At 61.1% G+C, this 46,555-nt stretch carries 34 protein-coding genes (1 of these 34 cut by a window edge); 21 read left to right on the top strand and 13 right to left on the bottom strand.

The window, feature by feature from the left end; all coding sequences use genetic code 11:
- Window positions 1–15: the 3' portion of an ABC transporter ATP-binding protein gene (locus C5L10_RS19310; RefSeq protein ID WP_245448046.1), read on the top strand. The gene continues 699 nt to the left of window position 1, outside the view; only the last 15 of its 714 coding nucleotides appear in the window; the start codon falls outside the window, past its left edge; it ends in the stop codon at window positions 13–15.
- A complete protein-coding gene (locus tag C5L10_RS19315; RefSeq protein WP_205837072.1) occupies window positions 8–739 on the top strand; it encodes an ABC transporter ATP-binding protein in 732 nt (243 codons plus the stop codon). The genes C5L10_RS19310 and C5L10_RS19315 overlap by 8 nt, the downstream gene beginning before the upstream one ends.
- Before the next feature lie 32 nt (window positions 740–771).
- On the opposite strand, the gene C5L10_RS19320 is transcribed toward C5L10_RS19315, so the two are convergent.
- Window positions 772–1,395, bottom strand: coding sequence for a TetR/AcrR family transcriptional regulator (locus C5L10_RS19320; protein WP_105431015.1), 624 nt, complete (start codon window positions 1,393–1,395; stop codon window positions 772–774).
- 262 nt (window positions 1,396–1,657) lie between these two features.
- Between C5L10_RS19320 and C5L10_RS19325 the strand changes: the two genes are divergently transcribed.
- The 9 genes from C5L10_RS19325 to C5L10_RS19365 all read left to right on the top strand — a co-directional run bounded on the left by C5L10_RS19325 (window position 1,658) and on the right by C5L10_RS19365 (window position 10,532).
- Window positions 1,658–2,518: a xanthine dehydrogenase family protein subunit M gene (locus C5L10_RS19325; RefSeq protein WP_105431016.1), complete on the top strand. Its 861-nt coding sequence runs from the start codon at window positions 1,658–1,660 to the stop codon at window positions 2,516–2,518.
- Window positions 2,515–3,012, top strand: coding sequence for a (2Fe-2S)-binding protein (locus C5L10_RS19330; RefSeq protein WP_105431017.1), 498 nt, complete (start codon window positions 2,515–2,517; stop codon window positions 3,010–3,012). Before C5L10_RS19325 ends, C5L10_RS19330 begins: the two co-directional genes overlap by 4 nt.
- Window positions 3,009–5,378, top strand: coding sequence for a xanthine dehydrogenase family protein molybdopterin-binding subunit (locus tag C5L10_RS19335; RefSeq protein ID WP_105431018.1), 2,370 nt, complete (start codon window positions 3,009–3,011; stop codon window positions 5,376–5,378). The genes C5L10_RS19330 and C5L10_RS19335 overlap by 4 nt, the downstream gene beginning before the upstream one ends.
- A 35-nt stretch (window positions 5,379–5,413) precedes the next feature.
- Window positions 5,414–6,664 (top strand): ABC transporter substrate-binding protein, encoded by a 1,251-nt coding sequence (locus tag C5L10_RS19340; protein WP_105431019.1) that lies wholly within the window; start codon window positions 5,414–5,416, stop codon window positions 6,662–6,664.
- A 21-nt stretch (window positions 6,665–6,685) separates the two neighbouring features.
- Window positions 6,686–7,561 carry a branched-chain amino acid ABC transporter permease gene (locus C5L10_RS19345; protein ID WP_046610268.1) on the top strand — a complete coding sequence of 292 codons (876 nt, stop codon included), beginning with the start codon at window positions 6,686–6,688 and terminating at the stop codon, window positions 7,559–7,561.
- A gap of 10 nt (window positions 7,562–7,571) precedes the next feature.
- On the top strand, window positions 7,572–8,570 hold the full coding sequence (locus C5L10_RS19350; protein ID WP_105431020.1) for a branched-chain amino acid ABC transporter permease: 999 nt from the start codon (window positions 7,572–7,574) through the stop codon (window positions 8,568–8,570).
- The gene (locus tag C5L10_RS19355; RefSeq protein ID WP_105431021.1) at window positions 8,567–9,322 is read left to right on the top strand and encodes an ABC transporter ATP-binding protein; all 756 of its coding nucleotides are present in this window, start codon (window positions 8,567–8,569) and stop codon (window positions 9,320–9,322) included. The genes C5L10_RS19350 and C5L10_RS19355 overlap by 4 nt, the downstream gene beginning before the upstream one ends.
- Window positions 9,315–10,019 (top strand): ABC transporter ATP-binding protein, encoded by a 705-nt coding sequence (locus tag C5L10_RS19360; protein ID WP_105431022.1) that lies wholly within the window; start codon window positions 9,315–9,317, stop codon window positions 10,017–10,019. The genes C5L10_RS19355 and C5L10_RS19360 overlap by 8 nt, the downstream gene beginning before the upstream one ends.
- A 75-nt stretch (window positions 10,020–10,094) precedes the next feature.
- Entirely contained in the window at window positions 10,095–10,532 is a 438-nt protein-coding gene (locus C5L10_RS19365) for a CoxG family protein (protein WP_105431023.1), read from the top strand.
- A gap of 34 nt (window positions 10,533–10,566) precedes the next feature.
- Here C5L10_RS19365 and C5L10_RS19370 read toward each other — a convergent pair whose 3' ends face one another.
- The 9 genes from C5L10_RS19370 to C5L10_RS19410 form a co-directional block, all read right to left on the bottom strand.
- Window positions 10,567–11,247, bottom strand: a complete 681-nt coding sequence (locus tag C5L10_RS19370) for a glutathione S-transferase family protein (protein WP_105431024.1) — start codon at window positions 11,245–11,247, stop codon at window positions 10,567–10,569.
- A gap of 137 nt (window positions 11,248–11,384) precedes the next feature.
- Window positions 11,385–13,490, bottom strand: coding sequence for a molybdopterin cofactor-binding domain-containing protein (locus C5L10_RS19375; protein ID WP_105431025.1), 2,106 nt, complete (start codon window positions 13,488–13,490; stop codon window positions 11,385–11,387).
- A complete protein-coding gene (locus tag C5L10_RS19380; RefSeq protein ID WP_105431056.1) occupies window positions 13,490–13,969 on the bottom strand; it encodes a (2Fe-2S)-binding protein in 480 nt (159 codons plus the stop codon). The genes C5L10_RS19375 and C5L10_RS19380 overlap by 1 nt, the downstream gene beginning before the upstream one ends.
- A gap of 109 nt (window positions 13,970–14,078) precedes the next feature.
- On the bottom strand, window positions 14,079–15,053 hold the full coding sequence (locus C5L10_RS19385) for a tripartite tricarboxylate transporter substrate binding protein (protein ID WP_105431026.1): 975 nt from the start codon (window positions 15,051–15,053) through the stop codon (window positions 14,079–14,081).
- 134 nt (window positions 15,054–15,187) lie between these two features.
- Window positions 15,188–15,811, bottom strand: coding sequence for a nuclear transport factor 2 family protein (locus C5L10_RS19390; protein WP_105431027.1), 624 nt, complete (start codon window positions 15,809–15,811; stop codon window positions 15,188–15,190).
- Between the two features lie 49 nt (window positions 15,812–15,860).
- Window positions 15,861–17,366 (bottom strand): tripartite tricarboxylate transporter permease, encoded by a 1,506-nt coding sequence (locus tag C5L10_RS19395; protein ID WP_105431028.1) that lies wholly within the window; start codon window positions 17,364–17,366, stop codon window positions 15,861–15,863.
- Between the two features lie 18 nt (window positions 17,367–17,384).
- Window positions 17,385–17,846, bottom strand: a complete 462-nt coding sequence (locus C5L10_RS19400; protein WP_105431029.1) for a tripartite tricarboxylate transporter TctB family protein — start codon at window positions 17,844–17,846, stop codon at window positions 17,385–17,387.
- Window positions 17,847–18,081: 235 nt separating this feature from the next.
- Window positions 18,082–18,843 carry an SDR family NAD(P)-dependent oxidoreductase gene (locus C5L10_RS19405; RefSeq protein ID WP_105431030.1) on the bottom strand — a complete coding sequence of 254 codons (762 nt, stop codon included), beginning with the start codon at window positions 18,841–18,843 and terminating at the stop codon, window positions 18,082–18,084.
- A 33-nt stretch (window positions 18,844–18,876) separates the two neighbouring features.
- The gene (locus C5L10_RS19410; RefSeq protein WP_105431031.1) at window positions 18,877–19,650 is read right to left on the bottom strand and encodes an HpcH/HpaI aldolase/citrate lyase family protein; all 774 of its coding nucleotides are present in this window, start codon (window positions 19,648–19,650) and stop codon (window positions 18,877–18,879) included.
- A 220-nt stretch (window positions 19,651–19,870) separates the two neighbouring features.
- On the opposite strand from C5L10_RS19410, the gene C5L10_RS19415 reads away from it, so the two are divergent.
- On the top strand, window positions 19,871–20,764 hold the full coding sequence (locus C5L10_RS19415; RefSeq protein WP_105431032.1) for a 3-keto-5-aminohexanoate cleavage protein: 894 nt from the start codon (window positions 19,871–19,873) through the stop codon (window positions 20,762–20,764).
- Window positions 20,765–20,907: 143 nt separating this feature from the next.
- On the top strand, window positions 20,908–21,819 hold the full coding sequence (locus C5L10_RS19420) for a hypothetical protein (protein WP_105431033.1): 912 nt from the start codon (window positions 20,908–20,910) through the stop codon (window positions 21,817–21,819).
- 47 nt (window positions 21,820–21,866) lie between these two features.
- Here C5L10_RS19420 and C5L10_RS19425 read toward each other — a convergent pair whose 3' ends face one another.
- Together C5L10_RS19425 and C5L10_RS19430 are read right to left on the bottom strand one after the other, a co-directional pair.
- Entirely contained in the window at window positions 21,867–22,871 is a 1,005-nt protein-coding gene (locus C5L10_RS19425; protein ID WP_105431034.1) for an NAD(P)H-quinone oxidoreductase, read from the bottom strand.
- A gap of 26 nt (window positions 22,872–22,897) precedes the next feature.
- A complete protein-coding gene (locus C5L10_RS19430; RefSeq protein WP_105431035.1) occupies window positions 22,898–23,845 on the bottom strand; it encodes a DUF6282 family protein in 948 nt (315 codons plus the stop codon).
- Window positions 23,846–23,964: 119 nt separating this feature from the next.
- Here C5L10_RS19430 and C5L10_RS19435 point away from each other — a divergent pair, with 119 nt between their 5' ends.
- Window positions 23,965–24,747 carry a helix-turn-helix domain-containing protein gene (locus tag C5L10_RS19435; RefSeq protein WP_105431036.1) on the top strand — a complete coding sequence of 261 codons (783 nt, stop codon included), beginning with the start codon at window positions 23,965–23,967 and terminating at the stop codon, window positions 24,745–24,747.
- A gap of 80 nt (window positions 24,748–24,827) precedes the next feature.
- Here the strand turns inward: C5L10_RS19435 and C5L10_RS19440 are convergent, their stop codons facing one another.
- The gene (locus tag C5L10_RS19440) at window positions 24,828–25,502 is read right to left on the bottom strand and encodes a GntR family transcriptional regulator (protein ID WP_105431037.1); all 675 of its coding nucleotides are present in this window, start codon (window positions 25,500–25,502) and stop codon (window positions 24,828–24,830) included.
- A 239-nt stretch (window positions 25,503–25,741) separates the two neighbouring features.
- On the opposite strand from C5L10_RS19440, the gene dctP reads away from it, so the two are divergent.
- The 7 genes from dctP to C5L10_RS19475 form a co-directional block, all read left to right on the top strand.
- Window positions 25,742–26,725: a TRAP transporter substrate-binding protein DctP gene (dctP, locus tag C5L10_RS19445; protein WP_105431038.1), complete on the top strand. Its 984-nt coding sequence runs from the start codon at window positions 25,742–25,744 to the stop codon at window positions 26,723–26,725.
- Between the two features lie 97 nt (window positions 26,726–26,822).
- Window positions 26,823–27,341: a TRAP transporter small permease gene (locus C5L10_RS19450; protein ID WP_105431039.1), complete on the top strand. Its 519-nt coding sequence runs from the start codon at window positions 26,823–26,825 to the stop codon at window positions 27,339–27,341.
- Window positions 27,338–28,639 carry a TRAP transporter large permease gene (locus tag C5L10_RS19455; RefSeq protein WP_105431040.1) on the top strand — a complete coding sequence of 434 codons (1,302 nt, stop codon included), beginning with the start codon at window positions 27,338–27,340 and terminating at the stop codon, window positions 28,637–28,639. Before C5L10_RS19450 ends, C5L10_RS19455 begins: the two co-directional genes overlap by 4 nt.
- Before the next feature lie 4 nt (window positions 28,640–28,643).
- Entirely contained in the window at window positions 28,644–29,084 is a 441-nt protein-coding gene (locus tag C5L10_RS19460) for a type II 3-dehydroquinate dehydratase (protein ID WP_105431041.1), read from the top strand.
- Window positions 29,085–29,555: 471 nt separating this feature from the next.
- Complete coding sequence (locus C5L10_RS19465; protein WP_105431042.1) at window positions 29,556–30,725, top strand: ABC transporter substrate-binding protein; 1,170 nt, start codon at window positions 29,556–29,558, stop codon at window positions 30,723–30,725.
- A gap of 827 nt (window positions 30,726–31,552) precedes the next feature.
- Window positions 31,553–45,733: an S-layer family protein gene (locus tag C5L10_RS19470; RefSeq protein WP_105431043.1), complete on the top strand. Its 14,181-nt coding sequence runs from the start codon at window positions 31,553–31,555 to the stop codon at window positions 45,731–45,733.
- A 428-nt stretch (window positions 45,734–46,161) separates the two neighbouring features.
- Window positions 46,162–46,555: TolC family protein (locus C5L10_RS19475; RefSeq protein ID WP_172717084.1), on the top strand; the 394-nt coding region annotated here is incomplete at its 3' end.

The raw sequence follows: 46,555 nt of genomic DNA on the forward strand, positions 1-46,555 counted from the left end.
TATTTCGGTGAATAGGCTGATTATCGAAAACCTGTCGGCGGGTTACGGCGCCGTCTCGGTCCTGCGGAAGGTCTCGCTCGAACTGAACGAGAGCGAGATGGTCGCGCTGCTCGGCATGAACGGCAACGGCAAGAGCACGCTGCTCAACTGCATCCTCGGTTTCGTGCGGGCAAGTTCGGGTCGGATCGTGCTCGAATGGAATGGCAAGAACACCGACCTTACGAAACTTCAACCGCACGAGATCGTCCGCCTCGGCCTGTCGATCGTCCCGGAAGGCCGCCGCCTGGTGCCGAACATCTCGGTCGAGGACAATCTCAAGCTCGCGGGCAGCAACCCCATGGTCCGCGACCGGATGAAGCAGAACCTCGCCTACTGTTTCGAAACCTTTCCGCTGCTTTTGGAGCGCCGCAAGCAGATCGCTTCGACCATGAGCGGCGGGCAGCAGCAACTGCTGGCGATCGCCCGTTCGCTGATGACGGCGCCGAAGGTCATCATCATCGACGAACCCTCGGTGGGCCTGGCGCCGATCGTCGTGCGCGACGTGCTGAATGCCATCACCCAGCTGCGCGAGAAGAGCAACATGACGATCCTGATGGCGGAGCAGAGCTTCTTCCAGGCGATCGACGTGTCGTCGCGCGCCTATGTGCTTTCCCATGGCAGCATTCAAAGGGAGTTCAAGCGCTCGGACGGCGAGATCGCCCATGACGAGATCCGCCGCGCCATGCTGGGCGCATATTAGGGCAGGCACGATGGCATCCGGGCGGATGCTCGCTAGGGTTTCCGTTGAACGATCGCCTTTGCGATTGCCGGGCCACCGAGCATGAAGCTTCTGACGCCGTCGCGGACGATGTCCTCGAGAGCTTCCGGGGTGGGCGTCGCATATACGAACCGACGGATCGCCAGATAGAAGATGCGGCCGTGGAGACCCCAGAACAATTCGGTCTCCCGCTCGCAAAGCGGCGCCTCGTCCGGACCCGGCAGGCCCAGTTCGTGGCGGAGTTCCAGGCAGGCAGGCTCGACGATCTGCCGGCGCACGATGTCGAGGTAGCGCGTCGTGATGTCGAAGGTTTTGAGGCCGGAAAAGACGAAGATCCGGACCCAGTCGTAGTGGAAGACACGTTCCACATATCGCAGATAGAATTCCGTCAGCCGGCTTTCCAGTGACCGGCTGCGGTCGATGATCAGGCCGGCCCAGCTATCGTCCCAGCGGCTGAGATAAACATGTTCGTAGACCCGCTCGATCAAGGCTTCCTTGCTGGGAAAATGCCGGTAGATCGCCGAATGGGTGATGCCGATGCGCTTGGCAAGCTCGCGGGTCTGGCCCTCGAAGCCATGCTCGGCGAAGAAGCGGACCGCCTCTTCCAGGATGAACTGTTCGCGCTCGTTCGCCCGCATGTATTGTTTGGGACGCCGCGGTTTTTCTCCGCCACTTTCGCGTTCAAGGCTCTTCTTCTGATCCGTCATGCCTGCCCTGATCTGCCATGCCCGTCACCGAGTCACCGGCAACTCTTTCCCATAGCGATACCGCGGCCGGCGTTTGAGACCAAGTGGTAATTTTATTTGAGACCAGTTGGTTATTTTTCTTGACCCGCGGGTCGACCTGCGAAATATTGTAACCAAGTGGTCACAAATCCGGAGGGCCACGTGGGAGGAGCCGGTGAAGGCGAGAGCTTTCGATTACATGCGACCGAAAAGCCTGCAGGAAGCAATGGAAGCTTTCGTCAGCGCGGATGGTGATGCGAGCTATATTGCGGGAGGGCAAAGCCTCGTTCCGGCGCTGGCACTTCGGCTGCAGGCCCCCGGCCTTCTCATCGATATCGCTCGCCTGGACGAACTGCGCGGTCTTTCCATCGCCAGCGGTCATCTGCGCATCGGCGCGACCACCCGCCACTGCGAAATTCTCGGCTCGGATCTCGTGCGCGAACACGCGCCACTGCTTGCAAAGGCGGCTCCTTTCGTGGCGCACCCGGCGATCCGCAACCAAGGCACATTCGGCGGCAGCCTGGCGCTGGCCGATCCCGCCTCGGAATTTCCCGCCATGGCGCTGGCGCTCGATGCGATCATTGAAATTGCCTGCGTCGAAGGCCGCCGCCGCGTCGGTGCCGGCGATTTCTTCCTCGATCTCTATGAAACGGCGCTTCAGCCGGGCGAGATCATCACCGCGATATACGTACCCCTGGCAACCGCGAAAACCCGGACGGCATTTGACGAACTGGCCCGCCGGCGCGGCGATTATGCGATCGTCGGGGCGGGCATCGATGCGGAGATGCAGGGCGGTTTTGTCGAACGCATGCGGATCGCCTTCTTTTCGGTGGGCTCGACGCCGGCCAGAATGCGTGCGGTCGAAGCCACCCTGACCGGACGGCAGTTGACGCCGGAGGCGATCCGCCAGGCACAGGACGTACTCGGCACGGAGCTTGATCCGGTCGGTGACGAGCATACACCTCCACAGATGCGCGGGCATCTCGCAAGGGTGCTACTCGGACGGCTGCTCGGCCGGCTGGAGGCAAACCTATGAGCGGCAAGGTGGCGATTTCACTGACCGTGAACGGCGAGACAACCGAGGCGCTGGTAGCACCGCGCACCACGCTTGCCGATTTCCTACGGCAGGACATCCAGCTCACCGGCACCCATACGGGTTGCGAAATGGGTGTCTGTGGCGCCTGCCTGGTATTGCTGGACGACCGACCGGTGCATGCCTGCCTGATGTTTGCGGTGCAGGCCGATGGCTGCGCCGTCGAGACGATCGAGGGCCTGACCCATCGCCGAGCGATCGACGACCTCCAGAAGGCGTTTCATGAGCGCAATGCGTTGCAATGCGGCTTCTGCACTCCGGGCATGCTGGTGAGCGCCTACGGCATTCTGGCGTCCGATGACGAGCCCGATCGCGACGGCATCCGTGACGCGCTCTCGGGAAACTACTGTCGCTGTACCGGTTACGAATCGATCGTCGATGCGATCGAGACGACGGCGAGACAGCGCCGGCAGCATTTGGAGGAGGAGAAGGCATGAACGCGTTCGCCGGCTCCATCGACAGGCCTAACTCCTATATCGGCCGCTCGGTCTCGCGACCGAATGCCAAGCGTCTGCTCGAAGGCCGGGGGCGGTACGTGACCGATCTGGTGCTGCCGCGCATGCTGCATGCAGCTTTCGTCCGCAGCCCCTATGCGCATGGAAAGATTGTTTCCGTCGATATCGGTCAGGCAAAGGCCCTCTCCGGTGTTCGCGCCGTCTTCACGGGCGAGGACCTAGCATCGATCTGCGCGCCCTGGACCGGGACACTCGAACATTTCAGCAACATGAAGTCTCCGCCGCAAGTGCCGCTACCTCTTGGGAAGGTGATGTGGTCAGGGCAGCCGGTCGTTCTCATCGTTGCCGACAGCAGGGCAATCGCCGAAGATGCCGCCGAGCTGGTGATCGTCGATATCGAGGAGCTGCCGGCGCTGGCGGACCCGCTCGAGGCCATGTCTGCCCCGGCGATGTCGCAACAGTTCGAAGACAATATCTGCTTTGCCACGAAACTCGACAGCGGCGGCGTCGAGGAGGCATTCGATGCAGCGGAGACAACGGTCGAGCAGAGCTTCATTTTCGGCCGGCACACGGCGGTGACACTCGAACCGCGCGCGATCGTTGCCGATTACGATCCGAGCGAGAACCGGCTGACTGCCCACCACGCGACCCAGACACCCTATCAGTTCCAGGATGTCTATTCCCGTCACTACGGCATTCCCGAAGCCAGTGTCCGCGTCATCGCGCCGGATATCGGCGGTTCGTTCGGAATGAAACTGCATGTCTATCACGAGGAGATGGCGGTCGTCGGCGCGTCGATCCTGCTCGGTCGCCCCATCAAATACGTCGCCGACCGGATGGAATCCTTCGTCTCGGATATTCATGCCCGCGACCACCGGGTAACCGGGCGTCTTGCCCTCGACAGGGACGGTCGCATCACCGCTATGGATGTGGACGATGTCACCGCGATCGGCGCGTTTTCGAGCTATCCGCGCACCAGCGCGGTCGAGGGAAACCAGGTCATCCGCCTGATGGGCGCCCCTTATGACTTCTCTTCCTATCGCGCCAATCTTTCGGTCGTGTTCCAGAACAAGGTGCAGACCAGCCAGTATCGCGCCGTCGGGCACCCGATTGCCTGCGCGGTGACGGAATGCCTGGTCGATGCCGCGGCGCGCCAACTCAGCCTCGATCCGTTTGAAATCCGCGAGCGCAATCTCATTCCCGACAGCAGCTATCCCCGCACATCGCCGACCGGGTACCAGTTCGAAAAGCTCTCCCACCAGGTCTGTCTCGCGCGGCTGAAGTCGATCATGAATTATGACGCTCTTCGTGCGGAGCAGGCGGGTCTGCGGCAGAAAGGCATCCTGCGCGGCATCGGTATCGCCCTTTTCGTGGAGATCACCAACCCGAGCCCGGCTTTTTATGGTGTCGGCGGCGCGCGGATTTCGGCGCAGGACGGCGCCATCCTCAAGCTCACGCCGTCCGGCGAGGTGCATTGTTCGATTTCCGTGACCGAACAGGGCCAGGGGACGGAGACCATCATCGGTCAGATCGTCGCCGACCAGCTCGGCATCGATCGTGAAAAAGTGCGGGTGATGACCGGCGACACCGATACGACACCCCATGGGGGCGCCACCTGGGCCTGCCGTGGCGCGGGCATCGGCGGCGAAACGGCGCTGCAGGCGGCGCGAAAGCTGAAGACAAATCTGCTCGCCATTGCAGGCCTCATCCTGCAGGCGCAGCCGGGCGAGCTTGATATCCGCGGGGACTGGATCGTCGAGGCGGTCACGGGCCGGCAGCGCGTCAGCCTGGCGGAAGTCGCGCGCATCGCCTTCTTCCGGTCGGACACGCTGCCGCCGGAAACCCAGGCGCAGCTTTCCGTCGTGCATCACTATGCGCCGCAAGGTTATCCGTTCGCATTCACGAACGGAGCCCAGGGCTGCCTGGTGGAAGTGGATGCGGAGACAGGCTTTGTGAAGATCCTCAAGCACTGGGTGGTCGAGGATTGCGGCCGCATCATCAATCCGCTGCTGGTGGACGAACAGGTGCGGGGCGGCGTGGTGCAGGGGCTGGGCGCGGCCTTTTTCGAGGAGTGCCTCTACAACGAGGAAGGTCAGCTCACCAACGGCTCGCTTGCCGATTACCTGGTGCCGATGGCCTGTGAGATGCCGGATATCGAGATTTCCCACGTCGAAACGCCGACCCGGGACACCGAGCTCGGTGCAAAGGGCTGCGGCGAAGCAGGGACGGCGGCGGCTTCCGCTGCCGCGATGAATGCCGTCAACGATGCGCTTGTGGGTCATGGCGCGGTGCTGACGCAGATACCGATGACGCCGACGCGCATATTGAAGGCGCTCGGCACGATCTGAACGCAATAACGATCCGATGTCAGGAGGAGGACAGGATGACAAACGGAATTGAGAAACTGGCTTTAAGGCCGATCGGTCGCCGTGCAGCCCTTATCGGGTTGGCCGGTATGGCCGGAACACTTTCGATGCCATGGATTGCCCGGGCGCAGGCGGAAACCATCCGCATCGGGTTTCCGACGCCTTTGACCGGCCCGTTCGCCGCCGAGGCCAACGACCAGGTCCGCAGCGCCCAGCTCGCCGTCAAGCTCGCCAATGACAAGGGCGGAATTGCAGGCCGCAAGGTCGAGCTCCTGGTGCGCGACGACAAGCTGAATGCCGGCGAAGCCGCCACCCGCACGCTCGAACTGATCGAAAAGGACAGGGTCCATGCGGTGGTCGGTGCACTTTCGAGCGCCGTACAGCTTGCGGTCAACGAAGTGACCCGTGCCCGCAGCATGCTGTACATCTCGATCAGCCAGTCGGACACCATCAACGAGATCAAGGATTTCAGCCCCTATACGTTCCACGAGGCGCTGAATCCGACGATGACGACCGCGGTTGTCGCCAAGCACAGCTTCAAGAAGGGTTCGAAGGTCGCCTATCTTGTTGCCGACTATGCCTACGGCCACGAAATGCTGCGCGGTTTCAAGCGGGCAGCCAAGGAAATCGGTGCGCAGACAGTCAGCGAAATCCTGCACCCGTTCGGCGCGGCGGACTATTCGACCTTCATTCCGACCATCCTGGCATCAGGCGCAGACATCCTCTGCATCTGCAATTTCGGCCGCGACCAGGCCAATTCCATCAAGCAGGCGGTGGATTTCGGCGTGAAGGACCAGATGAAGATCGTCGTGCCGGTTCTGCTCCACAACCAACGGCTTGCGGTCGATCCCGAAGTCTTCGAAGGTGTCACCGGCGGCGCAAACTATTACTGGGGCCTGGAAGAAACGGTGCCTTCCGCAAAGTCGTTCAACGACGCCTTCAGAGCCATGTATAAGGGCACGATCCCGACCGACTACGGAGCCTACGGCTATACCGGCGTCGCTTCGCTGTTGATGGCCATCGAAAAGGCAGGCGGGACGGAGCCACAAAAGGTCATCGCGGCTCTGGAAGCGCTGAAATATGATATCGCCAAGGGGGAGCAGTCCTACCGCAAGTGCGACCACCAGGCGATGCAGTCGGTACTCGTCCTGGAATCCAAGGCGAAAAGCGCGATGAAATCGGATGCCGATCTCTTCAAGATCGTCGCCGCGGAACCTGCATCGGAGAGCGTGTTGCGAACCTGCTCCGAACTCGGCTTCAAGAGCTGATACCTTGGGACGGATGAGGTCATGACTGTCCAATTGATTGCAATGCAGCTGTTTTCGGGTCTCGCGCTGGGCGCGGTCCTGATCATGGTTGCGCTCGGCCTGTCGATCATCTTCGGCATGCTCGGCATCGTGAACTTCGCGCATGGTGCGCTGTTCATGGTGGGAGCCTATGCGGGCCTCTACGTGGCGGGCCTGACGGGAAGCTTCTGGTGGGCTCTCCTGATCGCGCCGGTCATGATCGGCCTGTTCGGCATGCTGATCGAGCGTTTCCTCATCCGTCCCCTTTATGGCCGCTCGCCGGACGATCCGCTGCTTCTCACCTTCGGTCTTGGTTACGTGCTGGTCGAGGCGGTGCGCATATTCTTCGGCACCGACGGCATTCCGTTCTCGACGCCGGCAGCTCTTCGCGGCGTGGTGAACCTCGGCATCGGCTTTTTCCCGCTTTACCGGCTTTTCGTCATCGGCGTGGTTGTCGCCGTCCTGTTGCTGTTGTGGATCGGCCTCGAAAAGACGAAATTCGGCCTGATCGTCAGGGCGGGTTCCGCCGATCCGCTGATCATGCGCGTGCTGGGTGTCGATATCAGCAGATTGTGGCTGGTCGTGTTCGGCATCGGGGTCGGTATCACTGCACTCGGCGGTGTGCTTGCTGCACCGATGCGCAATGTCAGTCCGGAAATGGGCACGCTTGTGCTGGCCGAAGCCTTCGTGGTGACGGTGATCGGCGGCATGGGCTCGCTTCCCGGCGCCGTCATCGCCGGGCTCATCGTCGGCGTCTCGGTCAGCATGACATCGCTCTTCGCCCCGGAAATGGCGACCATCGTCATGTTCGCGCTGATGGCACTCATTCTCCTGGTGCGCCCGAACGGCCTTTATGGCCGCGCCGCACCTGGCCTCTAGGGAGACCGCCATGTCCGTCATCAGAAATGCGGAACTTGTCCCGGCGCCCGCCCGACGCAGCTTCGCGACACGGTTTTCCAATGTCAGCCGCTGGCGGGTGGCGCTTTCAATCCTGGCGCTCTGCATCCTGCCCTGGATGCTGCCTTCGCAGGCGCTGGCCGTCAACGTCTTGATCTACGGCCTCGTCGCGGTCGGTTACAACCTGCTCTTCGGCTATACCGGCCTGCTTTCCTTCGGTCATGCGGCCTTCTTCGGGGCCGGAGCCTATGCGACGGGTATCGCGATCGGTGCTTTCGGGATCCACTGGTTCATCGCGATGCTGATCGGCGTGCTGGCTTCGGGCCTGCTTGCGACGGTCATGGGGGTGCTCGCCATCCGCACACGTGGCATCTACTTCTCAATGGTGACGCTCGCGCTGGCACAGCTCGTCTACTATGCCGCGCTGCAAGCCTCCTCCTGGACCGGCGGCGAAAACGGTCTGCGCGGCTTTACGGTCAGCACGTTGCATCTTCCCGGCTTCTCGGTAAATTTCCTCGATCCTCTGGTGAAATATTACGCGATCATGATCGTGGTCGCGGCGGCGCTCTGGTTCGTGTCGAGGGTCCTGAATTCGCCTTTCGGCGCGGTGATCGAGGCGATCCGCGAAAACGAGACGCGGGCGCGCGCCTGCGGCTATGATGTCGAGCGAACCAAGCTTTTGTCCTTCATCCTTTCAGGCATTCTCTGCGGGCTCGCGGGCACGCTGTCGGCGATGCATCTCTCGATCGTGCCCCTGGATTCGCTCCACTACCATACGTCCGGTCTGATCGTGATGATGACGCTGCTCGGCGGCGCCGGCAGCTTCTTCGGTCCCTTTATCGGCGCGCTGGCGTTTCTTTCGATGGAGGACATTTTCTCGCTCTGGACATCCAACTGGCAGCTGATTGTCGGCGTGATTTTCATCCTCTTCGTCCTCTATCTGCCCAAGGGCATCTGGGGCACCTTGATAGCCTGGGGCAAAAGCCGATGAGCGCACCCATCATGAGTGTCACCAATATCGGCAAGCAGTTCGGCGGACTGGTCGCGTTGAAGGATGTCACGGCCGATTTCCAGGAAGGCCAGATCACCGCCATCATCGGGCCGAACGGCGCCGGCAAGAGCACGTTCTTCAACATCCTGTCCGGCGCCCTGAAACCCTCGAGCGGAACGCTTAGGTTTCGTGGCACGGATATGGCGGGCGTGCCACAGCACGATTATGTGCACCGCGGCATCGCCCGCTCCTACCAGATCACCAACATCTTCCCCAACCTTTCCGTCCTTGAGAACGTCCGTGTCGCGGCACAGGCTTTCCGCTCGCGGATGAACATCTGGGCAGACCGCCGTACCGATAGGGATAGCGAGGACAGGGCCTCGGCGGTGCTCGCATCCGTCGGGTTGTCGGCGCGGGCGGCGATACCGGCCAAATTCCTGGCCCACGGACAGCAGCGCGCACTGGAAATCGCCATCGCCCTGGTGGCCGATCCGGCGCTTCTTCTGCTCGACGAGCCGACCGCCGGGATGGGGCCGGAAGAGACGCGCGAGATGGTCGCGCTGATAGAGAAGCTGGCGGCCCAACGCACGATCCTGCTGGTCGAGCACAAGATGAAGATGATCCTCGGCCTCAGCGACCGCGTGCTCGTCCTTCACCATGGCCAATTGCTGGCCGACGGGACACCGAAGGAAATCCAGGCGAACTCCGAGGTTCGTCGCGTCTACCTGGGACAAAATGATGGCTATGCTTGAAATCGAAGGCCTGAACGGCTGGTATGGCGCGAGCCATGTGCTTCACGGGGTATCGTTCGCGGTGGAACCGGGCGAGATCGTCGCGCTTGTCGGCCGCAACGGCGCGGGCAAGACGAGCATCATCCGTTCGATCATGGGGCTCATGCCGCGCACCACCGGCGCTATCCGGTTCAACGACGAAGACATATCCCGGCTAAAGGCTCACGACCGCTATGTCCGCGGCCTCGCCTATGTTCCGGAAGAACGCCGTGTCGTGCGGGGGCTGACGGTGCTGGAAAACCTGCAGCTGGGGCTCGTCGCCGACCGCAAGCGGATCGACGAGGCGGCTGCGATCGAGGAGATCGCCCGCAGTTTCCCGCGCTTGAAAGAGCGGTTGCATCAAGAAGGTATAACCATGTCGGGCGGCGAGCAGCAGATGTTGGCGATAGCCCGCGCCATGATCGCCCGGCCGAAGATGATCCTGCTCGACGAGCCGTCGGAAGGCATCATGCCCGTGCTGGTCGAGGAGATGGGCGCACTGTTCAGGCGGCTGCGGGAGGAGGGCACGACGCTGCTCCTCGTCGAGCAGAATGTCGAATGGGCACTCAACCTTGCGGACCGGGCGGTTATCGTCGACCAGGGCGAGATCGTCTATCGCAGCGATGCGGCAACACTTCTGGCGGACAAGGACATTCAGGAGCGATACTGCGCGGTCTGAGCCTAGAATCCACCGACCCGATCATCATCATCCAACACAGGGCTTCGTCGCTTGCGCGGCGAAGAGCGAGTTTTCATGGAAATTACTGGAGAGTACCGGCTGGAAGAGCCACGTGCCGACGTGTGGGCGAGGCTCTTCGATGCCAATGTCCTGCGCCGTTGCATTCCCGGCTGCAAGGAACTGACCCAGACGGCCGAGAACAGTTTCGACGCCAAGGTCGTGCTCAAGATGGGCCCGGTTTCCGCAACCTTTGCGGCCACCGTCGAGATCATCGATATCGAGGCTCCGCAGAGCTGCCGCATCATCGGCAAGGGAAACGGCGGCATCGCCGGGTTTGCCAAGGGAGACTGCGTTGTCAGGCTTGCGCAGGATGGCGACGCCACCATCCTGACCTATAGCGCCAATGCGGACATCGGCGGAAAGATTGCGGCGCTGGGCGGCAGATTGATGCAGGCGACATCGAAAAAGCTCGCCGACCAGTTCTTTGTTTCGTTCTCATCGCGCGAGGACTAAGGCGGGCTCACGCCGATTGAATGGGAGATACGCCTCACTTGAAGTGGGGGTTGTCCTCCCGCTCCAGCACCGCCCTTACGGCCGCCCGCTCTCGCATCTGGTTGTGATGCCGCGTGAAACTTTTCAAGGTGTCCATTGGCAGCCCGTTGCTCCTTCCCCAGCCGTAGAAGACGAGGGCGTAGGGATCCACGACCGTGTACCGATCGCCCATGATCCACTCGTTGCCGGCAATCAGCCCGTCTATCTCCTGCATGCTCTCCCAATAGGAGGACAATGCCTTGCTGCGGACGTCGTCATGAATTTCTTTTCTTTCGACGAACCGATAAGGCCTGAACTTCGCTCTCTGGAAGATATGCGGCGTGTTCGAAAACCAGGCCATCTGGGAGATGCACAGCGCCTGGTCGAGAATGTCGGCCGGAAACAGGCCGGCGTGCGGACTGGTCAAGGCAATGAATGTCAATATCGCGGTGTTCTCGGTGATCACCCTGCCATCCGGCGCGACGAGTGCCGGCACTTTGGCTCGGGGATTGATTGCCAGGTATTCCGGAGTCAGATGCTGGTTTTCCGAGAGTAGCATCTTCACCGGTCTGAACGGCCTGCCGGTTTCCTCCAGGGCGATGTGTGATGCCAGCGAACAGGACCCGGGGCTGTAAAACAGCATCAATTCGCCTGTCGGGTTCGATATCCTGCCAGATGTTGCAGAGAGATCCGTCATTTTCAACTACCCTTCTTGTTTGATGCGATCGGAAGCGTTGCCCGGACGCGCGATCCAAAAGTCGGTGAAGCAAGATCCCGATCCGAACACGACGGACCCCGGTGTGGCGTGTCCAACCGTCGTCGCCGGCTGTCCCATCATGCCATCAGGGCCGTCATGATCCGATCGCGGGTCATCGGCATATGATGGATGCGTGTGCCCAGGGCATGGGCGACAGCATTGCCGATGGCGGCTGCCGTTGGACCACCTGCGCATTCACCGACGCCGAGCGGCGGGTATTCGCTGGCCTCGACAAGCTCGACGCGAATCTCGGGTATTTGCGAAAAGCGGATGACCGGATAACTTTCCCAGTCAAGCGTCGCGATACCCTGCGGCGCGAAGCGGACCTCCTCGATCAGCGTCCAGCTGATGGCCTGGACGATATTGCCTTCGATCTGGTTGAGAATTCCATCAGGATTGATGGCGAGACCGGCATCGACGGCGCACCAGATATCCGTGACCCGCACGGCCTCGTCCACGTCGACGGCGGCGACGACCGCTGCATAGGCCGAAGAATTCTTGTAGCGGGCGAGGCCGATGCCCAGACCGCTTCCGGCGCCTCCGGGATCGCGGGATGACCAGTTCGCCATCACGGCTGCTTTCTCGAGGACGCGACGGGCGCGAGGGTCGGAAAGGATGGCCAGCCGGTATGCAACCGGATCTTCGCCTGCGCGTCCGGCCAGATCATCGAGCAAGCCTTCGATGGCAAAGACATTCAGCGTCGCGCCGAGGCCACGCAGTGACGAGGTCCGTACCGGCACGTCGTGGATCAGATGCAATTCGATCCGCTTCGGACCGATGTCGTAGAGAGGAATGCCGTTGCGGGCAGCTCCACCGCCGCGTTCAAGCGGAATGTCGAAGGGCTTGCGGTCAGGTGGCGGCGTGTTCATGGCGTGGGCGGCAAGCAGGCTGGCGCCGCCGACGCCGGGCCGCTGGCCATGGGTGGCACTCCAGATTTCCGTGGTCCAGTCGACGGGCCGGCCGGCCGCGTCCAGTTCTGCATGGACGGCAACGGTCATGGCCGAGGAGAGCGGTTCGTAGCCAAATTCCTCTTCGCGCCGCCACATCAGGCGGATCGGCTGGTCGGGCAGCGCGCGCGCCACAAGGGCCGCGTCCAACGCGGCGTCGTCGGCACCGTTATGACCATAACAGCCGGCACCCTGGACATGATGGCAGGCAACCGCGTCGAGAGAAAATCCGAGCGTCTTTGCGATATTCTCCCGCAGCGGGTGCATGCCCTGTGCATGGGACCAGACGGTAAGGATGCCGTCACGGTAGAGCGCGATCGCGCAGGAGGGCGCGATGGAGCCGTGCGAAAGGAACGGGCGCGTGAAGCGCGCGGAGACGCGATCCGTCGCCTTTTCCGGCGCAGGATCGCCCATCAGGCGGTCGTCGGAGGGCTGGGAGGCGACCCAGTCTGGCGTCGCCTGTTCGGGTGCGAGACAAAGGGCATTGTCCCAGACGGCGCATTCCGTTGCAGCCACGGCCGCAGCGCGGACGGCGGTCTCGTCGGTGCCGACAAGTGCCACGAAATTGTCGAGGCGAACGATACGGATGTCGGCTCCCGCCCTGCGCCGGATGATCGTCTCATCCAGTTTTAGAAGCGTTGCTCCCGGCCCGGGCTGGCGCAGTGTCCGCGCGTGCAACATTCCCGCAAGCATCATGTCCTGGATGAAGCCGGATCCGGTCAGCTTTGCCGGCAGGTCCAGCCGTGGGACAGATCTGCCGACGAGACGGTGAGCGTTTTGGGGTTTTGGCGCAACCGTGCCGGTGGCTTCGGCCGAAAGGTCGAGTTCTGCCGCAATGCTCCAATAGTCGATGCCGCTCGGCGCACCGTTCTTCAGGAAGGCGCCGTCCGCGACCGTCAGCTCGTCGGGTGCCGCGTTCAAGCGCAGCGCCGCCCGCGCCAGGGCAAGGGCACGGACTTCCGCTGCGACGAGCCGGATCGCAGCACCGGAATGCTCGATGGACCAGCTCGAGGCGGTATAACCTTCCCCCGGCCCCTCGACGCTGTTGCCGGACATCATCCGCACTTGGTCAACGCGAAGATCCAGTTCCTCCGCCGCGATCTGCGCAAGCGCTGTCAGCACGCCCTGGCCGAGTTCCACCTTGCCGGTGCCGACCCGCACCGTGTGGTCGTCCTGAAAACGAAGCCAGCGGTCGAGCCGGGGATTGTCCTTCAGGCTGAAGGTAAGCGCGGTCATCAGGCTGCCTTCTCGCGCATGTCGGCTGCCGCCTTCAACACGGCGCGCACAATGCGGGGGTGGGAGCCGCAGCGGCAGAGATTTGCATCGAGTGCGGCGGCGATCTCGGCCCGCGCCGGGTCGGGATTGCGATCGAGGAAAGCCTTTGCCGCGATCAGAATGCCCGATAGGCAATAACCGCATTGTCCCGCCTGCTCGTCGAGGAATGCCTGCTGCAGCGGGTGCAACGCATCCGCCGAGCCCAAGCCCTCGACCGTGGTGACCGTGCGGCCGGACAGCGTGCCGATCTCCCGACTGCAGGAATAGGCGGCAACGCCGTCGATCAGAACCATGCAGGCGCCGCATTGCTCCAACCCGCAGCCATACCGGCTGCCTTTCAGCCCCAGGTGATTGCGCAGCACGTCCAGAAGCGGCGCCGTCGAAGGCACCTCAAGCTCATGCACCTGCCCATTGACGTTGAGAGTGAGGCGTTCGTTCATCCGGTCCAATTCCATCCTTGTGCCAGCATCTCTAAGTCCCGCCGAACGGTGTCGCGGCCAGGTGATTGCGGCCGCGACGCCGAAAAGCCTTCGGGCGCCTGCAACGAGCTTAGGTTGGCTCGACAAGCCCGGCCTTGACCAGCGGCTCGATCGACCGGATCTCGCGTTCGATCGAGCCGGCCATTTCGTCAGGCGAATTGACGACAGGCGTCAGTCCGAGCGACGCAAACTTCTTCTGTGCTGTCGGCGTATCGCTCCACTCCTTGATGGCGGTATGGATCTTGCTCACGATCTCCTTGGACATCCCCTTTGGGCCGACAGCGCCGAACCAGAGGGTCTGCTCGTAGCCGTTGAGGCCCTGTTCTGCGACGGTCTGGACCTCGGGCAGTTCCGGAATTCGCTTGGCCGAGGTAACCGCAAGCCCGCGGATTTTCGCGTCGCGGATATGGGGGAGATAGTTGGACGGGGCGTCGAGCGCGAAGTGGATGTGTCCGCCCAGCAGGTCGGCCAGCAGCGGCGGCGAGCCCTTGTAGGGAATATGGTTGATCTGCACGCCGGCCATCTGCCCGATGATGGCAGCGGCTATGTGCCCCTTGGTCCCCGCGCCCGGATTTCCGATATTCACCTTGCCAGGGTTTGCCCGCGCATAGGCGATGAGTTCCTGGACCGATTTCGCCGGAGCCGAAGCGCTTGCGCTGAGCAGCGCCGGGCTTTCAGCGACAATCGAGATCGGTGTGAAGTCCACCTGCGGATCGTATGCAAGGTTCTTTTGCACCACCTTGTTGGCCGCAATCGGCGCACTGCCGCTGATCATGATCGTGTAGCCGTCGGGCGCGGCGCGCGCGAGCCTGCCGCCAGCCAGGGCCCCGGCTGCGCCAGCATGGTTCTCGATGACGAATTGCTGGCCGTATTTGGCCGTCAAGGCGTCCGCGACCAGCCGGGCTATAATGTCACTGGTGCCACCCGGAGGATAGGCCGAGATCACCACCACCGATTTGCTCGGCCAACTGTCGGCCAGCGCAATTCCTCTGGACGCCAGCATGGCAGCTGTCCCGCCCAATACGATAAATTCCCGCCTGTTCATTACACATTTCCTCCCACCCGTTGAATCGAGTTCTATAGGCGCAACACTATCGTGCCGGATTGCCACCGCGAACCTCTGACTGAGACCATTCCGCTGCTTGGAATGGTCCGCTCGATCGCAAGCCTTGATGGCCGTCAGTCCGCGCCGGCCAGCCAGCGTTCCTCGCCCTCATGAAAAGCGCTTAGTTGGTCCGGCCGATCGTCGCCCAGCAGATCGGATTTTACCGTTACCCCGCGCGTGTGCTGGATATAAGCCAGAAATTTGTAGGCGGGACGCATCGTCGACAGGACGGACCAGTCGATGGGAAGTGTCTCCGCCGGGTTGACGGGCTTGACGATATCCCTCTCGAACAGGACCTCGAAGGTGAGGAGCTTCCAGGTGCCCGCCTCCCTCACGGCGCGGGAGAAGAACCGGCAGAAGACATGAAGATCAATCTCGATGCCGTCAGGCCTCGCGCGGTTGAAGATCATCGCCGGGCTTTCCACCGTTGCCCGGTCCCCAGTCACTTGCGCAAAGGCCGGAAACACCCAGTGTTTGCTGTTGCCGGTCGCTTTCATCCACTCGCGCGTAGCGTCCACATAGGCCTGACCACCACGTCCCTCGTACCAGCTTGTTCGGATATAGGCGTCGTGGTGGAAGCATGCGCTCATCACCTCAAAACGGCGCTGGTCACGGGCAAAGCGTTCGCGGCGCACGAGATCGAAGAGTTCTTCGCGGTCTAAAAGGGCCTTTAGGCGCCTGTCGTCGTCCTGTTGCATAAGGATCTCCTCAAAGTTGGTACGCAATATGGATCCGTGCGGTTGCCGATCAATCGACGTCCTGCAGCCCTTCCTCACGCACTTTGCGAAAGCGCGGCGACACGATCGATAAGAGTAGCAGGGCGGCCACGACCAATGTTCCGAGACTGAGGGGGCTCGTGAAAAAGACGCTTGCATCGCCATGGGAGATCAGCAGCGTCCGGCGCAGATATTCTTCCGCCATGGGACCAAGGATCATGGCCAGGATGAGCGGCGCGGGCTCTGCTCCCATCCTCTTGAAGAAATATCCGAGCACCCCGAACAGCGCCATCATGTACACGTCGAAAACGCTGTTGTTGATGCTGTAGACGCCGATCGCCATGAAGACGCAGATCGTCGGGAACAGAAAATGGTATGGCACCGAAATCAGCTTCGCCCACATGCCCACGAGCGGAAGGTTCAGGAAAAGCAACATCAGGTTGCCAAGCCACATCGACACGACCAGGCCCCAGAACAGGGCAGGCTGCTGAGACAGGATTTCCGGTCCGGGCTGAACGCCCTGAACGACCAGCGCTCCGATCATCAGAGCCATGGTCGCCGTTCCCGGAAGGCCGAGCGTCAGCATCGGTATGAAACAGGTTTGCGCTGCGGCGTTGTTGGCGGCCTCTGGTGCGGCTACGCCCTCGATCGCCCCCTTGCCGAATTGCTCGGGATGCTTCGAGATCTTCTTCTCCAGCGCATAGGCCGAGAAGGACGCCAGCAGGACGCCGGCGCCGGGCAATACGCCGAGCAGGACCCCGATACCGGTGCCGCGCAGGATCGGCGCGGACATCCGGCGCCAGTCCTCGGCCGTCGGGAACAGGCTGCTGACGGGCGCGACCCCGGTCACCCGCAAACGCTCGTTTTCCAGGTTCATGAGGACGTCGCCCAGACCGAATATGCCCGTGGCGACGACAACGAAATCCAGCCCGTCGAGCAGGTAGGGCGAGCCGAACGTATACCGCGCGGCCCCTGTGTTGATGTCGGTTCCGATCATTCCGAGGACGATGCCGAACAGCGCCATGCCGAAGGCTGTCAAAAGCGATCCGCTGGTCAACACCATCGAGGTGATGAGGCCGAGCATGATCAGCGAGAAATATTCCGCCGGCCCGAAGGTGAGAGCAAGGCTTGCCAGCAGTGGCGCTGCTATCACGATGAAAAGCGTTCCCACCGTGCCGGCGAAGAAGCTCCCGATTGCCGCCGCCGCCAGGGCCCGCCCGGCTTTGCCCTGCTTTGCCATCTGGTGCCCGTCGAGCGTGGTGACGACCGATGAGGCCTCTCCCGGAAGATTCATCAAGATTGCAGTCGTCGAGCCACCATATTGCGATCCGTAGAAGATGCCCGCCAGCATGATCAGCGCCGTGTCGACAGGCAGCCCGAAGGTGAACGGCAACAGCATGGAAATGGTCGCGATCGGCCCGAGGCCGGGCAGGACCCCCACCGCGGTGCCAAGAAGCACTCCCGCAAAACAATAGGCGAAATTGGACAGCGTCGTGGCCGTCGAAAACCCCAGGAGAAGTCCATTGAAAATGTCCATGTCAATCCTGCAAAGCGGTTAGAAACCGAGAACCCGCAGCCAGCTTCCCACGATGGGAATGGGTAGGCCGAGGAGTTCGATGAAGACGACGGAGCAGAGCGCGGCAAAGGCGAGAGACCCTGCGACGGCCTTCCATCCGATGTGAAATTTGATGCTCGTTGCCGCGCTCAAGATCGTCAGCAGGAGAACGGCCAGCGGCAAGCCGAGGGTCTCGACCGCCAGCCCGAACATCACCACCGCACCGGGGATCAGCAAGAGCGGCTTCCACCGAATGGCCGGCAGCCGTTCCGGCTGGACGAATTGCGAACGAAAGAGGACGAGGAGGCCCGTCAACACCAGCAGGCTCGAAATGATGACAGGAAAATAGCCAGGCCCCATCCGACCGGATGTGCCGAAGGGGTAACTCATCGCAACGGAAACGGATACGACGCCAAAAACAACGAAAAAGAGTCCCAGTAGAACGTCTTGGCTCAGCTTCATCCGAGGCTCCCATCCAAAAGTTGTTCAGTCGATTTGCAACTATGCGCGCCCATTTGTCTCCAACAACCGGACCAATGCCCTCGCCATGTCGCAGCTGTTCACAATACAAAGCCGGCTCAAGCTGGCAATGTCGCAGGCAACCTGTTTCGCCAGACGGCTGACCAATGATGCAGAAGCAGCGGGAAGGCAGCGCCCGACGGCGCCGCCGCCTCTGACATATCTGCGGCTTCAGCGGTTAGAGATGGCGGCCTTCATCGACCGGTATGACGATTCCCGTCGAACTGGTGAGGTTGACGATGCAGGCGGTCACGGCCCGCGCGACGTCGTCGGGAGCGGTGATCCTGGCCAGAGGAAGGCGCTCCGCGACTTTTTGCAGCTGGTCCCGGGTGCGGTGAGGCACGAAATCCGTATCCACGCCGGCGGGCGAAACGGAGAAAACGCGAACTTTGGGTGCCAGCACCTTGGCGAGGGCAATTGTGAGCGAATCCAATCCGCCCTTCGCCGCAATATAGGCCAGGCTGCTTCCCACACCGGTCCGGGCCGCGATGGAGGAGATATTGACGACGGCGGCGTTGTTGCCTTGCTCCAGCATCGGGCGGAATGCGCGAACCATTGCGAAGGGGCCTCTGAGGTTTATCGCTACCGCGCGATCGAATATGTCGTCGGTCAGCGCGTCGAGGTCATTGGCCGCGACCGGGGTTGTCGCCCCCCCGCAATTGATCAGGGCATCGAGGCTGCCGAATTTTTCACCGACGGCGGCGGCCGCCTCGGCGACGGATGCCGGATCGTCGATCGCGATGCGCAGGGCGCTGTGGCCACCGCCGTGAAGGCTTTGGACGACGTCAGCGGCCATCTCCGGGCGGCTGTTGTAACCGACGACGATGGTGGTGCCCATCCGGGCGAGCCGCGCGGCGATCGCCCGCCCGATCCCGCTGTTTCCACCGGTCACGAGCGCAACTCTTGGAGCGGCCAGTTCCGGAACTTCGATCAATGGCATTTTTCCTCCCGAAAAGACCTGCCGACAATGAATTTAAGCCGAATATTCCTTGAGAGCGGCGGCGGCGGCCGATCGGATGAAGCCATGGTCGCTCGATACCAACATCGCACTCGCCCCGAGTTCGATCGCAAAATTGAAGTCGGCCTTGCTGGTCGGCAGCATCATGAGCGGTATATCGGCCTCTCGTGCCGCCGCCGCGACCTGCCTGCTTATTTCCCCCACCTTGGCGCCGGCCTGCGGATCGCCCCGATATGCTGCCGTCAGATCTCCCCGGCCGATGAACAATGCGTCTATGCCGTCTACCCTGGCGATATCCGCCGTCCGGTCAACGGCTTCAAAATCTTCGATCATCGCGATACAGGCGACCCGGCTGTCCTGCAGCGACATATGATGCACCGCGTCTATATTTCCCCAATTGCTGGCGCGCGTCAGCCCGGCAAACCCTCGGCTGCCTCCGGTGTATCGGCAGCTGCGTGCAATTGCCCGAGCCTTTTCGACCGAGCTCACATGCGGGACCATGATCCCCATCGCGCCCGAATCGAGCGCCGACAGGATGTTTGCTTCGCTGAATTCGGCGATACGCACCACCGGCGCGATATTCGAGGCACGAGCCGCAAAGATCATCAGGTCGGTCATGTCGCGCCCGAGCGCGGCATGCTCCTGGTCGATGACCACGAAATCGTAGCCGATCGCTCCCAATATCTCGACCACCTGCGTCGTGGGAAGCTTGAGGAATGTGCCGAGCATCCGTTGGCGCGTCAGCAGTCGTTCACGGAATGCGGTAAAATCGGGACGCTGTTCTGTCATCTGGCCACCTTTCGATACCGATCCCTAGCATTCCCTTGCCAGGAACGAAGGCAATTGCGGTCCCGTTTCTCCCTGCGAAACATTCCCACCTCCGCTGGCGTTTCTTCTCGCGAAACGGGCGGCGATAACAATTGTGATCCGCAGCCTCGGGTGCGAGCCAGTGTCTTAAGGACAGTGCGACTTCATTCGCGCGTGACGCTCAACGAGGAACACAAAAGCCTTGGCCAAACCGACCATCATAAGCTGCGCCGTCACAGGCAATATCACGACGATCGATCAGACCCCCTATCTGCCGGTCACGCCCGAGCAGATCGCCGCTGCCTGCATCGACGCTGCGCGGGCGGGCGCTGCGATCGTTCATATCCATGTGCGGCATCCGGACGGCAGGCCCAGCATGGAGTTGCAGCACTACCGCGAGGTTGTCGAGCGCCTGCGGGCAGCGGACGAGGACGTGATCATCAACCTGACGACCGGCCCTGGCGGACGGTTCGTCCCCAGCGAAGACGAACCGCGCATCGCGGCACCGGGGACGACGCTGATGCGACCGGAGCACCGGGTCGAACATATCGCTTCCCTGCGGCCGGAGATCTGCAGTCTCGATTTCAACACGATGTATTCCGGTTCTTCCGTCGTCATCAATACGCCCCGCAATCTCGCCGTCATGGCGGATATCATTCGCAATGCGGGCGTACTGCCGGAGATCGAGGTATTCGATACCGGAGACATCCAGCTCGCCAATCAGTTCCTTCAGGAGGGGAGGCTGGCGCAGCCGGCGCTGTTTCAGATCGTGCTCGGCGTGCGTTACGGGGCAATCGCCACGCCCGAAACGCTGATGTACATGAAATCGCTTCTGCCGGCAGGCGCGCATTGGGCGGCCTTTGGCGTCGGGCGCTGGGAGTTTCCGATGTTGGCGCAGGCCTGGCTTCTGGGCGGCCACGTTCGGGTCGGCCTGGAGGATAACATCTATCTGGAAAAAGGCGTCCTTGCCAGGAGCAACACCGTGCTCGTGGACAAGGCCGTGCGCGTTTTAAGAGAGCTGGGAGGCACCGTTGCTACCGCCGGCGAGGCGCGAGAAATTCTGGGGCTGAAGAAGCAGCCTCCGATGCCACGCTAGATCCTGTCGGCGGTGCATGCCGCTCGGCCGGCTTCCCGGGGGAGCGGGCCGCGGCCCGGCCTCGACGCAATCCGGTTTCCAGGCGCGGAGCCAGACGAATTCGATCACGGCCAGCGATTTCTGGCACAAAAGCGGAGATGCCAATGTACGTTCAGAGTGACCCACGATCCAATCTGTCCGACGCTGCAAAACCAGGCGGCACGAAGGTGCACAACAGCTATTTCGGCTCGCAGCTTGCCCTGTTCTACGAAACCGCGCCCCAGATCGCCGACGCCAACGGTGACACGTGGATCAGCCGTGGACAGAACTTCGTCGTCGCATACAGCAACGCCAAACAAGGTGGCATCTTCTCACGCCGGTCGCAGCCCGATGAATATGCCTTGATCATTCCCGACAAGGAGACTTCGGTGGAAATCACCACCGCAGAGGGGACCACCGTCGTTCCTGGCTATTCCGTCGCTTTCGTGCCGCCAGGCGACAGCTCCATCCGCGTATCCACGGGCGGCAGCGTCGTTCGCCTTTTTACACCGAGGTCGGAGGACTTGGCTCGCGCCGCTTCGAACGCGGACGCCTTCCTCGGCGCGCATCCCAATGTCCCCCCATTCGAAGCTTGGCCCGAGCCGCCCGGCGGGCTGAAGTTGAAGTGGTATACGCTGGACGTTGCGGACGATCCGTCCCGGTTCGGCCGCATCTACCGTTGCACGACCTTCATGATCAACTATCTGTCGCCGCGCATCGGCCCGCGCGAGCGGGACAAGGTGTCCCCCCACCATCATGACGATTTCGAGCAGTGCTCGCTGGCGTTAAGCGGTTCCTTTACCCACCATCTGCGCTGGCCCTGGACTACGAACATGAACATCTGGCGGGAGGACGAACACCTCTACTGCGAATCGCCGTCCATCTGCGTCATCCCGCCGCCCGCGATCCACACGACAACCGCTGAATCCCCTAGCGTCAATCAACTGGTGGACATCTTTGCGCCGCCGCGGATGGATTTTTCGCAAAAGCCGGGCTGGGTCCTCAACGCGGACGACTACCCGATGCCGCAGGCCTGACGCCTATCGGCTCGCCGTCGGCTCCAGGTCTCAGGTGTCGGCGGCGGCTACGGGACGGTGTGGGCAAGCGCCGGATCGACGGCAAGGACAACTTTGCCGATCTGGCGGTTTTCGTCCAGGATGCGATGAGCCTCCCGCACTTGCCCGAACGGGACGACCTGATGAATGCGGGTGACAATGCGGCCATCCTCAAGCAACGGCCAGACGTGGTCGATCAGGTCTTTCGCAAGCCGTCCCTTGTAGGAAGGTGGCCTTGGTCTCAGCGTCGATCCGGTGATCGTCAGCCGCCGGCGAACCAGCGTGCGGATATTCACCTGCGCCATGCTGCCTTGGTGGCTGGCGATGAAGACGAGCCGGCCGTCATCCTTCAAGAGGTCCAGCTGCCGCTGCGTTTCGGTTCCGGCTTGCCCGTCCAGGATGACATCGACCCCTTGGCCGCCGGTCAGGTCGCGGATGTGTTCATCCCAGGCATCGCGATAGTCGACCGCGGCCTGCGCGCCAACGGCCTTGCAGACCACTCGCTTCTCGGCGGTGCCGGCGGTCGCAAAAACGGTTGCGCCTCGAAGCTGCGTGGCAATCTGGATGCCGGCCATTCCAACCCCGCTGGTGCCGCCCTGGATCAGCAGGGTCTCCCCATATTCCAGTCGCGCCAGCCAGATCAGATTGTTCCAGGCCGTGAAGAAGACTTCCGGAAGTGAAGCAGCCTCGATGAAGTTCAGGCCTTTCGGGATCGGCAGGCATTGCACGGCCGGCGCCACGCAGAACTCCGCATAACCGCCGCCGTTGACGAGCGCGCAGACCAGGTCTCCCGCCCGTAGCCCGTCTACGCCTTCACCGACGTCGTCGATCACCCCGGCAACGTCAAGACCGGGAATTTCGCAGGCGCCCGGCGGCGGCGGATAGAGACCGCGCCGCTGCTGGACATCCGGCCGATTGACCCCGGCTGCGACGACACGGATCAGCACTTCTCCGGCCTGCGGCCGCGGCCGCGGGCGCTCAACGATCCGAAGAACTTCAGGCCCGCCCGGACGTTCGATCTCGATGACTTGCATGGGGCTGGGTCAGCGCAATGGAGCGGTCACGTCGGCAATCCGACCAGCTTGGCCGGATTGTCTGCAACCATGGTCCGCACCTCCGTTTCGCTGAAACCCAATGCCAGGCAGAGCTTGATCGCCTGGCGCATGCCTTCCACCGGCGTGGGGTTGTCGACCTGCCCGAGATCCGAGCCGATCGAGGAATGTTCGACGCCTGCAGCCAGGATGTGTTCCTTGAATTCCTCCGGCGTATAGGTGTTGAAGCGGGAATCGACATACAGGCCGGCGGACTGTTCGATGAGGGCGCCCAGTTGCGCCAGTTCGCGAACGTCGTCGGGGGTGAAATGGAGCCCGTACATCGGATGATTGACGAGCAGGCGCTTGACGCCGCGGGCCCGCGCTTCATCGAAGAGCTTCCAGATTTCCCAGACATGCAGATGTCCCGAGGACAGAATGGCATCGAACTCCGCAATCATGTCGAGGATCTGCTTTACCTCGTCCAGAATATTCCCATAGGCATCGACAGGCGTCAGCGCCGGCGAATGTCTCAGCTGGACATTCGACGCAAGCCGCGTCTTGCGATGGGCGCTGCGGATGTGGTTGGCTGCCTGTGCAGTTGGCATCCAGATCAGCTTTGCGCCCATTTTCAGCTGGGCGTCGACGACGAACGGGTTCAATCCCCCGGTCGAATTGTTGAGCACCAGGCCGCTGAACATCGACAGACCACGGTCTCCGAACAGCCGCTCCATCATCGGGATCACCGGCGCGACCGAGTAGTGATGATCCTTGAACAGAAGCCCGCGCATACCCGCCGCCGCTGCCTCTTCGGCGGCCTCCATGTGGTCGAGTTTCCGGGGCATCGTCGAGGGACCGGAGTGAACGTGAAGATCGACTGCGCCACGCAGCAACCTGCTGGCCAGTTCATCGTCGACACCGGCGATAAGCCTTCGGACTTCCTGTCTATTGCGGTTCACATCGTCTGCCGAAGCCATGGCAATCTCCTGCTTACATCCTGAACCTCCCTAAAGCTTGACTCCAGATCGCGACAACCTATCATCCCCGGCATTTCGCTGGTCGAAACAGGCATCTAGATTCTACGGGAGGAGGATCCATGGGCATTCGAGCAATCGAACGCGCGATGAATGTTCTGCAAGAGCTGAACCTTCACCCAATCAATACAATCGCCCAACTGCATGCTCGGACAAAGCTTCCGAAACCTACTCTCGTTCGTATCCTGCGCACGCTCGAGGAAGCCGGATATGTGGAAAATGATACCCGACAGGGAGGCTATCAGGTCAGCGCGCTGGTGACGTCCTTGAGCTCCGGCTTTCACAAGGGACCGCTGGTCGTGGAAGCGGGGCGGGCCTGGGCCATCGCAATGACCCGCAAACACAAATGGCCGATAGCGATAGCCCTGCCGGACTACGACGGAATGGTGGTGCGCTTCAGCACTGTGCCGGACAGCTTTATTTCGCCGTTTCACAGTACGGTCAACAAGCGTCTCTGCCTGCTGACGCGCGGACTGGGCCTGGCTTACCTTGCCTTCCTCGACAAGGATGAATTTGACCTGATCATCGACGTGCTGAAGAGGTCGGACGATCCGGAGAACGCGCTCAGTCATCATCCGGCCGAACTGAAGCGGGTGGTCAGCAAGGTCCATCGTGACGGCTATGCCACCCGATCGTCTCTCGTGGAGCCAAAGAACTCCAACACCATCGGCGTTCCCATCATCGGCCAGGGCGGTCGGGTCCTGGCGAGCATAGGGCTCACCTACTTCAAGTCGGCCTTCGGCTCGGAACGGGAAGCTTGCGAACGCTACGCTCCGATCCTGCAGTCGGCCGCAGCTGCGATCTCGGAAGATCTGGACCGCCTCTCCAACAGTTTTGCCACCTGATCCGACAGGGCTTCGGCCGGACGGGGACCCAAGGGCTGCTGGACCGTCTCGGCAAGACCTGTTGTCAATTGGCGACCATATCAGCGGATACGGCCGCTTTTCAGGACATGTTCGGTGCCGTTGCGGACGTGCCGCGTCAGTATATCCTGAGCGCCGCCGACATCCCGTTTGATGGCGAGCTCGAAAAGCCGCCGGTGGTCGTCCACCACCGGCTTGCCACGAAAACTTTCGGCCAGCAGATGGTAGCGCAGGAAGCGGTCGAAGACGGATGAGAGCGTCGCCATCAGCGTCTCGGAATTGCAGGCGGAGACGAGAGCCTGATGAAATTCCCAATCGTAGCGTACCCAGTCGACGGTGCGTGAGGCGTCGCCTTCGAGAAGCTGCCGCTCGATCGCCGAAAGCTTGTGATGCGCCGCGACGATCCGCGCTTCCCAGTCGAGATCTCCCGTTGCAAAGGAGAGGCCGATCGCATGGCTTTCAAGCAGGATGCGAAGATCCGCCAGTTCCAGGAGTTCCTGCCGGGACGCCGGGCTGACCTCGAACCCACGCTGCCCTTCGGCAATAACAAGGTTCTCTGTGGTGAGCCGGCTCAATATTTCTCTGAGCGTCGAGACGCTGACGGAGTAACGCTCCTTGGTCTGCTCCAGCCTGATCTTGGAACCCGGGGGCAGTGCGCCGGAAATGATATCCTGGCGTATCCGCCGAAACACGGTCTCGCCGATCGTCTCGGCTGCCTCTTTTCCTGATTTCAGCATGTTTCCCCCTTGGAGCTGATCGTATATGGCTGATGAAGAAAGAAATACAGGGTAGAATCAAGTTAATAGGATGATTTGCGGTTCTTGCCTGCAAGGCCCGAAAGTCAGGCAAACACGGAATTGACTTATACGAACTATTTCGTACAATACAAAGGTGCGGCGTTCTCGGGAGGAATGGCCTGCACGAGGGAGGCTTCGTCGCAGGTAAGCGGCGCGCCGTGAGGAGGAGGAACCAGCCCATGACATTTTATCTGACCCGCCGACACTTTCTCGGCGCCACATTGGCAACCGCCGCCCTGTCCGTGCCGGCGCTGGCACAGGACAAGCCGGTCCTGAAATTTTCCGCGGTATTTTCCGAACAGGATATTCGCGCCCAGATGACCAAGATGTTCGCCGAGGCGATCGCCGGCTCGTACAAGCTGGAGCCTTATTACGGCGGCAACCTCTTCAAGCAGGGCACCGAGCTCGTCGCCATCCAGCGCGGCAATCTGCAGATGGGCAATATCGCCCCTCAGGATATTTCCAATCAGATCCCGGAATGGTCGGTGCTCACCTCAGCCTATCTGTTCCGCGACGCGCAGCATGTGACCAAGTTCTTCCAGAGCGAGGCCGGTGCGGAATTCAAGAAGATGGCCGACGAAAAACTCGGCGTCCATATTCTCGGCCCGACCTATTTCGGCGCCCGGCAGATCGGTTTGAAGCCGAACAAGAAGATTACCACGCCTGCGGACATGGCGGGCATCAAGCTGCGCATGCCGGGTGGCGATGCATGGCAGTTCCTGGGCGCCGCGATCGGAGCCAACCCGACGCCGATGGCTTATGCCGAAGTCTATACCGGTCTGCAGACCGGCGCGATCGACGGCCAGGACAATCCGCTGCCGAACGTCAAGAACATGAAGTTCTATGAAGTCATGTCGCAGATCGTCATGACCTCGCATCTCATCGGCTACGATCTGCTCACCATTTCCAGCAAGATCTGGAAGGGCATGAGCGCCGACCAGCAGAAGTCCTTCCAGGCGGCCGCCGACAAGGCGATGAAGTGGAGCGAGGACCAGCACATTGCACAGGAGAAGACGCTGGTCGACGAATTCAAGAAAGCCGGCCTCACTATTTACGAGCCGGACATCGCTGCCTTCCGCAAATTTGCCCAGGAGAAATACCTGGCCTCCGACCTTGCCAAGTCCTGGCCGAAAGGCATCCTCGAAAAGGTTGCGGCAATCTGAAAATAGCCCGCCCATGGGTGGGCTCCTCACAAATGCGGCGGCAGGCCGGAGCGGTCAACGCCCGGCCTGGTGGCCGAACCTCCGGGGGAGGGGGTGAATGAATTCGAAACTTATCGCTGCCGGCGGCTGGCTGCGGCGCCGCGCCGAAAATCTCCTGGCACTGATGCTGCTCGGGATGTTTGTCGCCTTCGTTCTGCAGATCGTCTTCCGCTACATCCTGAACCTGTCGGTCGGCTGGACCAACGAGATCAGCGTCGTGTTGTGGATCTGGATCGTGCTGTTTGGCGCAGCCTTCGTGGTGCGGGAAGTGGAGGAGATCCGCTTCGACTTCTTCTGGGCTGGCGCCGGCGACAGGGCGCGGCGGGTGATGCAGATCATCTGCGCCATCGCGCTCGTCGTCCTGTTCGGCATATCCCTGCCGGCGGTGATCGACTACGTGACCTTCATGAAGGTGGAAAGCACCGCCTATTTGAAGATCCGCTTCGATTACCTCTATTCCATCTACATCGTCTTCGCCGTCGCGATGATCGTGCGTTACATCTGGCTCGGCGTGCTCGCGGTCCGCGGCAAGGCGCCCGAAGCCTTTGATCCCACCAAGGCGGGCTCGGGCGTATGAACCTTGCAAGCCCCTTTTCGATCGCGCTCGTCGTCATCACGGCGCTCGCCTTCCTTGGCCTGCCGATCGGCCTTTCGATGATGTGCGGCTCGATCCTCTACCTGCTCCTCGCCGGGGCGGACATGGGCACGGTGGCCGAGCAGTTCCTGAACGGCATGTATTCGAACTACCTCATCCTTTCGGTGCCGCTCTTCGTGCTGGCCGCGGAGTTCATGAATATCGGGTCGATGACCGAACGGCTGCTGGCGTTCTGCAACGTGCTGGTCGGCCGCTTCCGTGGCGGACTGGCGCAGGTCAACGTGGTGCAGAGCATCATCTTCGCCGGCATGTCCGGGTCGGCGATCGCCGATGCCGCCGGCAGCGGCCGGATGTTGCAGAACATGATGACGCGGGACGGGCGCTATACGCCAAGCTATGCCGCGGCGCTGACGGCCGTCACCTCCGTTATCGGCCCGATCATTCCGCCCTCGATCCCGATGGTCATCTATGCGCTCGTGTCGGATGCCTCGATCGGCTACCTCTTCCTCGCAGGGATGGTGCCTGGCCTGCTGATGGCCGGCCTGCAGATGATGCAGGTGGCGATCACCGCGCGGCGCAAAAATTTCCCCGTCGAAGATCCGGTGCCGCTGCGGGACATTCCCCGCATCACCTGGCGGGCCTTCCCGGCTTTGATGATGCCGGTCGTGCTGCTCGGCTGCATCTATTCCGGTATTACCACCCCGACCGAAGCCGCCGCGCTCGCCGCCGCCTATGCGCTGGTCATCTCGCTGGTCATCTACCGGAGCATCAGCTTCGCAGCCTTCTACGATTCGCTGTTGCTCAGCGCCAAGTCGACGGCGTCGATCGGCATGTTGATCGCCGGTTCCCTGGTCTTCAACTATGTCGTGACGATCGAAAATATCCCGGACACGCTGCGGGTACTGTTGACCAGCTGGGACCTGACGCCCACCGGCTTTCTCATCCTCGTCAACATCCTGCTGCTTCTGCTCGGATGCGTGCTCGAAGGTACGGCGATCCTCCTGATCATCGTGCCCGTCTTCATTCCGACCGCCCAGGCGCTCGGCATCGACATGGTGCATTTCGGGGTCGTGGTGGTCGTCAACATCATGCTCGGGCTTGTCACGCCGCCTTACGGGCTGCTGCTCTTCATCATGACCAACATTTCCGGGGTGCCGGTCAAGGACATCATCAGGGACGCGGCACCCTTCATTTTCTGGATGGTGGTCAGCCTGGTCATCATCACTTTCGTGCCGGATGTCGTCCTCTGGCTTCCGCGCCTAATGGGTTATCAGGGGTGAACCGATGAAACCGATCTATATTCTCAACGGTCCGAACCTCAACCGGCTCGGAAAACGCGAGCCGGAAATCTACGGCACCACGACGCTTGGCGAAGTGGAGGCGTGGTGCCGGGAGGTGGCGGGCGAACGCCCGGTCGAATTCCGCCAGACCAACAGCGAGGAAAAGCTGATCGACTGGGTGCATGAGGCCATCGACGAGGGTGCGGGGATCATCATCAACCCCGCCGCCTTCACCTTCACGTCCCTGGCGCTCCTCGACGCGTTGAAGATGTTTACCGGGCCGATCATCGAATTTCACATCAGCAACGTCCATCGCCGTGAACAAATCTATCACAAATCCTATGTCTCCATGACCGCGACGACGGTGATGGCCGGCCTCGGGGCTACAGGTTATCCGCTGGCGGTAAAGGCCCTGGAACAGCTGATCGAAGAGAAGAGACGATAGCCGGTCGAGCGGCCCGCGTTCGGGTAAATAACGCTCTCGGCCCAAAGGCTAATATTGACAGGCAATGTATACAGACTTATTGCTGGTATAACGGCGTGGAGGGGGAGCGGCAGGCCGGGGGTTTTGTTGGCAGCGCAGAGCATGCCTTTTTATCCCGGTTTTTCTTGCGGTTTGGATGCCTGGCCCGAAGTTCGTCGTTTGCGGGAGCGATTTTTGGCAAAACGCGACGTGAGAGGCGGGTATGTATACACGGGTCTGCGAAATCCAGGCCCGGTTCTCGGGAAAGTCTGGCCACGTTCAGCCGGCTAGCGAACACGGAAAATAGTCGGTCGCCAAACTATCGCGCCCGTTGACTGTTGATCGCGATGTCCCCGATATATCGGACAGGCTGTGATGGGCCGGACGCCGCAAGGAGGACGCGGTCTGTCACCAGGAGCTTTGAGAACAGTTCGTCTTAGAGGAGGAAAGAAAATGATTACCAGAAGAACATTGATGGCTGCGGCCGGTCTTGCCATGGGCGGCCTCGTTGCCATTCCGGCATCCGCGCAGGAAACGGTCAAGATCGGCCTTATCCTGCCGATGACCGGTCCGTTCGCGTCCACCGGCCGCCAGGTCGAGGCGGGGGTCAAGGCCTATATGGCGCTGAACGGCGATACCGTCGCCGGCAAGAAGATCGAAGTCGTGCTGCGCGACGACGGCGGTGTCGCCGACCAGACCCGCCGCATCGCCCAGGAGCTCGTCGTCAATGACGGCGCCAAGATGCTGATGGGCTTCGGCTTGACGCCGCTTGCCATGTCGGTCGCGCCGGTTCTCAACCAGGCGAAGATCCCGGCGATCATCACCTCGGCAACGACCTCGGCGATCATGCCGCAGTCGCAGTATTACGTCCGCACCTCGATGGGCGGCCCGCAGTCCGCCGTGCCGGTGGCCACCTGGGCGGTGCAGAACAACCTGAAAAAGGTGGTGACGCTGGTTTCCGACTACGGTCCGGGGATCGATATCGAGCAGGGTTTCACCAACCAGTTCAAGAAAGATGGTGGCACGATCGTCGAGGCGATCCGCGTGCCTTTGGCGAACCCGGATTTCGCCCCCTTCCTGCAGCGCGTCCGTGACGCCAAGCCCGACGCCGTCTTCGCCTTCGTGCCGGCCGGTATCGGTGCGCAGTTCATGAAGCAGTATGTCGACCGCGGCCTGGCCGACGCCGGCATCAAGCTGATTGCCACCGGCGACGTCACCGACGACGACCTGCTGAACGGCATGGGCCCGGTCGCCAAGGGCGTCATCACCGGCCATTTCTACTCGGCCCTGCACGACAGCCCGGAAAACAAGGCTTTCGTCGCCCAGGTGAAGAAGGCTGCCAACAACATGCGCCCGAACTTCATGGGCGTCGGCGGCTACGACGCCATGACGCTCGCCTATATGGCGCTGAAGAAGACCAATGGCGATACCGACGGCACCAAGCTCATCGAAGCCATGAAAGGTGCCTCCTGGGTCAGCCCGCGTGGCCCGATTACCATCGATCCGGCCACCCGCGATATCGTCCAGGACATCTACATGCGCGAAGTCAAGGAAGTGAACGGCGAACTCTACAACGTCGAATTTGCGACCTTTCCGAAGATCAAGGACCCGAACGCCAAGTAACGCGGATGGAACTTTCGACATGGGAATGGCGGGCCTCGGTCAGCCATTTCTGTTTCGGTCTGACTACGGCCCATCGCCGTTTGGGGTCGGGATTTTCATTGGGCCGATCCCACCGGGCAACCGATTGTCAACGTTCCGCCTCCTCGGTCTGTTACTGCAAATGCCGCCGCAACGACAATCTGTTAAGATTGTGCTGAAGGCTTCGCTATCGATGCGAGCCTGATCAAGTTGGCGGCGAACAGAAGCACTCGCCGAAGATGATCGACCGGGAGACGATCGGCCGACCTCCGGCGTTCGTTCCAGGAATATATCGGCAGGCTCGATGACGCGGCCAGAGCGTTGAAGCCGAAGTTCATATCGACGTCCGCCCGAGTGACCGCAGAGCTAAAAGGCCACCCCTTTTTCGCTACGCCAGCAGCTATCGGATTGATCCGCACAGTGCTGTCATCGTTGATGTCGAGGCGAAGCTTCCGATTAGCCGGGAAAGCGCGCCGACCTCACCTGCGAGGCGCCACGCGATCTGCCAAATCGAAGTGCTTGATGATGCCCGGCTGCTGAACAGATATGCCGTATCAAGTAACGGCCACGCTTGCTGAACGCCAAAACGCACATGCCGGTGAATCGCCATCTAGAATCGGGGGCTGCCGTCCTGCCGACCCGGTTGGACGAACGCGTGTGGCTTTAATATTACTTCGGCGAGCGTAGTTAACCTTCTATGAAAATTCTTAATTCGATACATAACCCGCTATGTCGGGAAGGTTAAGGAACTATTGCGTTATGTTCAGAGGCGGGATTGATAGCGACATAGTTTTGTTGGGGGTTACACAATGTCCGTTGAAGATCCGCGCCTGTCGAACATCTCGGAAGAAAATCTGACTGAGAATTTCTCGTCGGAAATCCAGGAAGAGATCGCAGCCTCTTCTACGCCGTCTCCGATCGAGCATGAGATCCAGGTGGCGCAGGCCGGTGATGGCCGCACCCCGACGACGGGCCGCGTCCCGACCGATCCGAACGTGCCGGCCGCTGCTCCAGCGGCCCCGGCTGCGGAAGTGACCCCGGACGTCAACAACATCGTTCACCTGGCAACGAGCGTATCGATCGACGATATCCGGGTCGACGGCGCAAACCTGATCCTGGTGCAGGCGGACGGAACCGAGATCGTCATCGTCAACGGTGCGACCAAGATCCCGACGATGCTGATCGGCGAGGTGGAGGTACCCCAGCAGGTGCTCTTCGCCGCCCTGGAAGACAGCGGCATCAACGTCGCAGCCGGCCCGGACGGATCCTTTAGCGCCAGCGGACGCCCGGACAGTTCCGGTGCTGAATTCGACGACTCGATCCAGGCGAGCCAGAACGACCCCATTCAGCTCGCTTCGCTGCTCGGCGATACGGAATTTGGCGATGGCGGAGGGCTTGACGACCGGACGGCGGCGGACGATCAGCCGGACGCCTTCGACATGGGTTCGCCGTTCATCTTCTCCGAAGCGGTTCTTGCCGATGACGTTATCGGCAACGAGACGATCACGGGCACGCTCGGTTTCGACGGCGGTGACGATTTCGGCATTGTCTCCTCGGTGAATTACCAGAGCACTTTTGACATGGCGGAAGGGACCGGCAGCGGTGTTGCTGCGCCGCTCACGTCCGGCGGTCAGGCCGTTACGGTGTCGACCTCGGCTGACGGCCTGACGGTCACCGGCACGATCACCGTCGGCGAGACCACGGTCACCGTTTTCACGCTGACGGTCACCAACCCGACCACCGGCGCCTTCACCTACACGCAGTCGCAGCCTCTCGACCATCCGGATCTCGGTGAGATCGGTGCCGATGACGCCCTGCGACTGAACTTTAGGTTCACGGTCACGGACAAGGATGGCGATTCCGATACCGGCTCGTTCTCGATCGAGATCGGTGATGACGGCCCGTCGATCAGCGGTCCGGTGACGCTCGCTTCGGTGAACGAGGATGATCTTTCGAACGGCAATGACGACGGAGAATCGCACGAGAGCCTCGTCAGTTCGGCAGCTCTTGGCATTTCCTGGGGTGCCGACGCCAATGTCAAGGGCGAGTCGGAAGGCGATTCTTTCGGTCGCTCGATTGCCTTCAATAGCGATGGCCTGCCGCAGAACCTGACGTCGGGTGGCGTTGGCATCGTCTATGGCACGCCGACGGTTTCGGCCGATGGCACGGTCACCATCACAGCATATAAGGGCAATGTGGAAGGCCCGGCGGTCTTCACCGTCACCCTGGATCCGACCTCCGAACACGGCACCGCGACATTCGAGCTGAAGGGGCCGCTTGATCATGCTTCCGGGAGCGATGCTCTTCCGCTGACTTTCAATTATACGGCAACGGACGCCGATGGCGATTCGCAGACCGGCAGCTTCTTCGTCACGGTCGACGACGATATTCCGGTCGTCGGTGAGAACGCGCTGGTTCAGCTCGACGACGATGCGCTGACCGGCGGCATTGCCGGCGGCAACGGCGACGACGCCGATTCCGTCAATGCCACGGGCGTTCTTGCGCATGCCTACGGTGCCGATGGCGCCGGTTCGGTCCTGTGGCTTTCCAACGGCCTGACGTTGCCTGCGGGCTTCAGCGCGGCGCCGTCCGAAGGCGGCACGGTGATGACCATCTTCCAGGGCGACCGCGCGGTCGTCTCGATCACCATTACCGACACGGCGACGGGTGCCTACAAGGTCACCCAGCTGGCACCGATCAACCATCCGCAGGGAACGATCCCGGGGACGGAAGACAACGTACAGTTCACGGTCTCCTACCAGGCCACCGACAAGGACGGCGATGCGGCTGCAACGCCCGGCACGCTGACCATCAATGTCGATGACGATATTCCGATTGTCGTCGACAATGACATCCTGAAGCTTGATGACGATACGCTAGGCGGTAATGCCGATGGTGTAGGTGACGACACGCCAACTGCCACCTCCGGAATCCTTGGCCACAGCTTCGGGGCTGATGTCGCAGGCTCGATCTCGTGGTCGGGCAGCGGGCTCACGCTGCCCTACGGTTTCTGGTTCGTCCGATCGGAAGATGGGTCGCAGTTGACGATCACTCAGAACCAGAATGGGACGTACGTACCCGTGTTCAAGCTGGTCATCGACAGCGCTTCGACCGGCGCCTACCATGTCGAGCAGCTGGCTACCGTCAATCATGCGGGTACCAATCCTGGTTTTGAAGACAATATCTCCGTCACAGTGTCTTACGACGTAAAGGATGGCGACAACGACGTCGCCACCGGCACGCTGACGATCGATCTCGATGACGATACGGCCAAGATCGGTACGCCGTTTGCGGGCGGTATCGTGGAAGAAGAGCAGGGTGTCGTGATCGGCGCCGGCAACGAAGACACGAGCGGCACGGGCGATGCGGACGCTCTGTTCGGCTTGCGAGACCGCACGACGCAGACGACCGGTGGGACGCTTGCTATCTCGTGGGGTTCGGACAATGCCGACAACGAGGCGATCACGTCCGGCGCCGGCAACCGCTCGGTTGCCTTCGGTCCGGCCGCGCTTGCCAATCTCGACGCCCAGAACCTGACCTCCCGCGGTCTTGAACTGGTCTATACGCTGTCGGCCGACGGCACGGTTCTGACGGCGCATGCCGGCACCGAAGCCGGCTCGACCGTGTTCACGGTGACCCTGTCCGACAATGGCAGCGGTTCCTACTCGTTCACGCTGATCGACACGCTCGACCATCCGGCTTCGGGCGAAGACCAGATCGCGCTGAACTTCCAGTTCACGGCGACCGACTCGGACGGCGACACGACCGGTCCGGCAACATTCATCGTCAACGTGATCGACGACGTGCCGACGGCCGGCGGCGTAGGTGCTCGTTACGTCGAAGAAGAAGCGCTTTCGGGCGGCAATGAAGACGTCAGCCCGCTCGGCGTCGAACTCACTGGCGCCGTGCTCAACGGCGGCCCGATCACCGACAAGATCGGTGCATCTCTGAACATCTCCTGGGGCGGAGACGACTCCAACACGGTTGCCAATGGCGGCTTTACCGGCACGCAGGTGATGGGCGACCGCTCGGTGGTGTTTGCGGCCTCCGGTGCTGCTGCGACGGTGGTCGCTGCGGCTGACGCTGCAGCCTTCATGACGGTCAAGAGCGGCAACACGACGCTCGACCTCGCCAGCCTGACCTCCGGCGGCCAGGCTCTTGTCTACACGCTGTCTGCCAACGGCACGGTTCTGACGGCCCATGCGGGCACCGCCAACGGTGCGGCCGTGTTCACGGTGACGCTGAGCGATGCCGGCAAGGGCAGCTACAGCTTCGACCTCGACGGTGTGCTCGATCACCCGGTCAAGGCCAGCGGCGCCAACAACGAAGACGTGCTCACCTTCAACTTCACCGCCACCGCCCGCGACAGCGACGGCGACATCGTCAGGAACAGCTTCCAGGTCAATGTCATCGATGATAGCCCGATTGCCAATCCGGGCGCGGCCTCGACGGTGGAGGACGAAAGCGTCAACTCCGGCAACAACGAGACGGAAGACGGGTACTCGGCCAAGGCCGAACATGTCTCGCTAACCATCCAGTGGGGCGCCGACAATGCCAATGACGGCAACGGTCAGCCGGGCGACCGGGCGGTTGCATTCAGCAATGCGAATGTGACGGTTGTCGGCGAGGCAGGCAATTCGCTGACCTCGCTCGGCGTCGCGGTGCACACGGCGATCCTGGCGAACGGCACGCTGGTCGGCTATACCGGCAACACGGCTCCGACGACGACGGGTGCAGGCAATGTGGTGTTCTTCGCCACGGTCTCCGACATCAACAACGGCGAATACAACTTCACGCTGGTCAAGCCGCTCGATCACGACAACTCGCCGGCCAACAGCGAGAACAGCCTGTCGCTGAAGTTCAACTACACGGCTACCGACTCGGACGGCGACACGTCGTCCAGCACGTTCACGGTCAATGTCGTTGACGATACTGCCAAGATCGTCACGCCGTTTGCGGGCGGTATTGTCGAGGAAGAGCAGGGCGTCGTGCTCGGCGCCGGCAACGAAGACACGAGCGGCACGGGCGATGCGGACGCTCTGTTCGGCTTGCTAGACCGCACGACGCAGACGACCGGTGGGACGCTTGCTATCTCGTGGGGTTCGGACAATGCCGACAACGAGGCGATCACGTCCGGCGCCGGCAACCGCTCGGTTGCCTTCGGTCCGGCCGCGCTTGCCAATCTCGACGCCCAGAACCTGACCTCCCGCGGTCTTGAACTGGTCTATACGCTGTCGGCCGACGGCACGGTTCTGACGGCGCATGCCGGCACCGAAGCCGGCTCGACCGTGTTCACGGTGACCCTGTCCGACAATGGCAGCGGTTCCTACTCGTTCACGCTGATCGACACGCTCGACCATCCGGCTTCGGGCGAAGACCAGATCGCGCTGAACTTCCAGTTCACGGCGACCGACTCGGACGGCGACACGACCGGTCCGGCAACATTCATCGTCAACGTGATCGACGACGTGCCGACGGCCGGCGGCGTAGGTGCTCGTTACGTCGAAGAAGAAGCGCTTTCGGGCGGCAATGAAGACGTCAGCCCGCTCGGCGTCGAACTCACTGGCGCCGTGCTCAACGGCGGCCCGATCACCGACAAGATCGGTGCATCTCTGAACATCTCCTGGGGCGGAGACGACTCCAACACGGTTGCCAATGGCGGCTTTACCGGCACGCAGGTGATGGGCGACCGCTCGATCGTGTTTGCAGCGAGCGCAAGCGTCGCGGCAACAGTGGTCAGCGCGGCCGACGCTGCAGCCTTCCTGACGGTCAAAAGCGGCAACACGACCATCGGCCTCGACAGCCTGACGTCCGGCGGCCAGCACCTGGTCTACACGCTGTCCGGCAACGGCACGGTTTTGGTGGCCCATGCGGGCTCCGCCAACGGTGCTGCCGTGTTCACGGTAACGCTCTCCGACACGGGGTCGGGCCGCTACGACTTCGACCTCGATGGTGTCCTCGACCATCCGGTCAAAGCCAGCGGCGCCAACAACGAAGATGTGCTCACCTTCAACTTCACGGTAACCGCCCGCGACAGCGATGGCGACGTCGTCAAGAACAGCTTCCAGGTCAATGTCATCGACGATAGCCCGGTCATTGCGGGGCCTGCCGGTTCGGGTAGCCTTTCTGAAGCCGGACTGCCCACGGTTTCGTTCGATTTCGACAGCCTCAACATCAAGCTTGGTGCCGACAACAAGAACACCCATGTCGCCATCGGCACGGATGTCCACGGCGCGCCGATCATCAATGCCAACCTCACTTCCGACGGTGTTGCGCTCGATTATGTCATCCGGACCACAAATGGTGTCGATCAGGAACTGGTGGCATTCAAGCATGGCGAGACCGTTGATAACCCGGTCTTTATCGTTGCCGTCCTGCATCCCGGCAGCTTCGCCACGACCCTCTACCAGAACCTCGATCATCCGGCCGGCAGCGACAATCTCACTCTCAATCTCGTCGCCCGCGTCTATGACGGCGACGGCGACTTTGTCGACCAGCCGTTCAAGATCGATGTCACGGATACTATCCCGACGGTCGGCGCTGCTCCTGCCATGCAGACGGTGTTCGAAGACGGCACCCTGGCGCTCAGCGGTGTACCGCTCTCCATTTCGTGGGGTAGCGACGACGCTAATCCGAACGCCGGAAACAATGATCGGTCGATCAACTTCGCCAAGCCGATTGCTGCCAACAACGTCACCATCTCGGGTCCTGCGGGTGCCCTGCCCAATCTGACTTCGAATGGCGCGCAGGTACAGTTTGCGTTCATCGGCGCCTATCTGGTGGGCTTTATCGGCGCAATCGCTCCGGCAAGCGCGACTGACGCCGAGCATGTAGTCTTCAACGTTTTGCTGTCGGATCTCGCTTCGGGCAGCTACACATTCAACCTTCTGCAGCCGCTGGATCATCCCGCGCCGGTGGGCACGGCAGATTATATCGATCTTGCCTTCACCTATCATGCGACGGATTCGGACCACGACACGACCGCCGAGCAGACCTTCGTGGTCCGCGTCGATGCTGCCGGGACGATCGACTCCATCAATTACTCGAACCTGACTTCCAGCGTTTTCGTCAATCTCGACGATGCCGCCCATACGGTTCTCGGACAGAGTGTTGCCGGTGACCGGGCCACCGACGGTGCTCTCGTAGCTGATAAGATTATCGGCATCGACAACGTTACCGGCATCAACGATGCGATCGGCGGCTCTGCCGACGATATCCTCATCGGCGGCGACGAAGCCAACAAGCTCTCCGGCAATGGTGGCGACGACTACCTGGATGGCGGTCTCGGAGCCGATAATCTTGACGGCGGCGAAGGTAACGACACCTTCGTTCTCGGCGCGGACGTGACCGGCTCCGGTACTCGTAACATTCAGCTGGGTGACGGCAGTCTCCTTGCGGTCAATATCGCTGGTCTTGCCGGCACTGCCGACAAGGTTGTCGGTGGCGCAGGAAACGACACGATCATCCTGGAGCGGGATGGCAAATCGGGCTTCGTAGCCGACTACAGCACGGCTTCGGGTTATCTCTCCGGCGTCGAAAAGATTGTTGGTACCGATGGTAACGACGTCATTCTTCTGGCTGCGGGCTCCACTGCGGACGGCGGACCGATCACCATCGAAGGTGGCGACGGCAACGACATCCTCGGTGGTTCGAATTCCGCCGATATCATCAACGGCGGCGACGGCAACGACCTGATTTCCGGCCTCGGTGGCAATGACACCTTGACTGGTGGCAATGGCGACGACGTCATATGGGGCGGCCTCGGTGCCGATACGATCCATAGCGGCGCCGGTAGCGACACCATCGAAATGACTGCCGATCTGACCTACGCTGCGGGTACCCTTCACTCTGTTCCCGTGGTCGGTCTCACAACCGTCGGCGTCGATATTTCTGGCAAGGCCGGTACGCTCGACTCCATCAACGGTGGTTTTGACCTCGGCGATACGGTTTATCTGAAGGCCGGTAGCGAGGGCTTTGTCCTCGACGGCTATCAGACCAACATCGAGGGCGTCGAGCGTATTGTCGGCACGGATGGCGACGATGTCATCGTCATGAGGTCGGACTACGTAACCGACGACGGTGCTGGCCGCACGACTATCGAAGGTGGCCTGGGCAACGACACGATCGTCGGCGGTGCTGGCAATGATTTCCTCGACGGGGGCCAGGGCGCCGATACCCTCGCCGGCGGAGACGGAGCCGACATCCTCAAGGGTGGAGCCGATAACGACGCTCTTTGGGGTGGCAAGCATGCGGATAGCCTTTACGGCAATGGAACGACCAACCAGGGCGCGGACCTGAATGCGACCGCTGGCGAAGCCGACGTTGCAAATTATGGAGCTACCGCGGACAAATATCATGTCTTCTTCGATACTTCGGTACTTCAAGGGGGCGTCGGTATCTGGAGAGTCGAAGCGCTCGACGGTGCACCGGAATACACGGGCAGCAATGTCAACGTCGATACCGACAACCTCTACGGTATCGAACTGATCAAGTTCTCGAACGGTATCGTGCTCGATCTGACGGATCCGGTTCGCGTCTTCGACGGGGTGAACCTGATCGGAACATATGACTCCATCCAGGCAGCGAACGACGCAGCGTCAACGCTTGCAGGCTACCGCATCGAGCTCGTCGGTACAGTCACTGGCGAAGCTGCGACGATCACCAAGGAGAACCTGACGGTTGTCGGCGGCACCGACGATACGGGCATCACCCTGACGTTAAACGGTGTCCAGAACATCACGCTTGATGGTGCGGCACCGATCAACGTGGTCGGCAACGACCTCAGCAATGCGGTCGAGGGCAATGACGGCGCCAACGTCATCACGTCCGGCAAGGCTGGCGACACGCTGAACGGCGGCGATGGGGATGATACGTTCATCCTCAGCGCCGATCTCGACGACGCAACCGGCCAGGGCAGCCGGACAGTAACCTTGGGTGATGGCTCGACCATCAGCGTTTCGCTGGATCATCTTTCCGGCGAAGGCGATAGCCTCAACGGTGGAGCGGGTGTAGATACGGTTGAGTTCGTTTCTGCAGCGGGCGCTGCAGGCTTCGTGTTCGACCGCGCCAACTATCCTGGCACGATTTCGGGCATCGAACGGTTCATCGGTACCGACGGTAACGACATCATTCTGCTGCCGCAGTCCTACACTTCCGGCACCGATCCCCTTTACATGGAAGGTGGTGCCGGCAACGACGTCCTGCAGGGTTCGAACGCTCAGGCCGACCATATTCTCGGTGGAGCTGACGACGACCTCATCTCCGGTCTCGGCGGTAACGACACGCTTGAGGGCGGCAGCGGCAATGACCAGATCTGGGGCGGTCTTGGCGCCGACAAGCTGTATGGCGAAGACGGCAACGACACGCTGGTCGGCGGCAAGGGCGACGACTTGCTCGACGGCGGCACCAACAGTGCGGTTGGCTTCAACCGGCCATCCAACCCCGCATTGGGTGACGCTGCAGCGATTATCGCTTCGGCTTTCGGCGGCGACACCGCAGACTACTCGTCGCTGACGACCGGTGTGCTCGCCAACCTGGGTGACGCCGCAACTTGGCCGGCCGCTATCCCGGCCCACAGCGCAATCGATAGCAACGGCGCCAATGATGCGGTCGGAACGGATACGCTTGTCGATATCGAAAACCTGACGGGCGGGATCGGCGACGATATTCTGGCCGGTGACGGAAACGACAACATTCTCAAGGGTGGTGCGGGTTCCGACACTCTTCTCGGCGGTGCAGGCGACGACCTTCTCATCGGTGGCGACGACAATGTCGGCGATGGCCTCCTTGCAGGTGCTGGCAATGACATTCTCATCCTCGGCAATGGCGGCGGTACGGCCAAGGGCGAGGGTGGCGACGACCTGATCTATGGCGGATCGAGTGGCGATTGGCTCTATGGCGAAGACGATGGTAACCCGAATCCGGCCGACGCCGGTGCCGACACCATCTTCGCTGGTGGCGGCAACGACCATATCGAAGGCGGCGGCGGTGCCGACAAGCTCTACGGTGAGGACGGCGACGATACGCTGGTCGGCGGCAAGGGCGACGACCAGATTTTCGGCGGCACCGGCAACGACACCTTCGTCTATAAGGTTGGCGACGGTGCCGACGTCATCGACGGAGGCACGGAAACCGGCTCGATCTTCCCGGACTACGACGTCCTCAAGATCGCCGGCGATGCCGAGGGCCGCACCTTCACGATTGGCAAGTCGAGCCTGGCGGACCTGCAGAATGTTGCGGCGGCGGACGATCGTCCCGACGTGCTGGTCACCTATAGCGGCACTGGCGGCACGACTGTGCGGGCCGACGAAATCGAAGGCATCGAAATCACCCTGCATGCAGGCGGCGGCACGATCAATGTCGGCGATATCTCCGGCACTGCCATCGAACCCTCGACCATCGTCATCAACGGCGGTACGGGCAATGACACCATCGACCTAACCGGTCTCGCCGGTACCAAGGTGGTCATCAACGATATCGACGGCATCGGCGGAGACACGGATAGCGTAAAGTTGGCCGGCAAATGGGCCGACTACAACGTGACCGAGAGCAACGGTACCTTCACCATCAGCCTGGGCGGCCATGTCGTCGCCACCACGACCAATGTCGAGCAGTTCGTCTTCACCGGTGAAAGCGGTGGCGGCATCGTCACGGCCGATCAACTCCTCAACGACGCACCCTTGGCGATTGCCGACAGCAATTCTGTCGTCGAAGCCGGCGGCGTCGCCAACGGAATTGGTGGTATCCCTTCGGCAACCGGCAATGTCCTTACCAATGATACCGACGCCGACTCGGGTAATTTCGACACCAAGACCGTCACCTCGGTCCAGTTCGGCATCGACTCGGCAGCCAACGTTCCGTCCAACAACAACAATGCCACGGTTGCCGGAGTCTACGGCACGCTCACCATCCATGCGGATGGCAGCTATGCCTACGCCCTGGACAACAATGACACCGACACCCAGGGCCTCGGTCAGGGTACCCAGGTCAGCGAAATCTTCACCTACACGATGGCTGATGCCCATGGGGTGGAATCCTCGGCCGAGCTCAAGATCAACATCACCGGCACCAATGACGCACCCGTGGTGGATGTGATTGGGGCCTTCACCATTGATGAGGGCACGACCTGGAGCGTCAGCCATGACGTGATCAAGGAGTTCATAGACAACCATGTCGCGGACGTTGACACGCCGCAGGCGGGATTGACCTATTCGGTCGTCGTCAACGGCGTCACGATTTCCACTTTTACCAGCGCGACCATTCCGGCCGAGATTTCCTACACCCCGGCCGCGAACTTCAACGGGCAGCTGAACGCTCAGCTCGCCGTATCCGACGGTATCGCCACGACTACCCGTGACTTCAACATCAACGTCACTCCGGTCAACGATGCGCCGATCGCCGTCAATGACTACTTCTCCACAAACGAAGATACCGCCCTCTCGGGGCTGAAGCTCTTCGCTAATGATAGCGACGTCGAAGGCGGTCCCCTCACCGCTAACGGCATTACCGTTGGAGGCCAGCTGGGCGGATCCATCTCGTTTGAACAGAATGGTACCTTGTACTACAAGCCGCTGCCCAACGAGAGCGGATATGCGATCCTGCAATACGGCGTTTCCGATGGAAACCTGACCAGCACGGGCACGGTTACCATCGACGTCCGTCCGATCGCCGACACCGCTACGATTTCCGGTTCCGGCCTGGGCAACGAGGACGCTACGGCCGCTCTGAGCCTCTCCATCGCCCTCGGTGATACCGACGGCTCGGAAAAGGTGACGCGGGTCGAACTGTCGGGCTTCCCGCTGGGTGCGACTTTCAACCAAGGCGCGCTGGAAGGCGGTGTCTGGGTCATTACCAATACCGCCGGAGTCAACACCGGCGGCCTGACGATGACGCCTCCGGCCAATTATGCCGGAAACTTCAATCTCAGCGTTTCGGCAACCGTCCTCGACAGCGCCATCCTGTCCGACCTTGCGGTCCACACGGATACCAAGGTGTCGACGGGTTCGATCGGCGTCAGCATTACCCCGGTCAACGATGCGCCGGTCATCACTTCCGGCACTACCGGCGGTGAAGCCGAGAACGCCGCAATCTCCAACGTCATCTATCAGACGGTCGCGAGCGATGTAGATGGGACTTTGCCGAGCTACACGTTGAGCGGAGACGACGCAGCGCTGTTCGACATCTCGTCAACCGGGGCGGTAACCTTCAAGGCCTCGCCGAACTTTGAGGCACCGGCGGATGCCAATCACGACAATGTCTACAATATCGTCGTCAATGCCAGCGATGGCGTAGCCCCCGCGGCTACGCAGTCGGTCGCCATTACCGTGACAGACGTCAACGAAGCTCCGACGATCACGTCGGCTGCGATGGCGACGGCAGCCGAGAACACAGCAACTGGCAATGTCGTGTATCAGATTGCCGCGACCGATCCGGAAGGCACCACGCTCACGTATACGGTGACCGGCGCAGATGCGGATTTGTTCAACGTCTCCTCGACCGGCGCGGTCACGTTCAAGAACGCGCCGGATTTCGAGGCACCGGCGGATGCCAATGACGACAACGTCTACAACATCATTGTCAATGTCAGCGACGGCGTGAACCCGGCAACGGAACAGGACGTCGCAATTACCGTGACGGACGTCGTTGAGGTCGTAAATGCCGCTCCCGCCACCGGCGCCGACACTGTCCTCACCAATGTCGGGAACAACGGTACGGTTTATATTCCCGAATGGGCACTGCTAAATAATGATACCGATGCGGATGGTAATAGTCTCGACGTCGCCAATGTAGGGGGTGCTCTTGGCGGAGTGCAGTCCCATACGCCAGGAACCGGCAGTGCCGGGCAGGTCGGCTTTAACGATAACACCGGTGGTCTCGGAGGAAGTTTCACATACCGAGCCGACGATGGGATCACTCAGGGTAACGCGGTTACCGTTACAATATCGAATACCGGTACGGGCAACATAAATCTGACCGGTGGTGCTGGCGGTGAGATCATCATTGGCAATAGCGGCGACGAGATCATTACTGGTAATGCTGGTCGTGATGTTCTGATCGGCAATGGGGGCAACGACTGGTTCTTCGTCAATTCGGGTGACTTCGTCGCAGGCGAAGTTATCGATGGCGGCAGCGGTTCGGATGAGATCTATGCCTCGATGGGGAATGGAACGAGCCTAGATCTGACTGTCGGCACTGTCCGCAACGTGGAAAGCGTGGAATTTGCCTCTCCTTTTGGTTTCCAAAACTACGATCAGACGCTGACGCTAACTGCGGCCCAATGGGGGGATCTGTCCGAAATCGACATGGGTGACGGAACCGACACCATCAATGTTCAGGTTCGCGGTGCGATGGACATTGCCAATGATGGTACGACCACGATCTATAATAACGAGACGGGCAACCTGCTCGGTTCTTCCGGTGATGATGCTTTGACATTGACCGGGAGCCAACTGGATCGGATCCTTTCGGGTACCGGTAGCCGAGTCGATCTCGGCGGGGGTAATGATACGATTTCTCTGACCACGACCTCCGACGATCTGAACAGTATTGGCTCCGGTAGCGACAGTAGGCTCAGCGGCGTCGAATCTGTGTCGGCTGCCAGCGCAGGGAGTAGCGTTACTATTAACCTGTCGGCTCAGACGGAAGCCTTCAACATCACCGGTGGCTCGGGCGCGGATGATCTGCGTGGCGGTTCGGGCAATGATAAGATCGTCGGCAATGGCGGCGGAGATTTAATCGTAGGTGGTGCCGGCAATGACACGCTAACCGGTGGTACCGGCAGTGACGTCTATCGTTGGGGAAGTGAAGCATTGTCCGGCGTAAATACCGATCGGATTATGGGTTATACCAATAACGAGCGGATCGATATCACGTCGCTTCTCTCGGGTAATCCGAGCACCAGCGGTCGCGTTAGGATCGTTGTCGATGGCGACGACCTCCTCGTCAAGGTTGACCAAAATGGTGGCGGGGACAGTTATGTTGAAGCTTACCGACTTGTTGGTGCGATCTCGGGCGGTGTGACCTCCGTGAATGTCTATTATGGTACAAACGATCATAATATCGGCAACAGCAACTGGGTCTCGGGTCAGGACCCCATCATCCTCGATCTCGACCGCAACGGCTTCGCCTTCACATCCCTCGAAGACGGCGTGAAGTTCGACATCGATGCTGATGGCCACAAGGATCAGGTGGCCTGGACCAAGACCGATGGCATCCTTGCCTTTGATGTCGACGGCAATGGCAAGATCGACAACGGTTCGGAAATCTTCACCCCGAACTTTGCCGGTGGCGCGCATGCCGGCGGTGTGGCGGCGCTTTCGACGCTTGACGTCAACCATGACGGCAAGATCGATGCCTCCGACACCGGCTTCGACAAGCTGCTGGTCTGGCAGGATGCCAACGGCAACGGCGTCAGCGACGAGGGCGAGCTGAAGGGCCTGAACGACTACGGCATCACCGGCATCTCGCTCGATGCCGAGAGCGCGGAAGGTTATATCGACGGTCAGTCACTGTTTGCAGAAGGTTCGTTCACCTATGCCGACGGCTCGACCGGCTCCTTCGTGGAGGTCGGGTTCGACACCCTGTTCAGCGATGCGCCCGACCACGTGCTGGTCGGAACGGACGGCGACGATATCCTCGCCGCCATGCCGGGCCTGACGCAGATGACCGGCGGTGCCGGCGCGGATACGTTCGTGCTCGATCCTTCGGCCCTGCACGAACTGGACATGGCCGACATCATCACCGACTACAAGTCGAACGAAGGTGATGCGGTCGATGTTTCGAAACTTCTCGACACCCTGCTTGGTCATCAGGCAACCGGTGAAGAGGCTGCCGCGAACGTTCGCACCACGATTGCCGGCAACGACACGACCGTCAGCGTCCAGGTCGCGACCGACAGCTGGAAGGATGTCGCCGTGCTTCAGAACCACACGGAAGCCGTCAAGATCCTCTTCGACGACGACAAGCACTCGGCCAACATCTCGCACGTATAAAGTGAAGAGTGTTGCAAGCCGGAAACCAGAGAAAAGGCGCGCAAGCGCCTTTTCTTGTTTAAGTAATGTCTTGCTGAACAAGTTGATGGCAAGCGACTGTTCTAGTTTTATACAGTTGGCAGGCGTGGAGCGCGTGTATCCTCGCCCCGGGGAAAGCAGTTCTCCATGTGTCCCGGCGGCTACACAGGAGGTAAATGTATACGCTTGAGCATGAGTCGCCGAACCGCAAGTTTTCTAGTTCATATCTTAAATCGTAAATGTCCCCATAGAAACAATCAGATGGATTGTAGAATTCGGTAATCACCCGCGGGGCCTCGCGATTGTCATGGGATTTCGGATCTCTGAATTAAAAGTCGTAAAGCTTCCCCGCGAAATCGCCGCAGTATATGAATGCCGAGATGGGATTTTAATCGGCGAGGGGCTTCCGATTGTTTAAGAGCACAAGAATTTTAGCGACGCTGTTGGCGACTGTAGCCTTGGGGGTTGTGTTTAGCGCACCTGCCAACGCGATGACGCTCGATGAGGCGGTAGCAAGGACTCTCAAAACCAACCCGCAAATCATGCAGGCGGTAGAAAACCGTGAAGCGGTCGAGTTCGAGTTGCGGCAGGCACGGGGTCTTTATCTTCCTTCGATAGATTTGCAGGCAGGTGTAAGCCGCCGCAGACTGTCTAACAGCAGTACTGGCACGCTGACCCGCGATTACGAAAACTTCAAAGGCTCCGATGCGAGCCTGACGATTACTCAAACGTTGTTTGACGGCGGCAGCCGGCGCTCTCAGGTAGAGCAGCAGGCGTCGCGCGTTGATGGCGCTTCGTTCCGCG

It is taken from the genome of Neorhizobium sp. T6_25 (assembly GCF_002968555.1).
In the GTDB taxonomy this organism is placed as follows: Bacteria; Pseudomonadota; Alphaproteobacteria; order Rhizobiales; family Rhizobiaceae; genus Neorhizobium.

Excerpts from the sequence above, each read along its gene's own strand:
- C5L10_RS19320 (WP_105431015.1), bottom strand. The coding sequence starts at position 1,395 with ATGCGGGCGAACGAGCGCGAACAGTTCATCCTGGAAGAGGCGGTCCGC.
- C5L10_RS19330 (WP_105431017.1), top strand. The coding sequence starts at position 2,515 with ATGAGCGGCAAGGTGGCGATTTCACTGACCGTGAACGGCGAGACAACC.
- C5L10_RS19335 (WP_105431018.1), top strand. The coding sequence starts at position 3,009 with ATGAACGCGTTCGCCGGCTCCATCGACAGGCCTAACTCCTATATCGGC.
- C5L10_RS19340 (WP_105431019.1), top strand. The coding sequence starts at position 5,414 with ATGACAAACGGAATTGAGAAACTGGCTTTAAGGCCGATCGGTCGCCGT.
- C5L10_RS19345 (WP_046610268.1), top strand. The coding sequence starts at position 6,686 with ATGACTGTCCAATTGATTGCAATGCAGCTGTTTTCGGGTCTCGCGCTG.
- C5L10_RS19350 (WP_105431020.1), top strand. The coding sequence starts at position 7,572 with ATGTCCGTCATCAGAAATGCGGAACTTGTCCCGGCGCCCGCCCGACGC.
- C5L10_RS19355 (WP_105431021.1), top strand. The coding sequence starts at position 8,567 with ATGAGCGCACCCATCATGAGTGTCACCAATATCGGCAAGCAGTTCGGC.
- C5L10_RS19360 (WP_105431022.1), top strand. The coding sequence starts at position 9,315 with ATGCTTGAAATCGAAGGCCTGAACGGCTGGTATGGCGCGAGCCATGTG.
- C5L10_RS19365 (WP_105431023.1), top strand. The coding sequence starts at position 10,095 with ATGGAAATTACTGGAGAGTACCGGCTGGAAGAGCCACGTGCCGACGTG.
- C5L10_RS19370 (WP_105431024.1), bottom strand. The coding sequence starts at position 11,247 with ATGACGGATCTCTCTGCAACATCTGGCAGGATATCGAACCCGACAGGC.
- C5L10_RS19375 (WP_105431025.1), bottom strand. The coding sequence starts at position 13,490 with ATGACCGCGCTTACCTTCAGCCTGAAGGACAATCCCCGGCTCGACCGC.
- C5L10_RS19380 (WP_105431056.1), bottom strand. The coding sequence starts at position 13,969 with ATGAACGAACGCCTCACTCTCAACGTCAATGGGCAGGTGCATGAGCTT.
- C5L10_RS19385 (WP_105431026.1), bottom strand. The coding sequence starts at position 15,053 with ATGAACAGGCGGGAATTTATCGTATTGGGCGGGACAGCTGCCATGCTG.
- C5L10_RS19390 (WP_105431027.1), bottom strand. The coding sequence starts at position 15,811 with ATGCAACAGGACGACGACAGGCGCCTAAAGGCCCTTTTAGACCGCGAA.
- C5L10_RS19395 (WP_105431028.1), bottom strand. The coding sequence starts at position 17,366 with ATGGACATTTTCAATGGACTTCTCCTGGGGTTTTCGACGGCCACGACG.
- C5L10_RS19400 (WP_105431029.1), bottom strand. The coding sequence starts at position 17,846 with ATGAAGCTGAGCCAAGACGTTCTACTGGGACTCTTTTTCGTTGTTTTT.
- C5L10_RS19405 (WP_105431030.1), bottom strand. The coding sequence starts at position 18,843 with ATGCCATTGATCGAAGTTCCGGAACTGGCCGCTCCAAGAGTTGCGCTC.
- C5L10_RS19410 (WP_105431031.1), bottom strand. The coding sequence starts at position 19,650 with ATGACAGAACAGCGTCCCGATTTTACCGCATTCCGTGAACGACTGCTG.
- C5L10_RS19420 (WP_105431033.1), top strand. The coding sequence starts at position 20,908 with ATGTACGTTCAGAGTGACCCACGATCCAATCTGTCCGACGCTGCAAAA.
- C5L10_RS19425 (WP_105431034.1), bottom strand. The coding sequence starts at position 22,871 with ATGCAAGTCATCGAGATCGAACGTCCGGGCGGGCCTGAAGTTCTTCGG.
- C5L10_RS19430 (WP_105431035.1), bottom strand. The coding sequence starts at position 23,845 with ATGGCTTCGGCAGACGATGTGAACCGCAATAGACAGGAAGTCCGAAGG.
- C5L10_RS19435 (WP_105431036.1), top strand. The coding sequence starts at position 23,965 with ATGGGCATTCGAGCAATCGAACGCGCGATGAATGTTCTGCAAGAGCTG.
- C5L10_RS19440 (WP_105431037.1), bottom strand. The coding sequence starts at position 25,502 with ATGCTGAAATCAGGAAAAGAGGCAGCCGAGACGATCGGCGAGACCGTG.
- dctP (WP_105431038.1), top strand. The coding sequence starts at position 25,742 with ATGACATTTTATCTGACCCGCCGACACTTTCTCGGCGCCACATTGGCA.
- C5L10_RS19450 (WP_105431039.1), top strand. The coding sequence starts at position 26,823 with ATGAATTCGAAACTTATCGCTGCCGGCGGCTGGCTGCGGCGCCGCGCC.
- C5L10_RS19455 (WP_105431040.1), top strand. The coding sequence starts at position 27,338 with ATGAACCTTGCAAGCCCCTTTTCGATCGCGCTCGTCGTCATCACGGCG.
- C5L10_RS19460 (WP_105431041.1), top strand. The coding sequence starts at position 28,644 with ATGAAACCGATCTATATTCTCAACGGTCCGAACCTCAACCGGCTCGGA.
- C5L10_RS19465 (WP_105431042.1), top strand. The coding sequence starts at position 29,556 with ATGATTACCAGAAGAACATTGATGGCTGCGGCCGGTCTTGCCATGGGC.
- C5L10_RS19470 (WP_105431043.1), top strand. The coding sequence starts at position 31,553 with ATGTCCGTTGAAGATCCGCGCCTGTCGAACATCTCGGAAGAAAATCTG.